Here is a 57,671-nt window from a genome sequence, read left to right on the forward strand (position 1 = left end):
CCCCGCCGCTTCCCCGGGCTGCCCGCCGAGATCGCCACCGGCCCCCGCGACCGGCCCCGGGTCGCCCTCACGTTCCACGGGCAGGGCGACCCCGCCATCGCGCGCTCCCTGCTCGCCGAGGCGGAGAGGGCCGGCGCCCGCGTCACCGTCCTCGCCGTCGGCGAATGGCTCGACCGGCACCCCGGCATGGCCCGGCGGATCCTCGACGGCGGCCACGACCTCGGCAACCACACCCAGCGCCACCTCGACGTCAACGCGATGACCGAACAGCAGGCGTACGGCGAGATCGCCGCCTGCGCCGAGCGGCTGCGCCGGCTCACCGGCTCCGTCGGCACCTGGTTCCGCCCCTCACGCACCCGGCACGCCGCCCCGGCCGTCCTGCGGGCCGCCCGCCGGGCCGGGTACCCGCACGTCCTGTCGTACGACGTCGACTCCCTCGACTTCACCTCGCCCGGTGCCGCCGTCGTCGCGCAGGTCGCCGGGCGGATCCGCAACGGATCCGTGGTGAGCCTCCACTTCGGCTACGCGGACACCGTCGCCGCGCTGCCGGGACTCCTCGCCGACCTCGACCGCCGCGGCCTGCGTGCGGTGACGACCACGGAGCTGCTGACCTGATGCCGCCTCTCACCACACGAACGACGTGCCTCCTCGCCGCCGCCCTGCTGGCCGCGCTCGCCGGCTGCGGCACCTCCGGCCGGACGACGGAGGAAGCCCACGGCGGGCCCCGCAAGGAGGCCGCCCCACCCCCGGCCGCACCGAAGAAGACCGTCCCGGCCGGACTCCCGGGCATGCCGCCCGTCCTCGACACCCAGGACGTGTACGCCGCGGACCGGCCGAACCGGCTCTCGCCGGTGGTCAAGGGCTTCCCCAGCCGGATCTACGTGCCCAACACCAACTCCAACACGGTCTCCGTCATCGACCCGGCGACCTACAAGGTCGTCGAGACGATCCCCGTCGGCGTGCAGCCGCAGCACGTCGTCCCCTCCTGGGACCTGAAGACCCTCTGGGTCAACAACAACCGGGGCCACACCCTCACCCCGATCGACCCGGCCACCGGTGTCGCCGGCAAGCCGGTCGAGGTCCACGACCCGTACAACCTGTACTTCACGCCCAACGGCCGGTACGCCGTCGTCATGGCATCGCTCGACCGCGAACTGGTCTTCCGCGACCCGCACACGATGGAGACGAGGAAGACCGTCCCGGTCTCCTGTTACGGCGTCAACCACGCCGACTTCTCCGCCGACGGACGGTACTTCGTCGTCTCCTGCGAGTTCTCCGGCGAACTGCTGAAGGTCGACACGGAGAAGATGGAGGTCATCGGACAGCAGAAGCTGCCCTTCCAGGGCGCGATGCCCCAGGACGTGAAGATCTCCCCGGACGGCAGGACGTTCTACATCGCCGACATGATGGCCCACGGCATGTGGGTCCTGGACGGCGACGCCTTCACGCAGCCGACCCTCCTCCCCACCGGCAAGGGCGCCCACGGCCTCTACGTCTCCCGCGACTCCAAGGAGATGTACGTGCCCAACCGCGGTGAGGGCTCCGTCTCCGTCTTCGACTTCAATCAGAACAAGCTGACCAAGAAGTGGTGGCTGCCGGACGGCGGATCCCCGGACATGGGCGGAGTCTCCGCGGACGGCAAGGTGCTCTGGCTGTCGGGCCGTTACGACTCCGAGGTCTACGCGATCGACACCCGCACCGGAAAGCAGCTGGCCCGCATCCCGGTCGGCAGCGGCCCCCACGGCCTGGCCGTCTACCCCCAGCCGGGCCGCTACTCCCTGGGGCACACCGGCGTCTTCCGCTGAGACGGCAACCGGAGCGGCGGCGAGGGCGGCCCCGGACCCACCGGGCCGCCCTCCCGCGGCGGGCACCGACGGCATCCGGAGCGACGACAACTCCGGCCCCGAGCAGGCGAATCGCATGATCTGGACAGCCTCTCGACGGTCTATATGCTTGCGGCCATGGTCCCCGCAGCCTCCGCCGCGCCCGTGCCCGCGACCGCCTCCCGGCTCGCCGGTGTCGCCTCCTCGCCGGTACGCGAGATCCTGGCGCTCACCTCACGCCCCGAAGTGATCTCGTTCGCCGGCGGCCTGCCCGCCCCCGAACTCTTCGACATCGCCGGGATCCGGGCCGCCTACGACGCCGTCCTCGAGGACGAGCCGCAGCGGGCCCTGCAGTACTCCACCACCGAGGGCGACCCGGAACTGCGGACCGCGATCGCCGGCCGGCTGACCTCCCGCGGCCTGCCCACCGAAGCCGACGACCTGCTGGTCACCACCGGCTCCCAGCAGGCGCTCACCCTGGTCTCCACCGCCGTGCTGGAACCCGGCGACGTGGTCCTGGTCGAGGACCCCTGCTACCTGGCCGCGCTCCAGACCTTCGCCTTCGCCGGCGCCCGGGTCGTCCCCGTCCCCACCGACGACGAGGGCGTCATCCCGGAGGCCCTCGACGAGATCGCCGCCCGCGAACGCGTCAAGCTGCTCTACCTCGTCCCCACCTTCCAGAACCCCACCGGCCGCACCCTCCCGGCGACGCGCCGCACCGCCGTCGCCGAGGCCGCCGCACGCCACGGCTTCTGGATCGTGGAGGACGACCCGTACGGCGAACTCCGCTTCGACGGAACCCCGATGCCGTGGATCGCCGCGTCCCCGGCGGCCGCCGACCGCACCGTCCTCCTCGGCTCCTTCTCCAAGGTCATGGCCCCCGGCCTGCGCCTCGGCCACCTCCGCGCGCCCGCCGGACTGCGCCGCGCCTGTGTCATCGCCAAGCAGGCGGCCGACCTCCACACCTCGACCGTCGACCAGGCGGCCGCGGCACGCTACCTGCGCGACAGCGACCTCGACGCCCACGTCCGCGGCATGTGCGCCGCCTACCGCGAGCGCCGCGACGCCCTGCTCGACGGGCTGGCACAGGCACTCCCCGCGGGCAGCCGCTGGAACCGCCCGGACGGCGGGATGTTCGTCTGGGCCACGCTGCCCGAAGGCCACGACGCCACCGCCCTCCTCGCCGCCGCGGTCGCCCACGAGGTGGCGTACGTCCCCGGCGCCCCGTTCTTCGCCGGCACCCCCGACCACGGCGCCCTGCGGCTGTCCTTCACCACGCACGCGCCCGACGAGATCCGCGAGGGCCTGCGCCGCCTCGCGAAGGCGTTCGCCTGACACCGCGACCTCGACCGTCGGGCCCGGCGGCGGACGCCGGGCCTCAGCCGGCGATCAGCAACGCCTCCGAGGCCACCGGACGATAGCCCGCCGCCTGGAACGCCCGGACGCTGCGGGCGTTCCCCGGCGACTGCTGGGCCCACACCACCGCGTCCGGCGTCAGATGCCGGGCCGCCCGCGCCAGGGCGCGACCCAGGCCGCGGTGACGGACCTCCTCGTCGACCTCGATCGCCGCCTCCCAGCGGCCGGCCACGCCACGGCCCAGGATCAGGACCCCGCCGTCCGCCGCCCACACCCGGACGTCGTCCCGGTACTTCCTCGCCCGCACCACCCGGGGATGGTCCGGGTCCTCGATCGCCCGCAGCGGCAGCCCCGGTGCGCCGGGAAGGGCGTCGGCGACCGTCAGCAGGTCGATGGTGTTCATGTGCCGGCCCGTGCGCGTGAGCAGCGCGGCCAGGAACCGCGGGTTCATCGAGGCGGCCAGCGGATCCCCCGGGGTCGCCGCGAGCTCCGCCCGCACCCACTCCGGGTCCTCGTCCGTGAAGACCACGGAATGAGCGGTGAAGGCGAGGACCCCGGCGTCCCGCCGGCTGGGTGGCGGGACCACGGTCGTCGACCCGTCCGGCGCCGGGAACACCCCGCGCGCCGCGTCGGCCAGTACGTCTGCCACGTCGCTGCTCATGCCTCCATGATCCGCCATGGGGCGAGGGCGGGGGCCGCCCGGCGGCCGGTTAATCTGACCCCCGTCAGAGAAGCACCGAGAAGGGGCGGAAACAGTGGCGGACATCGAGTCGGCACGCAAGGCATTCGAGCGGTTCGACGTGGACGGGGACGGCCTCATCACCGCCACGGAGTACAAGAGCGTCATGGCGCAGCTGGGTGACTTCCACGTCACCGAGACGGTCGCCGAGGCCCTCATCAACCAGCGCGACACCAACGGCGACGGAAAGCTGTCCTGGGACGAGTTCTGGGCGCACCTCAACAAGGCCTGAGCCGCCGGGCGAGGACGGGCGCCGCTCCACGTGCGTACGCCGTTGAGTTGCCGCCCGTCCGGCCCCCGGTGACGATCGTCCGGTGACGCCCCCCGGACCCGTGGTCACCCCGGCCCGCCTGGCCGCGGCGACGCTCGCCGCGCTCGCCGGGCTCGCGCTCGCCGTCCTCGGCGCCGCCCTGGCGCAGGCGGGCACCGGCGAGCTCCGCATCCCCGCGGCGGGCACCACCACCCTCCTGAGGCTGTTCGTCCTCGCCGCGTTCGCGATCCACCTCGGCGAACTCGCCGGCGCCCGGATCGCCGGCGACGGCCCCCTGCCGCGCCGCTGGTCCCCGGCGGCCGCCCTGCTCGGCGCCGCCGCCACGACCGGCCTCCTGCTGCTGTTCGCCGCCGTCAGCGGCCTCGGCCTCACCACCGTGTACGGCATGCGCGAAGGACGGCTGCTGCTCGTCACGGCCAACGCCTTCGTCCTCGCCGCCCTCTGCGCCGCCGGCCGCCGCCCCGCCCTCGCGCTCGGCCCACTCGCCGCCGCCGTCCTCGCCGAGGCGCTGCGCGCCCACCCCGAGTCGGCCGGCCCGGCGATCGGCGCCACCCTCACCGTGGTGCACCTGACCGCCGCCTCGCTCTGGTGCGGCGCCCTGCTGCACGTGCTGCGGACCATGCGGCTGCGCGGCCGTGGCGGGCGCGCCGTCCTCGCCCGCTACGCCCGCACGGCGGCCTGGCTCTGCGCCGCGCTCGTGGTCACCGGCACCTGCTCGGCCCTGCGCCGCCTCCCGCCGGACCTCGTCCTGGGCACGGCGTACGGCAGGGTGCTGCTGGTCAAGCTCGGTCTGGTCGGGCTGGCCGGTCTGCTCGCGCTGGCGGCACGGCGCCGGATGCTGCGCGGCGGGAACGCGCAGGCACCGGCCCGGACCGAACTCGGCGTGCTCGCCGCCGTCGTGCTCGTCTCCGCCGTCCTCACGGTGGTGCCGGACCCGCACTGGCTCAGCCCGGCGTGACCCCCGGGCCGGGGCCCGTCCGAAAACCGGTGGCCCCGGCCGCGCCCGCCCCGGTACCGTCGCGCCGTCCCGACCGCTGCCGTACCGACCTGGGCCCGTCGGCCCCGAAAGAGTGATCTATGACCCGGATCGAGCCGAGCGCTCCTCGCCGCTGACCTCGTCCCCGAGGACCCGCTCGGCCTCCTCCTGCTGTCCACGCGTCACGCCTTCAGCCAGGAGTCACCCCGAGTGTCATCCCTTCCCTCGAACAATCCCCCGAACATTCTGCGGACCGCCACCTTCGCCTGCGTACGCTGCGGCCTGACCGTCGCCGCCCTGGGCCCGGACGGCGTCCCCCGCAACCACTGCCCGAGCTGTCTGCACTCCCAGCACGTCCAGGACCACGTCGAGGGCGGCCCCTCCGACTGCCGGTCGCGGATGTCGCCGATCTCCATCGCCGTGCTGAGAACGGGCGACTGGATGGTCATCCACCGCTGCACCCGCTGCGACGAACTGACCTCCAGCCCGGTCTGCCCGGACGACAACCAGCTCATCCTGATGCGCATGGCCGTCCGGCCGCTGGCCCAGCCGCCGTTCCCCCTCGAAGTCTTCGGGGAGCTGTGATGGCGCGCCGTACGGGCTCCGCACGCCGTCCCCAGCGACGCAAGGACGTCCTGCACGGCCGGGGAGGCGTGCCCGGCGACGCCTTCCGCTGCGTCGGCTGCCGGCTCGACGTCCCGCTGGCCGCGCCGGGCACGGCCCACCGCAACCACTGTCCGCACTGTCTCACCAGCCTCCACGTCGACCGGCGGATACCGGGCGACCGGGCGGCGGAGTGCCGGGGGCGGATGGCGCCTCTGAGCATGTCCGTCCGGACGGACGGCGAGTGGATGATCATCCACCACTGCCTGTCCTGCGGCGAACTGAGCGCGAACCGCATCGCGGGCGACGACAACCCCCTCGCCCTGCGCCGCCTCGCGGTCCGCCCCCTGACGGACCTCGGCCCCCCGATCCGGGAGGCACTGCTCACGCTGTAGGCCCCATCCTCCGGGCGCGCCCTTCTCCGGGGCGCCCGGAGGATGGGGGGCCCTGCCCTCCGGGCGCGCGGGGCAGGCGCCCGGCACGCCCCCGAGGTGGGCTGTCGGCAGCCGCGGCGCACGTGTCTCGGCCTGATGCAATTCCGCCGACCAGGCGCCGCTCGACGTCGAAGTTCTACGTTGCTCCCGGGAATCATCGCGTGACAGCATGACCCAAGTGACAGACAACGGGGAGGACATATCCAAGCCTCGACGCATCGCACGGCTGGTTGATCTGGCGGTTGCGACGGATCCAGCCACTGCCTCGGATACGCGCCTGGAGCCGAGTTCGGAGCCGAGTCCGGCGGTTCCGGTGACAACGGCACCGAACGCGTCGGACACGAGTCCGGCAGATGGAACACCCCGTGCGCGGCGAGAGTTTGCGCAGTTGCTCGGCGAATTTCGCCGTACCGCTGTGCTGGTGCCGTTCGACGAGCACGGGAGTCTGTGGACCGCGGAGTTCAACGGTGTCCGGTGGATCTGCGCCTTCTCGGACGGGGAGGCCCTTGCGCGGTTCGCGGTCGCGCGGGGCGAGGCCGGGCGGGAGTGGACGTACCGGACGGTCCTGGGTGCGCGGCTTCTTGACGTGATGGTCCCGATGCTGCCCGGGCCGGGCGGTGTCGCGCTGGATGCGGGCAGTGCGGACGGGATGGTGTTTCCGCCGGTGGCGGGCATCGTCCCGGCTGGCGTGGCGGTGGATCTCGGGGGGACACAGTGAGCGGAGACCAGCCCGATCTCGCGGCGCCGGCAGCGGCGTTGGCGGAGATCGCGAAGGGTATCGACCTGGCGCATTCCGAGCTGAAGGAGCTCGGGATGACCGGCGAGGCGTCGACGGGGCGGGGTTTCTCGGATCTGGCTCTGTCAGGTCTTGAGTTGGGGCACGGCGGGCTGACGTCGGAGTTCGAGACGTTCTGCAACCGCTGGGAGTGGGGTGTACGCGCGCTGACTCAGCGGGGAAACGGTTTTGCGCAGGGAGTGGGCCTGTCGGCGGGCTCGTTCGCGGAGCAGGAGCAGTACATCAAGGACTCGTTCAAGATCGGGGTGAACTCCCTGAACGGGAACCCTCACCTGTCCGAGGACGAGGTCAAGGGGATGCGCTGGGACACGATCCGCGACCAGCACACGTGGGATGGCGCCGACTGGAGTGGCGAGTCGCTCTCCGAGGCCCACGGCGAGGTGAAGCAGAACTGGAAGAACACGGCCTACGACGTCGAGGACTCGATGCTCGACTCGATGGAGCGCTCGGGTGTGATCGACCCGAAGTTGCGTGACGGGATGGACGAGAAGCTCAAGGACACGCTCGATCCCGACCAGGCGACGATCGAGCAGGCCGAGCAGCCGCGGTGGGGGGACACACGCTGATGGTGGACTGGCGGGGATGGGGCGACAAGATAGTCGACGGCGTCGACCGGGGCATCGACAAGGGGAAGGAGCTCGTCGGTGAGGGTGTCGACTATGTGACCGACAAGACCGGCGAGGCACTGGACAAGGTCGGTGCGCACGACTGGGCGGACGCGGTCGAGGACTGGGGTGACGAGGCGGCGTCCTCGCTGGGCGCCGACGTGGGGGAGCAGCAGCTCGGACAGACCGAGGAAGCCGACGAGCTGATCCACGGCAAGCCGGACAAGATTGCCGCCGCGGTCAAGAACCTCCGCGACTTTCAGAAGGCGTTCGACCTGGTCGGCGGCGGCATGAGGAAGCTGGACTCCGGTCACTGGAAGGGTGAGGCGGCAGACGCCTTCCGGGAGAAGTTCCAGACGCTGCCGACCGACTGGCTGCACGCGGCGGACGCCATGGAGAACGCGGCCAAGGCCTTGGAGACCTACTCGAAGGCGGTCGTCGGCGCGCAGGACAAGGCGCGTGAGGCCATCGCTCTGTACCAGGAGGGCGACAAGGACTCCAAGGCTGCGGTCGACACCTACAACAAGAAGGTCGATGCCTACAACGCGGCCCGAAACGGGGACAGGCCACTGCCCCACCCCGGAGACTTCTCCGACCCCGGCACGTCCAAGCGTGCGCGCGCCCGAGAAATCCTGAACGACGCCCGACGAGCGCGGAACGAGGCCGGCGAGACCGCCAAGGCCGCGGTCGGCGCCGCCCTGGCCCACGCCCCGAAGGAACCGACCGGGGTCGAGAAGGCCAAGCTCGAGCTGATGGACTACGGCTTGGGCCAGGGCATCGAGCTGGCTCACTTCGGCGGCGGTGTCGTCAAGGGAACGGCGGGGCTGGTCAACTTCGTCCGCTCGGTGAACCCGGTCGACCCGTACAACCTGACTCACCCGGCGGAGTACTACAAGGGCGTCAATATGACGCTCGCCGGTCTGGTCTCCACCGCGGCCAACCCGGACCGGGCGATCAAGAACGCCTGGGACGCGGCGAAGGGCGACCCGTCGGAGTTCCTCGGCCGCCTGGTGCCTGAGGTGCTCGGAACGAAGGGCGCCGGCGGTCTGAAGACACTGACCCGCCTCAAGCACGTGGACGACCTGCCCTCGAAGAAGCCTGGTGGCAGCCGTGGGGATCACGAGAAGAACCCCGACAGCAACGGCAAGACATGTGGTGAAACGGCGTGTAAGAACGACCCGATCGACATCGCGACGGGCCGCATGCTGCTGCCTCAGACGGACATCACCCTGCCTGGCGCACTGCCGCTCGTGTTCCGGCGCACCTTCGACTCCTCGCGCCGCTCGGGGCGCTGGTTCGGCCCGGCGTGGTCGTCGACGGTCGATCAGCGGTTGGAGATCGATTCAGAGGGTGTGATCTTCAGCTGCGACGAGGGCAGCCTGCTCGCCTATCCACACCCGGCCCCTGGCGTCCCGGTGATGCCCACCCATGGCCGGCAGTGGCCGCTGGACCGGGTCGAGGACGGCTACACCATCACCGACCCCGGCACAGGAAGGGTCCGGCACTTCGTCGATCACAGCGGCGAACTCGCTCTCCTCGCACAGATCGACGACCGCAACGGCCGTTGGATCGCGTTCGAGTACGACGAGGCAGGTGCCCCGACCTCGATCGTCCACCACGGTGGCTACCACCTGAAGCTCACCACGACCGAAGGCCGAGTGGTGGCCCTCCACCTCGCGGGGGCGGCGGCGGACGGATCCGACCAGGAGATCCTGCGCTACGGCTACACCGGCGGCCACCTGACCGAGGTCACCAACTCCTGCGGCCGACCCCTGCGCTTCGACTGCGACGAGCACGGCCGCATCGCCTCGTGGACCGACACCAACGACAGCCGCTACGACTACGTCTACGACGACCAGGACCGCTGCACCTACCAGTCGGGCACCAACGGACATCTCGCGGCCACCTTCACCTGGGACGAGGTCGATCCGGCGACCGGACTCCGCCTGACCACCTTCACCGACGGCATGGGCCACACCGAGCGGCATCTGATCAACGACCGCGCACAGGTCGTCGCCGAGATCGACGCACTGGGCGCGGTCACCCGCTTCGAGTACGACCGCCACAACCGCCTGCTGTCCCGCACGGACCCGCTGGATCACGTCAGCCGTACCACCTACGACCAGGACGGACGCCTGCTCTTGGTGGTGCGGCCGGACAGCCGCCAGACCGAAGTCGGGTACGACGTCAACGGGATGCCGACCCGCATCGTCGGCACGGACGGCAACATCACGCGCCAGACCTTCGACGATCGCGGCAACCGCACCTCGGTGACCGACCCCTCCGGGGCAACCACGGCGTTCGCGTACGACGAGGGGGGCCGGCTCACCTCAGTGACGGACCCACTCGGCGCCACCACCCGGCTGGTCCTGGACAACAGGGGCCTTCCTGTCGAGGTCACCGATCCCCTGGGCGCCACTACCCGCTACGCGTACGACGCCTTTGGTCGCACGGTTCAGGTCACGGACGCACTCGGCGCGGTGACCCGGATGGAGTGGACGGTCGAGGGCCGACCGTCCCGCCGGACGGTGCCCGACGGCACGGTGGAGTCCTGGACGTACGACGGTGAGGGCAACTGCCTCAGCCACACGGACGCGATGGGAGCCACGACTCGCTTCACGTACACCGACTTCGACCTGCTGACTTCCCGCACAGACCCGGACGGCGTCCGCTACGAGTTCTCCCACGACGCGAACCTGCGGTTGACGCGGGTGACCAATCCGCAGGGCCTGACGTGGGACTACGCCTACGACGCGGCGGGCCGGCTGGCCACGGAGACGGACTTCGACGGCCGAGCACTGAGCTACCGCTACGACGCGGCAGGCCGTCTGACTGCACGGGTGAACGGTCTCGGGCAGACGATCCGGTTCGACCGCGACAGCCTCGGGCGGATCGTCCGCAAGGACGCCGAAGGGGCGGTCAGCGCCTACGAGTACGACATCTTCGACCAACTGGCGTCGGCGACCGGGCCGGACGCAACGCTGGAGCGCCTCAGGGACCGCTACGGCCTCCTCGTCTCCGAGACCGTCAACGGCCGGAAGCTCTCGTTCTCATACGACGCCGTGGGACGGCGAACGGGACGGACGACTCCCGGCGGTTCGACGAGCACGTGGTCGTACGACGCGGCAGGCCGCAGTGCGGAGCTGACGTCCTCGGGTCGGACGTTGGCCTTCACACATGACGTACTCGGCCGTGAAACCACCCGTCGCATCGCCGATTTCGCCGTCCTGACCTCGTCGTTCGACGTGATGGGCCGCCTCACCGCTCAGGAGGTCACAGGCCATTCGGGGCGCAGTCTGCAGCACCGTGCCTACGCCTACCGGGCGGACGGCGGACTGGTCGGCATCACCGACGCACTGTCCGGTGCCCGCAGCTTCGACCTGGACTCGGCCGGTCGCGTCACTGCCGTTCATGCGCGGGGCTGGTCGGAGCAGTATGCCTACGACGACGCCGGCAACCAGACGGAGGCCTCGTGGCCGGCCACGCACCCGTCCCACTCCGCTACGGGCGCACGCGCGTACCAGGGCACTCGCATCGCCACCGCGGGTTCCGTCCGCTACGAACACGACGGCCAGGGTCGGATCGTCGTGCGCCAGAAGACCCGTCTCTCCAGGAAACCGGACACCTGGCGCTACGAGTGGGACGCGGAGGACCGTCTCACCGCGGTGACCACACCTGACGGCACGCTGTGGCGGTACGGGTACGACCCCCTGGGCCGCCGAATATCCAAGCGATCCGGTCGTGAGACGGTTCACTTCACCTGGGACGGCACGACCCTCTGCGAACAGGCGACGGACGACGTCGTCCTCACCTGGGACCACGCTGGATTGCGCCCCCTGGCTCAGACGGAACGCCGGACGGACTCCACGGACGAGCGATTCTTCGCCATCGTCACCGACCTCATAGGCACCCCGACAGAACTTGTCGACGAATCCGGCGAAGTAGCGTGGTGCACCCGAACCACTCTCTGGGGCACGACGACGTGGCCCCGCGATGCGACGGCTTATACCCCCATCCGCTTCCCGGGCCAGTACTTCGACCTGGAATCGGGTCTCCACTACAACCACTTCCGCTACTACGACCCTGAATCGGCCCGCTACCTCTCCCAGGACCCTCTGGGCCTGGCTCCGGCGGACAACCCGGTGACGTACGTCCACAACCCTCATACGTGGAGCGACCCGCTGGGGCTCGGGCCATGTCCTCCGGATCCCACACACAACTATTCAGAAAGCAGACGTGAGGCGTTCCGGGAAGCGAAGCGCGACCTGGGCATCCCGATGTCCCAACAGCCAGATGAACTACGCAAGGTCCCCATGACCAATCGCGACGGAAAGCAGGTCATGACGGATGACGGCCGACCGGTGATGACCCGCGAATATCTCTACACTCGGGCGGACGGCAGCCGCGTGATCATCCAAGATCACTCGGCAGGGCACTACTACGGCGAAGGAGGTGTAGGGGATCAAGGTAGGCACCTCAATGTGAGACCCATCGAGAATCCCCGGAACGGACATGTCCCCGGAACAGCGCGGCACTACGAGTACTGACGGGAAGCGACGATGAGCTGGACCTCATTTCTCACCAACCCTGTGGGGATCGAGACGATCTACGGTGGGCACCCGCCAGAGCTCGCAGCCGTGCCCCTCCACGCAGTCGACTTCAGCAGAGAGGGCCCGCTGCTAACGCTACGTTTCGACATGCCGTCCTATCCGGAGACACCGCCGAAGAAGTGGTCGGTTCAGGGTTTCGACACCGCCCAGGTGACGATGGCGCTTGCAGGCGTACGAACTGTTTCGCTGACCGGATTCACATCGGACCCTGTAGTAGACATCGTCCTGAGCGGAGGAGACGGGGTGGCAGTGGAGATCTGCTCTGATTCGGTCCAGCTTCAGGCATCCGCTGCTGTCGTGTACATCGCACAGATTTCCGGCTACAGGACGGCAGGAGCGGCCGGTTCGGCGTAAGGGGCAAAGGCGGCTCAGCGGGCTACGACGACCGGGCGACGACGAGAAAGGTCATCGGACTCATGCCGACTCGCTTCCACCTGGCGGGCGAGACCCTCAGCCGTCTGGGGGTCCTCGAGTGGTTCAAGCTCAGCGCGGGGCCTCACCCGGACCACGGACGCCTTCACGTGCCCTATGCCGGCTGGCGGTTCGCCCGGCCGGGGCCCGAGAAGCTCCGGACCGTCGAGGAGGCCGTCCGGACGACGCCGACCCAGGTGGACTGGCGCGTGGAAGCGTCCCGACGGAACTGGCTCCTCGCCCCGGCGCGCATCCTGGGAGACGGCCCGAACCCGGCGGCGTCGCCGGCCTTCGACGAACGCGTGGCGGAGGCGGCCCGGGACCAGGAGTTCTGCGCTCGGGCCCTGGAGGACCTCGACGGAATCATGCGCACCCTGGGCGAGCTCGCCGCTGCGCGGGAGAGTTCGCACCGGGACTGAGCTGTCGTGACCGGAGCCGGGGCGGGCCGCTCGTCGGCGCGGGCGGGGGAAACGCCCGAGGGCCCGGAACCGTCTTCACGGTTCCGGGCCCTTCGGCTAGCAAGGCGAAAACACCCTGCTCACAGGGCCCACCGCCTCAGCACTCGATGATGTTCACCGCGAGGCCGCCGCGCGCCGTCTCCTTGTACTTGACCGACATGTCCGCGCCGGTCTCCTTCATCGTCTTGATGACCTTGTCCAGGGAGACCAGGTGGTTGCCGTCGCCCCGCAGCGCCATGCGGGCCGCCGTGACGGCCTTGACCGCCGCCATGCCGTTGCGCTCGATGCACGGGATCTGGACCAGGCCGCCGACCGGGTCGCAGGTCAGGCCCAGGTTGTGCTCCATGCCGATCTCGGCCGCGTTCTCCACCTGCTCGGGGGAGCCGCCCAGTACCTCGGCGAGCGCGCCGGCCGCCATCGAGCAGGCCGAGCCGACCTCGCCCTGGCAGCCGACCTCGGCGCCGGAGATCGAGGCGTTCTCCTTGAACAGCATGCCGACCGCGCCCGCCGCGAGCAGGAAGCGGACCACGTCGTCGTCCTTCTCCTCCTGGGAGGAGCCGCGGGCCGCGAAGTTGATGTAGTAGTGCAGCACCGCCGGGATGATGCCCGCCGCGCCGTTCGTCGGGGCGGTGACCACCCGGCCGCCGGCCGCGTTCTCCTCGTTCACGGCCATCGCGTAGAGCGTGATCCACTCCATCGCGAGCGCCGCCGGGTCGCCCTCGGAGCGGAGCTTGCGGGCCGTGTTCGCGGCGCGGCGGCGGACCTTCAGGCCGCCGGGCAGGATGCCCTCGCGGGACATGCCGCGCGAGACGCAGGCCTGCATGACCCGCCAGATCTCCAGGAGGCCCGTCCGGATCTCCTCCTCGGTGCGCCAGGCCTTCTCGTTCTCCAGCATCAGCGCGGAGATCGACAGGCCGGTCTCCCTGGCCAGCCGCAGCAGCTCGTCACCGGTGCGGAAGGGGTACTTCAGGACGGTGTCGTCCGGCACGATCGGGTTCTCGCCCTGGACCGCGTCCTCGTCCACCACGAAGCCGCCGCCGACGGAGTAGTACGTCTTCTCCAGGACCGGCGCGCCCTCGGCGTCGTAGGCGAAGATCGTCATGCCGTTGGCGTGGTACGGGAGCGCCTTGCGGCGGTGCAGGACCAGGTCCTCGTCGAAGTCGAAGGGGATCTCGTGCGCCCCGAGGAGGTTGATCCGGCCGCTCGACTTGATCCGCTCGACCTGGTCGTCCGCCGTCTCGACGTCGACGGTCCGCGGCGAGTCGCCCTCGAGGCCCAGCAGGACCGCCTTCGGGGTGCCGTGGCCGTGGCCGGTCGCTCCGAGCGAGCCGTACAGCTCGGCCCGTATGGAGGCGGTGTGGGCGAGCAGGCCCTCGTTCTTCAGGCGGCGCGCGAACATCCGGGCGGCGCGCATCGGGCCCACCGTGTGGGAGCTGGACGGCCCGATGCCGATCGAGAACAGGTCGAAGACCGAGATGGCCACGGGGGGACTCCTTGTGGGTGGTAGACGCCGTTGTCTGCCGGGGTGGTGCAGAACAGAGCAGGTACATCGCGCGCGGGAGGCACACGGGTCGGGGCACCGCGCTCACAGTCCAGTGTGCGCGGTGCCCCGGAGATTCGTACGAACAAAAGGGTACGAAACTACTTCAGGCCGGGGTACAGCGGGTGCTTGTCCGCGAGCGCGGTCACCCGGGCCTTCAGCGCCTCGGCGTCGAAGCCGGGCTTCAGGGTCTCCGCGATGATGTCCGCCACCTCACGGAAGTCCTCGTCGCCGAAACCGCGGGTCGCCAGCGCCGGCGTGCCGATGCGCAGGCCCGAGGTGACCATCGGCGGACGCGGGTCGTTCGGGATCGCGTTCCGGTTGACCGTGATGCCGACCTCGTGGAGACGGTCCTCGGCCTGCTGGCCGTCCAGCTCGGAGTTGCGCAGGTCGACCAGGACCAGGTGCACGTCCGTGCCGCCGGAGAGGACGGAGACACCGTGCGCGGTGACGTCGTCCTGGACCAGGCGCTCGGCCAGGATACGGGCGCCGTCCAGCGTGCGCTGCTGGCGCTCCTTGAACTCCTCCGAGGCCGCGATCTTGAAGGAGACGGCCTTGGCCGCGATCACGTGCTCCAGCGGGCCGCCCTGGAAGCCGGGGAAGACCGAGGAGTTCAGCTTCTTGGCGAACTCCTTCTTCGCCAGGATGATGCCGCCGCGCGGGCCGCCGAGCGTCTTGTGCGTGGTGGAGGTCACCACGTCCGCGTACTCGACCGGGTTCGGGTGCAGACCCGCCGCGACGAGGCCGGCGAAGTGGGCCATGTCGACCCACAGGTACGCCTCGACCTCGTCGGCGATCCGGCGGAACTCGGCGAAGTCCAGCTGGCGCGGGTAGGCGGACCAGCCCGCGATGATCACCTTGGGGCGGTGCTCCTTGGCGAGGCGCTCGACCTCGGCCATGTCGACCAGACCGGCCTCGTCCACGTGGTACGCGACCACGTTGAACTGCTTGCCGGAGAAGTTCAGGCGCATGCCGTGGGTGAGGTGGCCGCCGTGCGCCAGGTCCAGGCCGAGGATCGTGTCGCCGGGCTGGGCGATCGCGAACAGGGCGGCCTGGTTGGCGGAGGCGCCGGAGTGCGGCTGGACGTTGGCGTACTCGGCGCCGAACAGGTCCTTGATCCGGTCGATCGCGATCTGCTCGGCCACGTCGACGTGCTCGCAGCCGCCGTAGTAGCGGCGGCCCGGGTAGCCCTCGGCGTACTTGTTGGTGAGGACGGAGCCCTGGGCCTCCATGACCGCGACCGGAGCGAAGTTCTCCGAGGCGATCATCTCGAGGGTGGACTGCTGGCGGTGGAGCTCGGCGTCGACAGCGGCGGCGACGTCGGGGTCCAGCTCGTGGAGAGGGGTGTTCAGAAGCGACATGAAATCGATCCCTAAGGGGTCTCAGTTCCCGGCGGAGAACTCGGCGTACTCGTCGGCGGAGAGCAGGTCCTTCGGCTCCTCGGCGACGCGTACCTTGAACAGCCAGCCACCCTCGAACGGAGCGGTGTTCACCAGGGACGGGTCGTCCACGACGTCCTGGTTGGCGGCGACGACCTCGCCGGTGACCGGGGAGTACAGGTCGCTGACGGACTTCGTCGACTCCAGCTCGCCGCAGGTCTCGCCCGCGGTGACCGTGTCGCCGACCTCGGGGAGCTGGGCGTAGACGACGTCACCGAGCGCGTTGGCCGCGAACTCCGTGATGCCGACCGTCGAGACGCCCTCCTCGGCGTCCGACAGCCACTCGTGCTCCTTGGTGTAACGCAGCTGCTGGGGGTTGCTCATGACCTGATTCTCCTGGATCGGGGGAGTGCTGATGAACGTGGGTCTTGCCAGATGAGACGCGAAGTGAGATGGACCCGGGCGCCGGCGGCCCGGGGGAACGTCACTTCTCGCGCTTGTAGAACGGCAGCGCGACGACCTCGTACGGCTCGTGGGTGCCGCGGATGTCCACACCTACACCCTGCGTGCCGGGCTCGGCGTGCGCCGCGTCCACGTACGCCATGGCGATCGGCTTTCCGAGGGTCGGGGACGGGGCACCGGAGGTGACCTCGCCGACGACCTGGCCGTCGACGACGACCTGCATGCCGGCGCGCGGGACCCGGCGGCCCTCGGCGATCAGGCCGACGAGCTTGCGCGGCGGGTTGGTGGCGGCGCGCTCGGCGGCGGCCTCCAGCGCCTTGCGGCCGACGAAGGAGCCGTCGTTGGTCGTCTTCTCGAACTTCACGACCCGGCCCAGACCGGCGTCGAACGGGGTCAGCGAGGTGGTCAGCTCGTGCCCGTACAGCGGCATGCCCGCCTCCAGGCGCAGCGTGTCGCGGCACGACAGGCCGCAGGGGATCAGGCCGACGGGGGCGCCCGCCTCGGTCAGCGCCTTCCACACGCCCTCGGCGTGCTCGGGCTTCAGGAACAGCTCGAAGCCGTCCTCGCCGGTGTAGCCGGTACGGGCGATCAGCGCGGGGACCCCGGCGACCGTGCCCGGCAGGCCGGCGTAGTACTTCAGGCCGTCCAGGTCGGCGTCGGTGAGGGACTTCAGGATGCCGGGGGACTCCGGGCCCTGCACGGCGATCAGCGCGTACGCGTCGCGGTCGTCGCGGACCTCGGCGTCGAAGCCGGCCGCGCGCTCGGTGAGGGCGTCGAGGACGATCTGCGCGTTGGAGGCGTTCGCGACGACCATGTACTCCTGCTCCTGGAGCCGGTACACGATCAGGTCGTCGAGGATGCCGCCGTCCTCCTGGCAGATCATCGTGTAGCGGGCGCGGCCGAGGCCGACGGTCGAGATGTTGCCGACGAGCGCGTGGTCGAGCAGCTCGACGGCCTGCGGACCGGTGACCGTGATCTCGCCCATGTGGGAGAGGTCGAACAGACCGGCCTTGGTGCGGACGGCGTTGTGCTCGTCGCGCTCGCTGGCGTAGCGCAGCGGCATGTCCCAGCCGGCGAAGTCGGTCATGGTCGCGCCCAGCGAACGATGCAGGGCATCGAGGGCGGTCAGGCGGGGGGCGTTGCTCATGGGGTGGCTCCCAAGTCCCAGGGGCGTGCAGGGCACGACATGCATGACGGGTGAGGACATCCTCCCCATCTGTCATGGAACCTGAGAGGTTCACCGAGGGCATCCTCGGCTTGCACCTTGGGTGGAGCCGCGCCGGTGCTGCCGGGGCGGTTCGCTTTTCAGATCTGCCTCATCCACGCGGTACGGGGCCTGAGAGATTCAAGGGAGGGTCTTGCTCCTTCGGCGCCCGGACTGCTACAGCAGTGCTACAGCCTGTCCAGGACTCTCCCGCGCGGATTCGAGCGGCCGATATGCGGTTGTGTGCGCTTGGCGCGCACATCATTGCACGCGGGGTCTCATCGGCAAATCGCTTGTGCCGCATTACCGTTTCTTTACACTTCTTGGGCAAGGGCTCCCCAAGGGCCCGACAGGGGGAGTAGCGATGACGTTCCAGCGGACCGGCGCCTATGCGGCCGACACCGGACTGCGGGCCGGACGCGCCCGGGCCAGGACCCGACGGCGCACCAAGGCCGCGCCCCTGCTGCGGGACCTGCGCGAGCGGGCCGGCCGCGGGCCGCGGGCGCTCGCCTTCGCCGCCGGCGACCTGGTCGTCGTCTCCGGGCTGCCCGGCAGCGGGAAGTCGACGCTGATGGCCCGCGCGGCCGAGGGCCGGGGAGTGGACTCGCAGGACGCCCGGGAGCGCTGGGAGGCCCTCATGCCGGGCTTCCTGCCCTACGCCGTCTACCGCCCGCTGGTCCGCGTCGCCCACTACGCCGGACTGCGGCGGGACCTGCGCGCCGGCCGGAGCGTGATCGTCCACGACTGCGGCACCCAGTCCTGGGTGCGCGCCTGGCTCGCCCGCGAGGCCCGCCGCAGAGGGCGCGCCCTGCACCTGATCATGCTCGACGTCACCCCCGCCGCGGCCCGCGAGGGCCAGCGCGAGCGGGGCCGCGGGGTCTCCGGCTACGCCTTCGCCCGGCACCGCCGGGCCGTCGGCCGCCTGCTGCGCGCCGTGGAGTCGGGCAGCCTGCCCCCGGGATGCGCCTCCGCGACCCTCCTCGACCGGGACGCGGCGGGCGCGCTGCGCCGGATCTCCTTCCGCGACGCGGACTGAGGGGCCGGCGGATCCCCTTCCGCGGCCGCCCCCGGCCCCGGCGGATTTCGGCCCGGCACCGTGCGCGGGAGGCCGTACGGAGCCCTGCGGCGGGGCCGCCGACCGGCGGCGACGCGCGCGCACGGTGATACGGACCGAGGCGCTCCGGCCGTATCTGGCCACGGCGAGGTCAGGGCGGCGTTAGGGTTCTGCCCCGAGGGCGCGTGACGACTTCACGCGAGAAGGGGAACCGAGAACCGTGGACGTTACGTGGCCGGGCAACGAGCTCGAAGAGGTGCTGGCCGCCTCGCTGGGCAACCCCGCTGCCGGGGGCCGGCTCGTCGAGGTGCTCGGACGGAGCCCGATCTGGGTGCCCCTGCCGAACGGCGGCGGCCCCGACAGCACCGACCTCGACCTGCCCACGATGGAGATCGGCGGCTTCCCGTACGTCCCCGTCTTCAGCTCCGAGCAGCAGTTCCTCGCCTGCGTCGGCAGCCACATGTCCTTCACCGTCGCCCCGGCCCGCGAGTTCGCCCGCGGCCTGCCGCCGCAGCTCGGCATCGCCGTGAACCCCGGCGGCACGGTCGGCGCCCCGCTGCCCCCGCCGGCCGTGGCCGAACTCTGCCGGGTCGGCCGCACCCCGCTGGACGGCCCCGCGACCGGCGGCCGGGTCCGCCTCTTCGAGCCCGACTGGCAGGACGACCCGGTCGACTTCCTGTCCGCCGCGGCCGCCGAGTTCGAGGCCACCGGGGTCGTCGTCACCGCGCGGCGCGCCCTGGCCAGCGTCGAGGGCACCGAACCGGCCCTCTTCGTCGGCGTCCAGCTCGCCACCTGGGACGGTGTCGACCGCAACGCGCCCCTGGACGCGCTCGGGCGCGCGCTCGGCCGGGTCGAGGTGGCCTGGCCGGTCAATCTCATCCTGCTGGACGTTGCGCAGGACCCGGTGGGGGACTGGATGCTGGAGCAGGTGCGCCCCTTCTATCAGCGGGCCTCCGCGTAAATGAAGCAGATTCGGTGGACGAAAGAGGGGCGGGACCCACGGTGAGCGCGTCAGGCACCGCTGCGGCCGGACAGGTCGAGCACATGCTGCGCCAGGTGACACCCGGACGCTACGACGCGTACGAGCAGCTGCTGCACGCCCTGGCCGACGGCAACGTCCGGATGCTGCTCTGGCAGGGCCAGGCCGGCTCCCCGGACGCCCAGTACGGGAAGATGGAGATCGACGGCCTCGGCTACGCCCCCTGCGTGACCTCCGCCCAGGAACTCGCCGCCTCCGGCTGGAACCGGGCCCACGAGGTCGTCACCGGCCGCGACATCGCCCGCGCGCTCTACCCGGACCGCTGGGGCATCTGGCTGAACCCGCACGACCCCGGCGGCGGCGTCGGCATCCCGTGGGCCGACCTCCGGCGGATCGCCACCGGCCTGGAGCGGATGCCCGCGGGACCGCTGCGGCTGTCCGAGCCCGCGCTGGAGATTCCGCAGTTCTACGCCCTGCTGACCCAGAACGCGCACCGCACCCCGTCCGTACGGTCGCTGCGCCGCGCCTGGGTCCAGCCCTCGCTGGGCTCTCCGTACCTCGCCATCGGGCTCGACCTCTACGACACGTCCGCGGCCTCGGTGGAGACCGTGCGGGCGATGATGCGCCAGTCGATCTCCGCCGTGCCCGACGGGCTGCCGGTCTCGACCGTCGCGATGTCCGACGATCACGACCCGGTGACGATGTGGCTGCGGGCCAACGCCCGCCCGTTCTACGACCGCGAGGCGCACGCCGCCCCCGCCCCGCACGCCCCCGGTTACGGCTACCCTCCCGCCGCGCCCCGAGCGTACTGATACGTCCGTTCCGTCACCCCAATTGCATACGTCACTCATGCAGTTGGGCGACATGTCCGTTCTGGTCGAATAGCGGCCGAGATGGTCCGCTCACGCGATCACTGCGTCCGGATAACGGAAGGCGTAGGACCGCATCACGTTTGAGCAAACATTCCCCGTCAGGTCTGGCGGGTGATCGCGAACCCATTGAAGACTCCCCGGAACACCGGGCGTTCGGCCTTCCTGGCCTGCGTCCGAGGAGTTTGTTCCACCAAGCCGCTACCCGCGGCGGGCAAGGGCCGGCTACCGGCGGCCGAGAGGGGTCCTCACCACGATGACGGCACCACTGCACGAGACGAGTGCGGCCGAGTCGACGGTTCCCGTCGACGCCGTGTCCGACCTCCCGGCCAAGGTGATCGAGGGCCGCTCCCCCTGGCAGATCGCCTGGACCAGGCTGAAGCGTGACAAGCTCGCCCTCACCGGCGGATTCGTCGTCCTGTTCCTGGTCCTGGTGGCCATCTGCGCTCCGCTGATCGTGGGCCTCCTCGGTCACCCGCCGGACCAGTTCCACGAGGACCAGATCGACCCGCTCTTCGGTACCCCGATCGGCTCCTACGGCGGCATCAGCTCCGACTTCCTCTTCGGGGTCGAGCCGGTCAACGGCCGCGACGTCTTCAGCCGCATCGTCTACGGCGCCCGGATCTCGCTGCTGGTCGCCTTCCTCGCTGCGGTCTTCGCGGTCCTGCTCGGCACCGTCCTCGGCATCATCGCCGGCTACTTCGGCGGCTGGATCGACGCCGCCCTCAGCCGCGTCATGGACGTCATGCTCGCCTTCCCGCAGCTGCTCTTCACCATCGCCCTGGTCTCGGTGCTGCCGAACTCGCTCCTGGGCCTGGACGGTTCGGGCGTCCGCATCGCCGCCCTGGTCCTCGTCATCGGCTTCTTCGGCTGGCCCTACGTCGGCCGCATCGTCCGCGGCCAGACCCTCACGCTGCGCAACCGCGAGTACGTCGAGGCGGCGCAGAGCCTGGGCGCGGGACGCTTCTACATCCTCCGCAGGGAACTGCTGCCCAACCTGATCGCCCCGATCACGGTCTACGCGACCCTGATGATCCCCACCAACATCCTCACCGAAGCGGCGCTCAGCTTCCTCGGCGCGGGTGTGAAGCCTCCCACCGCTTCCTGGGGGCAGATGCTGTCGGCGGCCATCTCCACCTATGAGTCGGACCCCCTGTTCATGGTGATCCCCGGCCTCGCCATCTTCATCACCGTTCTGGCGTTCAACCTCTTCGGCGACGGCGTGCGTGACGCGCTCGACCCGAAGAGCTCCCGCTGACCGAACGCCGCGACACCGCAAGACCAGCCCCAGACCAGCCCCTGCCGCTGTCGACAGGAGGCATGTCCCACCGGCGGACCGCCGTAACGGCCGCCATTATTCCGGAGGTTGCGAGACCATGACTCTGAACAGCTCTCAGAGGCGCAGAATCGCCGCGGGCGCGCTGCTCGCCGCGGCCACGATGGTCGTCACCACGGCCTGTGGCGGCGGCAACGGCGACGGCGGCAGCAAGGGCAAGGCCGGCGCGCCCGGCTTCAACGCCGGCGTGAACAAGGTCGCCAACGCCTCCGACAAGAAGGGCGGCACCCTCAAGTTCATCGGCTCGCAGGAGGCCGACTCGTGGGACCCGCAGCGCGGTTACTACGGCTTCGTGTGGGACTTCGCGCGCTACTACACGCGTCAGCTGGTCACCTTCAAGTCCGAGCCGGGCGCCGCCTCCACCGAGCTGGTCCCCGACCTCGCCACCGACGCCGGCAAGGTCTCGGCCGACGGCCTCACCTACACCTTCACGCTGAAGGACGGGGTGACCTGGGAGGACGGCAAGCCGATCACCTCCAAGGACATCAAGTACGGCATCGAGCGCATCTGGGCCCAGGACGTCATCTCCGGCGGCCCGATCTACCTGCAGCAGGTCCTCGACCCCAAGGGCGAGTACAAGGGCCCGTACAAGGACACCTCCGCGGACAAGCTCGGCCTGAAGGCCATCGAGACCCCGGACGACAAGACCATCGTCTTCAAGCTGCCGGTCGCCAACGGTGACTTCCTGCAGATGCTGGCCATGCCCGCGGCCTCCCCGGTCCGCCAGGACAAGGACACCAAGGCGCAGTACGGCCTGAAGCCGTTCTCCTCCGGCCCGTACAAGTGGCAGGAGTACAAGCCCAACAAGTCCATCCTGCTCGTCCGCAACGACAAGTGGGACGCGAAGTCCGACGGCATCCGCAAGGCCCTGCCGGACAAGATCAGCGTCACGTTCACCACGAACGCCGACGACATGGACAACCGTCTGATCGAGGGCGAGTACGACCTCGACATCAACGCGACGGGTGTCGGCGCCTCGGCCCGCGCCAAGGTGCTCCAGCAGCACAAGGAGAACGCGGACAACCCGCAGACGGGCTTCATCCGCTACGCGGTCTTCCCGCAGACGGTCATCGACAACGTCGAGTGCCGCAAGGCGATCATCTACGCGGCCGACTCCAAGTCCCTCCAGACCGCCCGTGGCGGCCCGCAGGCCGGTGGCGACATCGCCACCAACATGCTGCCCCCGGCGATCAAGGGTGCCGACCCGGCGGCCGACCCGTACGGCAAGCTCGCCGGCAAGCCGGACCTCGCCAAGGCCAAGGAGGCCCTGGCCAAGTGCGGTAAGCCGAACGGCTTCAAGACCACGATCGCGGTCCGCAACAACAAGAAGATCGAGATCGCGACCGCCGAGTCCCTCCAGCAGTCGCTGAAGGCCGTCGGCATCGACGCCCAGATCGACCAGTTCGACGGCGCCCAGACGTCCGGCATCATCGGTTCGCCGAAGGTCGTCAAGGACAAGGGCTACGGCATCATCATCATGGGCTGGGGCGCCGACTTCCCGTCCGGCCAGGGCTTCCTGCAGCCGCTGGTCGACGGTCGCTTCATCCTGCAGAGCGGCAACAACAACTTCTCGGAGCTGAACGACCCGGCCATCAACGGCCTGTTCGACCAGGCGCTGAAGGAGACGGACCCGGCCAAGGCCGGCGAGCTCTACAAGCAGATCAACACGAAGGTCTCGGAGGCCGCGGTCTACCTGCCCTTCACCCACGAGAAGAACATCATCTGGCGTTCCTCGCGACTGACCAACGTCTACACGGCCGACGCCTACAACGGCCGCTACGACTACGCGTCGCTCGGCGTCGTCAAGTAAGCCCCGTCTCCATCAACTCGCTCCAACGGCGCACCCGCCGCTAGGTCCGAAGGGCAGGTGATGGCCGTGGCCGGCGGCTGGGGAACCCGATCGGGTTCCCCAGCCGCCGACCGGCCGACCGCATGCTTGCATACATAGTCCGACGGCTCTTCGCCGTCGTCGCGATGCTGCTCGTCGTCACCCTGGTGACACTCAGCATCTTCTTCCTCATCCCCAAGATGACCGGCAGCGACCCTGCCGCGATGTTCGTCGGCAAGCAGGCGGATCCGGCCTCCATCGAGGGAATCCGGCAGAAGCTGGGCCTGGACGAGCCGATCCTGGTGCAGTTCTGGCACTTCGTCTCCGGGATCTTCGTCGGCCGCGACTACACCGGTGGCGGCGACACGATCCACTGTGCCGCGCCCTGCTTCGGCTACTCCTTCCGTACGGAGCAGGAGGTCTCGGCCATGCTGGTCGACGCCTTCCCCGTCACCCTCTCCATGGTCCTCGGCGCAGCCGTGCTCTGGCTGCTCATGGGTGTCACCACCGGCGTGGTCTCCGCGCTCAAGCGGGGCACCGTCATCGACCGTGTCGCGATGATCACCGCTCTCGCCGGTGTCTCGCTCCCCATCTTCTTCACCGCCATGCTGGCGATGCTCGTCTTCCGCACGCAGCTGGGCTGGGTCAACGCCTCGTACGTACCGATCAGCGAGTCCTTCGGCGGCTGGTTCGGCGGCCTGCTGCTGCCGTGGGTGACCCTCGCCTTCCTGTACGCGGCGATGTACGCGCGACTCACCCGCGCCACCATGCTGGAGGTCCTCAACGAGGACTACATCCGGACCGCCCGGGCCAAGGGTCTGCCCGAGCCGGTCGTGCTCGGCAAGCACGCCATGCGCTCCACCATGACCCCCATCCTGACCATCTTCGGCATGGACCTCGGCGCCCTCGTCGGCGGCGCGATCCTGACCGAGACCGCGTTCAGCCTCCACGGCCTCGGCGGGCTGGCGATCAAGGGTGTGAGCGAGCGTGACCTGCCGCTGATCCTGGCGGTCACCCTCATCACCGCGGCCTGCGTGGTCGTCGCCAACCTCGTCGTGGACCTGTTGTACGCGGTGATCGACCCCCGAGTGAGGCTCGCATGACGGACAATCTGACGAAGACCGGTGCCGCTCTCGGCGAGCCGGTCAGGTCCGGACAGTCCGCGCCGTCCGACGCCTTCCTGGACGTACGCGACCTCAAGATCCACTTCCCGACCGACGACGGCCTCGTCAAGTCCGTGGACGGCCTCACCTTCCAGCTGGAGAAGGGCAAGACCCTCGGCATCGTGGGCGAGTCCGGCTCCGGCAAGTCGGTGACCTCGCTCGGCATCATGGGTCTGCACACGGTCGGCCAGTACGGCCGGCAGAAGGCCCGGATCTCCGGCGAGGTCTGGCTCAACGGCCAGGAGCTGCTCTCGGCCGATCCCGAGGCCGTGCGCAAGCTGCGCGGCCGCGACATGGCGATGATCTTCCAGGATCCGCTGTCGGCCATGCACCCGTACTACACGGTCGGCCACCAGATCGTGGAGGCGTACCGCGTCCACCACCCGGTCGACAAGAAGACCGCCCGCAAGCGGGCCGTCGAACTCCTCGACCGGGTCGGCATCCCCGAGCCCGCGCGGCGGTTCGACAGCTACCCGCACGAGTTCTCCGGCGGTATGCGCCAGCGCGCGATGATCGCGATGGCGCTGGTCAACAACCCGGAGCTGCTCATCGCGGACGAGCCGACCACCGCGCTCGACGTGACCGTGCAGGCGCAGATCCTCGACCTGATCCGGGACCTGCAGAAGGAGTTCGGCTCCGCGGTCATCATCATCACCCACGACCTCGGCGTCGTCGCCGAGATCGCCGACGACATCCTGGTGATGTACGGCGGGCGGTGCGTGGAGCGCGGATCGGCCGAGGACGTCTTCTACGAGCCGCAGCACCCCTACACCTGGGGCCTGCTGGGCTCCATGCCCCGCATCGACCGGGACCAGACCGACCGGCTCATCCCGGTCAAGGGCAACCCGCCCAGCCTGATCAACGTTCCGAGCGGCTGCGCGTTCAACCCGCGATGCCCGTACGCGGATGTGCCCAAGGGCGGCATCACGCGCACGGAGCGCCCCGAGCTGCGGCTGGCGACGGTCGGTGAGGGCCACGGCCGTCACTACTCCGCCTGCCACATGTCGCAGGAGGAGCGGACCCGGATCTGGACCGAAGAGATTGCGCCGAAGCTGTGAGCGACAACAAGAGCACCGAGCCCCTGCTCAAGGTCACCGGCCTGGTGAAGCACTTCCCGATCAAGAAGGGGCTGCTGCAGCGCCAGGTCGGGGCGGTCAAGGCGGTCGACGGCATCGACTTCGAGGTGCTGCCGGGTGAGACCCTCGGCGTGGTCGGCGAGTCCGGCTGCGGCAAGTCGACGATGGGCCGGCTGATCACGCGGCTGCTCGAACCGACCGGCGGCTCGATCGAGTTCCAGGGCAAGGACATCTCGCACCTCGGTGTGGCCGGCATGCGCCCGCTGCGCCGCGACATCCAGATGATCTTCCAGGACCCGTACGGCTCGCTGAACCCGAGGCACACGGTCGGCTCGATCGTCTCGGCGCCCTTCAAGCTCCAGGGCGTGGAGCCGGAGGGCGGCGTGAAGAAGGAGGTCCAGCGTCTGCTGGGCCTGGTCGGCCTCAACCCGGAGCACTACAACCGCTACCCGCACGAGTTCTCCGGCGGTCAGCGCCAGCGCATCGGCATCGCCCGCGCGCTCGCCCTGAAGCCGAAGCTGGTCGTCGCCGACGAGCCCGTCTCGGCCCTGGACGTCTCCATCCAGGCGCAGGTGGTCAACCTCCTGGACGACCTCCAGCAGGAGCTGGGCCTCACGTACGTGATCATCGCCCACGACCTGTCGGTCATCCGGCACGTCTCGGACCGCATCGCGGTGATGTACCTGGGCAAGATCGTGGAGCTCGCGGACCGCAAGAGCCTGTACGAGTCGCCGATGCACCCGTACACCAAGGCCCTGATGTCGGCGGTCCCGGTGCCGGACCCCCGGCGCCGCGGCCAGAAGAGCGAGCGGATCCTGCTGACCGGCGACGTCCCGTCGCCGATCGCCCCGCCGCCGGGCTGCCGCTTCCACACCCGCTGCTGGAAGGCGACGAGCCTCTGCAAGACCGAGGAGCCGCCGCTCCTGGAGCTGCGCCCGGGCCAGCGCGTGGCGTGCCACCACCCGGAGAACGCCGAGGGGCTGACGATCCCGGCGGCGCGGGAGTCGGTCGAGGTGTCGAAGGACACGGCGAAGAAGGCGGAGCCGGAGGCGGCCGAGCCGGAGGTGCCGGCGAAGGCGGAGGCGTCCGCCCCGTCGGAGCCCGAGGCCGCGAAGCCCGAGGCGTCCGAGGCCGCGTCCGAGGAGGTCCCCGCGAAGGCGGAGGCGTCCGCGCCCGTCGAGGAGGACATGCCCGCGAAGGCGGAGGCGTCCGCCGAGGCGGAGGACACCCCCGCGGAAGGCGACGCGTCGGCGAAGTGACGCGGTACCCCGCGACGACGGGGCAGGGGGCCACGGGTTCCCGTACGAAGGGCCCCGCGCCGTCCGGCGCGGGGCCCTTCGCGGTCGCGGTGCGCCGCGCCCCGGGCCGGGCCGCCCTGGGGGCGGGGCGGGGCAGGTCCGCGGCCGCGCCCGCCGGTACCGTCCGTCGGACCACGCACCCCCGACCGGCACAATTGGGCGGTGCTCCACGAACTGTTCAATCCCTCTGTACAACACGCGCTCGACCTCGTCGGCATCTTCGTCTTCGCGATCTCCGGCGCCCTCCTCGCCGTCCGCAAGAACTTCGACGTCTTCGGAATCGCCGTCCTCGCCGAGGTCACCGCGCTCGGCGGCGGTCTGCTGCGCGACCTGATCATCGGTGCCGTGCCCGCGGCGTTCGCCGACCTCGGCTACTTCCTGATGCCACTCGTCGCGGCCGCGCTCGTCTTCTTCCTCCACCCCGAGGTCGAACGCACCCAGACGGCCGTCAACGTCTTCGACGCCGCCGGTCTCGGTCTCTTCTGCGTCACCGGCACCACCAAGGCGTACGACTACGGCCTCGGCCTCACCTCCTCCGCGGCGCTGGGCCTGGCCACCGCCGTCGGCGGCGGTGTGCTGAGGGACGTGCTCGCCAACGAGGTCCCCTCCCTGCTCCGCTGGGATCGCGACCTGTACGCCGTGCCCGCGATGGTCGGCGCCACGATGGTCGCCGTCTGCATCCGCTTCGACGCGCTCAACGCCTTCACCAGCGCCACCGCCGTGAGCACGGCCTTCGTCCTGCGCCTGCTCGCCATGCGCTACCACTGGCGTGCGCCCCGGGCCTGGAACCGGAGGTCGTCCGCGCGCGAGGAGCCCGAAAAAGCTACCGCTCAGTAATCTTGTGTTGTACCGTCGAAGGCATGAGCACGAGCATCGAGACGACGAGCGAGTTCGACCGCGACACCGCCGTCACCCTGCGCGCCCCCGGCATCTACGACGCCGACCTGTCCGCCGGCTGGACGATCATCTCCGCCGTCAACGGCGGCTACCTGCTCTCGCTGCTCGGCCGAGCGCTCGGTGAGCACCTCCCGCACCCGGACCCGTTCACCATCTCGGCGCACTACCTCACCCCGTCCGTGCCGGGCCCCGCGGTGATCCGCACCGAGACGGTCCGCACCGGACGCACCCTCTCCACCGGACAGGCCTCGCTCTACCAGTACGACGCGGACGGCACCGAGATCGAGCGCATCCGCGTCCTCGCCTCCTACGGCGACCTCGACGCGCTCCCGGACGACGTCCGCACCGCCGCCCGGCCGCCGGCCCTCGCGCCCATCGAGCAGTGCTTCGGCGCCTCGGACGGCCCCCGGCCCGAGATCCCCGGCTCCTCCGCCATCACCGACCGGCTCGACATCCGCCTCGACCCGGCCACCGTCGGCTGGGCCGTCGGAGCTCCCTCCGGCAAGGGCGAGATGCGCGGCTGGTTCGGCCTCGCCGACGGCCGCGAGCCCGACGCGCTGTCCCTGCTGCTCACCGTCGACGCGATGCCGCCGACCTCGTTCGAGCTGGGCCTCAAGGGCTGGACCCCCACGGTCGAGCTGACCACCCACATCCGCTGCCGTCCCGCCCCCGGTCCGCTGCGGGTCGCCATCACCACCCGCAACCTCGCCGGCGGCTTCCTGGAGGAGGACGCGGAGGTCTGGGACAGCGCCGACCGCCTCGTCGCCCAGTCCCGCCAGCTGGCCCGCGCCCCGCGCGGCTAGGGAGCGTCTTCGAAGTCCCGCCTGCCCCGGGAATCACGTCACCGAGAGCGCCTCGCGGCGTCCCCCTGCGCACCGCGCACCGGGACGCGGGGGCGCTCTCGGCGTCGGCCGACCCGGACCGGCCGGACGGCCGCCCGCGCGGCAGGGGGCGCAAACAGGCCAGGCGCCCGAGGAGCCCGGACCGCCTCGTAGAATCGACCCACCATGGCTTACCTCGACCACGCCGCCACCACGCCGATGCTCCCCGAGGCGATCGAGGCGATGACCGCCCAGCTCGCCGTCACGGGCAACGCCTCCTCGTTGCACGCCGCAGGGCGACGGGGCCGCCGCACCGTCGAGGAGGCGCGGGAGACGCTCGCCGCCGCCCTCGGTGCCCGGCCCAGCGAGGTCGTCTTCACCTCCGGCGGCACCGAGGCCGACAACCTCGCCGTCAAGGGCCTGTACTGGGCCCGCCGGGACGCCGACCCCCGGCGCACCCGTGTGCTGTGCGGTCCGGTCGAGCACCACGCCGTCCTCGACGCCGTCGACTGGCTCGCCACCCACGAGGGCGCGAGCGTCGAGTACCTCCCCGTCGACCGGTACGGCCGCGTCCACCCCGACGACCTGCGCGAGGCCGTCGCACGCGACCCCGAGAGCGTCGCCCTCGCCACCGTCATGTGGGCGAACAACGAGATCGGCACGGTCATGCCGGTCCGGGAACTCGCGGACGTCGCAGCCGAGTTCGACGTGCCCCTGCACTCCGACGCGGTGCAGGCGTTCGGTCAGATTCCGGTCGACTTCGCGGCCTCCGGACTCGCCGCGATGACCGTCTCCGGTCACAAGATCGGCGGCCCCTACGGCATCGGCGCCCTGCTCCTCGGCCGCGAGTACAGCCCCGTCCCCGTCCTGCACGGCGGCGGCCAGGAGCGGCACGTGCGCTCCGGCACCCTCGACGTCCCCGCGATCGCCGCCTTCGCCGTCGCCGGCCGGCTCGCGGCCGAACGACGCGAGGAGTTCGCCCGGGAGGTCGGCGGCCTGCGCGACGAACTGGTCGACGCCGTACGCGCCGCCGTACCCGACGCCGTCCTCGGCGGCGACCCGGTCGACCGGCTGCCCGCCAACGCCCACTTCAGCTTCCCCGGCTGCGAGGGCGACTCCCTGCTCCTGCTGCTCGACGCCCAGGGCATCGAGTGCTCCACGGGATCGGCCTGCACCGCGGGCATCGCCCAGCCCAGCCACGTCCTCCTCGCCACGGGCACCGACCCGGACCTGGCGCGCGGCACCCTGCGCTTCAGCCTCGGCCACACCTCCACCAAGGAGGACGTGGCCGCGGTCGCCGCGGCGATCGGCCCGGCCGTCGAACGGGCCCGCACCGCCGGACTCACCTGAGCCCTCGCGCACGGGCCCGCACCGCCGGACCGCCCGGGGCGGCGTCCCCGTATGCCGACCGCCCTGGGCTGGCCGGCGTCCCGTACCGCCGGACTCACCCCAGCTTCGCGGCCTCCGCAGCCACCAGCTTCATGTAGCGGGGCCAGTCCCAGTGGGGGCCGGGGTCCGTGTGGTCCGTGCCCTCGACCTCGACGTGCCCGATGATGTGCTCCCGGTCCACGGGGATCCCGTGGCGGGCGCATATCCCGGCCGTCAGCCGCGCCGATCCCGCGTACATCGCCGCCGTGAAGTCCTGCGGCCGGTCGACGAAGCCCTCGTGCTCGATGCCGACGCTCCGCTCGTTCATGTCCCGGTCGCCCGCGTGGAAGGCCACGTCGAGCTCGCGGATCATCTGCGCGACGTGCCCGTCCTTGCGCACCACGTAGTGCGTGGCGGCGCCGTGCGCCGGATTCCTGAAGACCTTCAGCGCACCGGAGTAGCTGCCCTGGACCACATGGATCACCACGCGGTCGATCACGTAGTCGTCCGGCCGGTCGGCCCGCCGCCAGTTCGCCCGCGCCGCCGCCGTCCACTCCGCGCCCTGGTGGTCGAGCTCGCCCTCCACCCGCTTCCGCTCCGTCCCCGGCAGCCGCCACCAGGCGCGCTGCAGTTCCTCGCGGGCCAGCACGGCCGTGCCCAGCACCGCCGCTCCTCCGCCGAGCAGCACAGCGCGCCGCCCGACCCCCCTCTTGGCCTTTTCACTCCCCATGTGATCGTCAACGCATACTCACGCGACCACGGTTCCCGGAGCCCCGTACCCTGGTAGGGCTATGACTACGACTCCTCCCCGTCCCCTCCGTGTCCTCGCCGCCATGTCGGGCGGCGTGGACTCCGCCGTCGCCGCCGCCCGGGCCGCCGAAGCCGGGCACGACGTGACCGGGGTGCACCTGGCCCTCTCGGCGAACCCGCAGTCCTTCCGCACCGGCGCGCGCGGCTGCTGCACCATCGAGGACTCGCGCGACGCCCGCCGGGCGGCCGACGTCATCGGCATCCCCTTCTACGTCTGGGACCTCGCCGAGCGTTTCCGCGAGGACGTGGTCGACGACTTCGTCGCGGAGTACGAGGCCGGCCGCACGCCCAACCCCTGCCTGCGCTGCAACGAGAAGATCAAGTTCGCGGCGCTGCTCGACAAGGCGCTCGCCCTCGGCTTCGACGCGGTCTGCACCGGCCACTACGCCACGGTCGTCCTGAACGAGGACGGCACCCGCGAGCTGCACCGGGCGTCGGACATGGCCAAGGACCAGTCGTACGTCCTCGGCGTCCTCGACGAGAAGCAGCTCGCCCACGCGATGTTCCCGCTGGGCGACACCCTCACCACCAAGGACGAGATCCGGGCGGAGGCGGAGCGGCGCGGCCTCGCCGTGGCGAAGAAGCCCGACAGCCACGACATCTGCTTCATCGCCGACGGCGACACCCAGGGCTTCCTCGCCTCCCGGCTCGGGACGGCCGAGGGCGACATCGTGGACGAGGCGGGCCGGAAGCTCGGCACGCACGAGGGCGCGTACGGCTTCACGATCGGCCAGCGCAAGGGGCTGCGGATCGGCCACCCCGCGCCGGACGGCAAGCCGCGCTACGTCCTGGACATCTCGCCGGTGAACAACACCGTCACGGTCGGCCCGGTGGAGGCGCTCGACGTCACGGCCCTGACGGCGATCAAGCCGCGCTGGTGCGGCACGGCCCCGGCGGCCTCCGGCCGCTACACGGCCCAGCTGCGCGCCCACGGCGGCGAGACCGAGGTGACGGCGGAGCTGGCGGACGGCACCCTGCACGTCACCTTCGACGAGGCGGTCCGGGGCGTGGCCCCGGGACAGGCGATCGTGCTCTACGACGGCACGCGCGTGGTCGGCTCGGCGACGATCGCGTCGACGGTCCGGCGCGCGGCCGACGCCACGGTCTGAGCCGGCCGGGTCGTCCGCGCGGCCCGGACGGGCCGGTACCGGCGTCACTCCTCGACGAAGAACTCCGCCAGCACCGGCGCGAGGACGTGCGGCGCCACCAGATGGGTCTGGCCCGTCAGCGTACGGTGCCGGCCACGGGGGAGCGCCGCCGCGACGGCCTGCGCCGCCTCGCGCGTCCAGGCCGGACTGAACCCGCCGTCGACGACCAGCACGCGCGCGTCGACCGACCCGAGCAGCCCCTCCGGCACCACCCCGTCGCCGAGGACGGCGTGGTCGTACGCGAGGGTGTGCGCCACCTCCGCCAGCCGTGGCCACCCGGCCGGCCCGGCCGGCCCGGCCGGCGCCCCCGGTGCCGCCGCGTCGGACAGGAACAGCTCCAGCGCCTCCTCGTGCCGCCCCTCGTCGAGCAGCGCGACCAGCCGCCGGCCGCGCGCGGCGAAGCCCTCCCGCCCCCCGGCGTCGGTCGCGTACGGCGGTTCGAAGACCGAGAGCTGGGCGATCGGCAGCCCGGCCGCCGCGGCGGCCAGCGCCAGCGCGCCACCCGACGAGGTGCCGTGCACGGCGACGTCGCCGCCCGCCTCGGCGGCCAGCGCCGCCAGGTCGTCGATCTCCCGCCCCACCGCGTACGGGCCGGTGTCGCCGCTCCCGCCGCGGCCCCGGCGGTCGTAGGCGACCACCGAGAAGCGCGACGCGAGGAGCCCGGCCAGCGGCCGCTCGGCCGCGGCGGTGCCGAGGGCCCCGCCGACCAGGATCACCGGCGGCCCGTCGCCGTACCGCTCGTACGCGATCCGGGTGCCGTCCGCCGACGTGACCCGTCCCCGGACCCTGCTCAGCGTGCTGTTCGCCTCGTCCATGCCAGTGATGACCGGGGCCGCGTGCGGAACTCATCGGTGTGCGGGGGAAATTCACCGGGAAGTTCTCCGGGCGGCCGATCCGGACGGCCCGGCGGCCCCCGCACCACCCCCTACGGTGGAGCCATGAACATCTGCGTCTTCCTCTCCGCCGCCGACCTCGACGAGCGCTACACCGGCCCGGCGCGCGAGTTCGCCGGACTGCTCGGCAAGGGCGGGCACACGCTCGTCTGGGGCGGATCCGACGTCGGCCTGATGAAGGTCGTCGCCGACGGCGTGCGGGAGGCGGGCGGGCGGCTCGTCGGCGTCTCGGTCGACTTCCTCGCCGCCACCGCCCGCGCGGACGCGGACGAGATGGTCGTCGCCCGGGACCTCGGGGAGCGGAAGGCGCTGCTCCTCGCCAAGTCCGACGCCGTCGTGGTCATGGTCGGCGGTACCGGCACCCTGGACGAGGCCACCGAGGTGCTGGAACTCCGGAAGCACGGCAAGCACACCAAGCCGGTGGTCCTGCTGAACACGGCCGGCTTCTACGACGGCCTGAAGGCGCAGTTCCGCCGCATGGAGGACGAGGGCTTCCTGCCGCTGCCGCTGACCGAACTGGTCCTCTTCGCGGAGGACGGCGTCGCGGCGCTCGCGTACCTGGAGGAGTCCGCCGGCATCCGCTGAGTGCGCACACCGATGCGTCCGCGAAGCACCTGAGTCGCCACACTCTTGCGCAGGTCAAAGCCCCCTGCTATGCCCCGGCCGGTCTTCTTCGTCGCGTTCCGCTTCGCGACTGCGCAGGCCACTGCGGCCTGCGTTAACCTCGCCGGGCATGATCGCGCAGAGGCGCGGTCCACAGGACGGGGGGAGCGTGGCGTGTCCTATTCGGAGCGCTGGCAGGAGCTGTTCGGCCCGACCGACGGCGGTGCGGACCGGGGCGGGGCGACGATGACCCTCGCCTCGACGGCTCCGGATCCGGGATCCGGCGGCGGCCAGGGGAAGCTCAGGCACAGCGGAGGCCCGTGGACCAGCGCGTCGGGCACGTCCGCCGAGCTGCGCACCAGCACCGAGACGAGCCGCGCCGCGCTCGGCCCCGGCCACGAGGGGATGGAGGCCGGCGCCGCGGGCTTCGCCTCGGTGGCGGCCGTCCGCAGCGTGCTGAAGTCCTGGGAGGACCGCCTCGCCGCGGTCCGGGACGAGTGCGACGCGCTCGAAGGCGCCCTGCTCACGGTGGCCAAGGAGATGGGCGAGACCGAGGTCGCGATCGAGAAGTCCTTCCGGACCGCCGGCGGGACCGGCGCGAAGCCGGGTGAGAAGCGGTGACGCGCACGGCCCTCACATGGCAGCAGCTGCGCGATCTCAAGCCGTCCGAGTTCGAGGACGCGGGCGACAAGTGGAACGAGGTCTCGGGACGTTCCGACGCCGATCGCGTCCGGGTGGACCGCGCGATGTCGGCCAAGCTCCGCGAGACCCAGGACAGCGAGTCGGCCGAAGGCGCGCTCGGCAGGCTCGAACGGCTCAGCCGCAACTTCACCTACCTGCACACCGAGTGCGGTCTGGTCCGGACGGCGCTGAACGGCCTCGCCGCCGATCTCGCCGAGCCCCAGCGGCAGCTGAAGCAGGCTCTGGACGAGGCGGCGGCCCTCAAGTTCACCGTCCACGAGGACGGGTCGCTGACATACCCCGCCGCCACCGCCGAGACCCTGATCGGCGACAAGGAGGCACCCGGAGGCAAGGTCAAGGGAAGCCTCCCGCTCGACCGCCCCGCCTTCGGCGACTACGCCCCCGGCAGCTTCAAGCCCATGAACCCGAACGCGGAGAAGGCCCAGGCGATCGCGGACCGGATAGCCCGGGCGGTCTGGTCCGCCGGTGACATCGACGCGCGCTACGCCAGGACGCTGGACGGTCTGCGGGCGGCCAAGGGGCTCGATGTCACCGAGGCGACCATGAAGGACGTCTTCCGGGACACCGCCGACGTCCGCGCCACCGCCGGCTCCTACCTCGCCGACGACCTGCCGTCCGGCAAGAGTCCCGCCGAGCGCAAGGCGTGGTGGGACGCTCTGAGCGAGGAACAGCGCCAGGAGTACCTGGAGATCGCCCCCGACATGATCGGCGGCCTCGACGGCATTCCGGCGGCCGCCCGAGACGAGGCGAACCGGAACCATCTGCCGGTGCTCATGGACGAGCTGGCCGGCAAGGACGACGGCGACTCCGAGACGAAGCTCGACGCGCTCCGCATGATCAAGGACAAGCTGGACAAGCCGAGCAACCCGCCGATGTTCCTGCTCGGCATCGGCGACGAGGGCAACGGCCGCGCGATCGTCTCCTACGGCAACCCGGACACCGCCAGGAACGTGTCGGCGTACGTCCCCGGCCTGGGCACCAAGCTGAACGGCGAGTTCGTGGACGACACGATGAAGCGAGCGCAGGACACCGCCCTCGGCGCCCGGCGGATCGACCCGTCGAGCGCCTCGATCGTCTGGCTCGGCTACGACGCCCCGCAGAACGTGGACGTCATGTCGAAGGGTGACGCCCAGCGGGGCGCGCCTGCGTACAACCAGTTCATGGCGGGCCTCTCGGCGACGAACGAGAACAGGGACCCCCATGTGACGGCGATCGGCCACTCCTACGGCTCGCTGACCGTGGGCACGGCAGCGAAGCAGTCCGGCGGCATTCCGGGGGTCGACGACGTGATCCTGCTGGGGAGCCCCGGTGTGGACGCGCAGAAGGCGACGGAGCTCGGCGTCGGTAAGGACCACGTGTTCGTCGGCGCGGCCGACAACGACCCGGTCACCCATCTGCCGACGCAGGGCGAGGCGAAGCTGGGATGGGTGATGGGAGGCCCGACGGGGGTCCTGATCGGACGCGACCTCTTCGACATCGGCAACGACGACGTCTACTTCGGCAAGGACCCGGCGAGCGAGGCCTTCGGGGCACAGCGCTTCAAGGTCGACGACGGGCCCCGCATGGTGCTCGAAGGGGGCGGGTTCGACGCCCACTCCCAGTACTTCACGCCGGACCTCGATCCGGAGTCGGCGAAGAACATCGCCCGGATCGTCGCCGGACAGCCTGACAAGATCACTACGGAGGCCCACCGATGAAGCGACAGGGACGGGCTGCTCGGCTCGCCGGGTCCGTCATCCTGACGGGCGTGGTGCTGGCGGGGTGCGGAAGCCTGGGCGACGGAGGAGCGAGTACGGACATGAACATGCAGGAAGCGGCGGACCGCGCGGACGCGATGCTCGACGGAACGCTGAACGCGTTCGTACCGGAACTCCAGTGGGCCCATGACACGACCACGTCCGGCAGCTGCACGGTGACCCGGCGGCGGGCCGTGACGACCGTCATCTCCGAGCAACGGCGTGGCAGCTTTCTCGGCGTGATCGAGCGGTTCTGGAAGAAGTCCGGGTACGAGATCACCGGCGTGAACCAGGACAAGGAGATGCCGGCCGTCTTCGCCAGGACGCCCGACGGCTTCGAGCTGTCCGTGGAGGTCGGCTACAAGGGCCAGGCGTTCCTCGACATCAACACCCCCTGCGTCGAGAAGTCCCCGGTCGCCGAGTCGACTTCCCAGCCCAACGGTCCCGCATACGCGCCCGGCAAAATCCCCACCCCCCACGTCCGCTCGGACTTCTGGTCCGCGGGTTCACCCGCCTCCGACCCCTCGCCGTGACCGGGATGCGAGCATGGCTCCCATGGCTACTCATGTGATCACCGGAGCCGGCTCCGGCATCGGCGCGGCCGTCGCCCGGCGGCTCCACGCCCGCGGGGACGAGCTCGTGCTGCACGCGCGCGACGCGGGACGGGCCAAGGGGCTGGCCGCCGCGTTCCCCGGCGCGCGGACGCTCGTCGGGGACCTCGCCGACCCCGACCGGCTCTCCTGGGCGTTCTCCCACCAGACCCTGCCCGAGCGCGTCGACACCCTCCTGCACATCGCGGGCGTCGTCGACCTCGGCCCGGTCGGCGAGCTCACCCCGAAGACCTGGCACCACCAGCTCGACGTCAACCTCGTCGCCCCGGCCGAGCTCACCCGGCACTTCCTGCCGCAGCTGCGGGTCTCCAAGGGCCACGTGGTCTTCGTCAACTCCGGTGCCGGGCTCAACGCCCACGCCGAATGGGGCGCCTACGCGGCCTCCAAGCACGGACTGAAGGCGCTGGCCGACTCGCTGCGCCACGAGGAGCACGCCCACGGCGTGCGGGTGACCTCCGTCTACCCGGGGCGGACCGCGAGCCCCATGCAGGCCAAGGTCCACCAGCAGGAGGGCAAGGAGTACGACCCGTCGAAGTGGATCGACCCCGAGTCCGTCGCGACGGCCATCCTCACCGCCGTCGACCTGCCGCGCGACGCCGAGATCAACGACCTGACGGTCCGGCCGGGTCGGTAGCCCGGGCGGTCACGCGTACGCTTCCCGGGTGAGCGACACGAACGACGAGAAGACCCCCTTCACCTGGGGCCCCGCCACCGGCGTCGGGTCCATGCCCGGCGGGGACGCCCGGGAGGCCGCCAGGACCGTCGCCGGATCCTTCGAGGACTTCCCCTTCCTGGCCGAGCTGCCCGCCCGCGGGCCGGGCGCCGACATGATCGGGAGGACCATCGGGCTGCTCGTCGAGATGTACGCGCACGTGGAGCCCAGCGGGTGGCGGGTCAGCGACCGGCCCGGGCGCGACACCCGGCGCGCCCGGTCCTGGCTGGGCGAGGACCTCGACGCCCTGGAGGAGTTCACCCAGGGCTACGAGGGCCCGCTCAAGGTCCAGGCGGTCGGCCCGTGGACCCTCGCCGCGGCGCTGGAACTGCGCGGCGGCGAGGCCGCGCTGGGCGACCCCGGGGCCTGCCGGGACCTCGTCGGCTCCCTCGCCGAGGGCCTGCGCGGCCACCTGGCGGAGCTGCGCCGGCGGGTGCCGGGCGCCCGCCTCGTCCTCCAGCTCGACGAGCCCTCCCTGACCGCCGTCCTGCGGGGGCACGTCCGCACCGCCAGCGGCTACCGCACCCACCGGGCCGTCGACCGGCAGGTCGTCGAGAGCGCCCTGCGCGAGGTGATCGCGGTCCACGACGGCCCCGTCGTCGTCCACTCGTGCGCCCCGGACGTGCCGTTCGCCCTGCTGCGGCGCGCCGGCGTCTCCGGCGTCTCGTTCGACTTCTCGCTCCTCACGGAGCGTGACGAGGAGCCGATCGGTGAGGCGGTGGAGTCCGGAACCGTCCTCTTCGCTGGCGTGGTGCCGTCCACCGACGCCCCATTGTCCGACCCGGGCGGTAGCGTCATGGGTGTCAGGACGCTGTGGCGCAGACTGGGGCTGAATCCGGGGACTCTGGCCGATTCCGTCGTGGTCACCCCGACGTGCGGGCTCGCGGGTGCTTCGCCGGCGTACGCCCGGGCGGCGCTCGCCCACAGCGCCCGGGCGGCGAGATCGCTCGCGGACAACCCTGAGTGACGGGTTTTCGAGGCAAACGGGAGGACGAGTAACGGTGGCAGTCGAACAGGGGGCCCTGCCGGCCGAGGCACGGGAGAAGCACGCCGACCTGGCCGAGCAGGTCGAGGCACACCGCTTCCGGTACTACGTGAAGGACCAGCCGGTCATCAGCGACGGCGAGTTCGACCGACTCCTGCGCGCCCTGGAGGCCCTGGAGGAGGAGTACCCGGAGCTGCGGACGCCCGACTCGCCGACGCAGAAGGTCGCGGGGGCGTACGAGACCGAGTTCACCTCCGTCGAGCACCGCGAGCGCATGCTCTCGCTCGACAACGCCTTCGACGACCTCGAACTCGCCGCCTGGGCCGAGCGGCTCGCGCGCGAGGTCGGCACCTCCGCGTACCACTTCCTGTGCGAGCTGAAGGTCGACGGCCTCGCGGTCAACCTGACATACGAGCACGGGCGGCTGACCCGGGCGGCGACCCGCGGCGACGGCCGCTCCGGTGAGGACATCACGCCCAACGTCCGCACCATCGCCGACATCCCGGACCGGCTGCGCGGCGACCGCATCCCCGATCTCGTGGAGATCCGCGGCGAGGTCTACTTCCCGATGGAGGCCTTCGAGGGGCTCAACGCCCGCCTCGTGGAGGCCGGCGACAAGCCCTTCGCCAACCCGCGCAACGCCGCCGCCGGTTCGCTGCGCCAGAAGGACCCCAAGGTCACCGCCACCCGCCCGCTGCACATGGTGGTGCACGGCATCGGCGCCCGCGAGGGCTTCGACATCGACTGCCTCAGCCACGCCTACGAGCTGCTGCGCGAGTGGGGCCTGCCGACCGCCCGGCACAACAGGGTCGTCGACTCGCTGGACGGCGTACGGGAGTTCATCGCGTACTTCGGCGAGAACCGGCACTCCGTGGAGCACGAGATCGACGGGGTCGTCGTCAAGCTGGACGAGATCCCGCTCCAGGGCCGGCTCGGCTCCACGGCGCGCGCCCCGCGCTGGGCGATCGCCTGGAAGTACGCGCCGGAGGAGGTCAACACCAAGCTCGTCGACATCAAGGTGGGCGTCGGCCGGACCGGCCGGGTCACGCCGTACGCGCAGGTGGAGCCGGTCACGGTCGCCGGCTCCGAGGTCGAGTTCGCCACCCTCCACAACCAGGAGGTGGTGAAGGCCAAGGGCGTCCTCATCGGCGACACCGTGGTGCTGCGCAAGGCCGGTGACGTCATCCCGGAGATCCTCGGGCCGGTCGCCGACCTGCGGGACGGCACCGAGCGGGAGTTCGTGATGCCCGCCGAGTGCCCCGAGTGCGGGACGCCGCTGCGGGCCATGAAGGAGGGCGACATCGACCTCCGCTGCCCCAACGCGCGGACGTGCCCCGCCCAGCTGCGCGAACGCGTCGCGTTCCTCGCCGGCCGTGCCTGCCTGGACATCGAGAAGTTCGGCGCGGTCGCCGCCGCCGCGCTCACCCGGCCGCTCGAGCCCGCCGAGGCGCCGCTGGTCGACGAGGGCGACCTGTTCGACCTCACCATCGAGCGGCTGCTGCCCATCCGGGCGTACGTGCTCGACCCGGACAGCGGGCTGCCGAAGCGGGACCCGAAGACCGGCGAGGAGAAGATCGCCACCGTCTTCGCCAACCAGAACGGCGAGCCGCGCAAGAACGCGCTGTCGATGCTGGAGAACATCGCCGCGGCCAAGGACCGGCCCCTGGCGCGGTTCATCAACGGGCTGTCGATCCGTCACGTGGGCCCGGTCGCGGCCGAGGCACTCGCCCGTGAGTTCCGCTCCCTGGACCGCATCGAGCAGGCCACGGAGGAGGAGCTGGCGGCCGTCGACGGGGTCGGCGGGATCATCGCGGCCGCGGTGAAGCAGTGGTTCGCCGAGGACTGGCACCGCGAGATCGTGCGCAAGTGGCGCGCGGCCGGGGTCCGTCTGGAGGACGAGGGCGCCGACGAGGAGCAGGGGCCGCGCCCGCTGGAGGGGCTGACGGTCGTCGTGACCGGCACCCTGCAGAACTTCACCAGGGATGGCGCAAAAGAGTCGCTGCAGAGCCGCGGAGCGAAGGTGACCGGTTCCGTTTCGAAGAAGACCGACTTCGTCGTCGTGGGGGACAACCCGGGTTCCAAGTACGACAAGGCCATGCAGCTGAAGGTTCCGGTTCTGGACGAGGACGGGTTCGCGGTCCTGCTGGAACAGGGTCCCGACGCGGCCCGGGAGGCGGCGGTTCCGGCCGCCGAGTAGCCCTCCGTCCCCCCTGTCCCACCCCCGGATCGTCACCCGTTCGGCGCATACCAGATCGTTAGGGGTGGCCGGGTCGCATTCGGGCAAGACATGGAGAGCGCTGCCCGTCGGAGCCCTCCGCGGCCTACTGTTGTGACGTGCGTCTGTCGTGCACGGCTGCGTTGGGCTCCGTCGGTCGTGGTGGCAAGACAACGGCCCATCGCGTTGCAACGGCACCGCCGGCTGTGAGAGGGACGAATGAAACCGAGCGAGAGTGCCGCCCCGGTCTCACGGCCGCATGGCCGCGCGGTCTTCGCGGGCATCACCCCCGGGCTGCCCGGAGCCGTGGTGGCCCTTGCCGCCGTCGTGCTCGCGGTCGGCCTCTACGAGGCCCTGAGCACCGGTCACGGCCTGTTCCCCGGTGACACCGCGGGCTGGTGCCTCGCGATCCTCACCGGACTCATCGTCGGGCACCTGGTCGCCCTCGGCCGCGACCGCTGGTGGGGCGGCACCGGCTCCGGCGCCGCCCTCACCCTCGCGGTCCTCCTGCTGTACGGCTGGGTGCCCGCCGGACTCGTCGCGATGACCGTCGTCGTGCTCGTCGGCGCCGCCCGCCGCCACCGCTGGCGACAGGGCCTGCTGCACGGCGCCGCCGACGTCCTGGGCATCGGCGCGGCCGCCCTCGTGCTGGCCGCCTTCGGGGACACGCCGTCGGTCGAGCGGCCCTGGCAGCCACTCGACTGGACGATCGGCGCCATCCCGGAGGTCGTGCTGTCCGCCGGCGCCTACCTCGTCGTGACCCGGCTCCTGCTCTGGTACGCCCACGCCCCCCAGGGCGCCTCGCTGCCCACCGCCACCCGGACGGCCCTGATCCGGCAGGGACTCGTCGCGGTCGCCCTGCTCGGCATCGCCCCGCTGATCTGTGTCGTGGCCGCGTCCCTGCCGGTGCTGCTGCCGCTCTTCGCCGTCCCCCTCATCGCCCTCGACTCCACCCTGTGGATCGCCCGCGCCCGGGCCGAGGAGCAGCTGCGCGACCCGCTGACCGGGCTGCCCAACCGGCAGTGGCTCCTGGAGCGGACCTGGACGGCGCTGGAGGCGGCCGAGGGTGAAGGCGCACGGGCCGCCCTCGTCCTGATCGACCTCGACCGTTTCCGTTCGGTCAACGACACCCTGGGGCACCTCGCCGGAGACCGGCTGCTGCTCCAGATCGCCGAGCGGCTCCAGCTCGCCCTGCCGCGCGGGGCGGAGGCCGCGCGGCTCGGCGGCGACGAGTTCGCCGTGCTCCTGCCGACCGCCGACTCCACCACGAGCGCCCAGCGCGTCGCCCGCCACCTGGTCGCCGAGCTGTCCTCGCCGCTCGACCTGGACGGGCTCACCCTGGTCCTGGAGGCCAGCGCGGGCGTCGCGGTCTTCCCGGACCACGCACTGGACGCCGAGGGCCTGCTGCGCCGCGCCGACGTGGCCATGTACCAGGCGAAGCGGGACCGGACCGGCGTGGAGGTGTACGAGTCCAAGCGCGACTCGAACACCCCCGACCGGCTCGGGCTCCTCGGCGACCTGCGCCGCGCGCTGGACGCGCGCGAGGTCGAACTGCACTACCAGCCCAAGGTCCGCTTCGACGGGCAGGTGGCCGGCCTGGAGGCGCTGGTCCGCTGGGTGCACCCGGAGCGCGGGCGCGTCCCCCCGGACGAGTTCATCGCGATCGCCGAGTCGTCCGGCCTGATGCCGCACCTCACCGAGTACGTCCTGGAGACCGCGCTCGCGCAGGTCGCCCGGTGGCGCGCGCAGGGCCTGAACGTGCCCGTCGCGGTCAACGTCTCCCCCCGGGACGTCCACACCCCCGGCTTCGCGGGCGCGGTCGCGGCCCGGCTCGCCCGGCACGGGGTCCCGGCCGGCGCGCTCCAGCTGGAGATAACCGAACACGTGCTCCTGGAGGACCCGCAGCGGGCCGCCGACACGCTGGCCGGGCTGACCGGCCACGGCGTGAAGATGTCCCTGGACGACTTCGGCACGGGCTACTCCTCGCTGGTCCACCTCCGGCGCCTGCCGGTGAGCGAACTGAAGATCGACCGTTCCTTCGTGGCCCGGCTGGCCGTCGACACCGAGGACGCCGAGATCGTGCGCTGCACCCTGGACCTGGCGCACTCGCTGGGCCTGCTCGTCGTCGCCGAGGGCGTCGAGGACGACGAGACCTGGGAGCGGCTGCGGGACCTGGGCTGCGACGCCGTCCAGGGCTGGCTGGTCGCCGCGGCGATGCCGCCGGCCGAGACCACCGCGTGGCTGCGCGCACGCGGCGAACACGGCTGGCGCAGGCCGTCCGAGGAGGCGGCGGCACTGGAGGTCGACCAGCCCTCGGGGCACGTGGTGCAGTAGCGCGGGGCCGGGACGCGACGATTCCGGCCCGGCGTGCGGTGAGTGGCGCGGGAGGGGGACGGGCCCGTCCCGGGGCGGCCGTTTAACGGTCGGACGGCGACGCCCCATAGGATTGGGCCCAAACCACACACACTCACCCCTGAGGATCGCTGCATGCCTGGCATCACGCGCGAGGAGGTCGCACACCTCGCACGGCTGGCGCGTCTGGAGCTGAAGGGCGAAGAGCTCGATCACTTCGCCGGTCAGCTCGACGACATCATCGGCGCGGTCGCCCGCGTCTCCGAGGTCGCCGACCAAGACGTTCCGCCGACCTCCCACCCGCTGCCGCTGACCAATGTCATGCGCGCGGACGAGGTCCGTCCGTCGCTCACCCCCGAGCAGGCGCTCTCCGGCGCCCCGGCCCAGGAGCAGCAGCGTTTCAAGGTGCCGCAGATCCTGGGGGAGGACTGATCACCATGACGGACACCCACATCATCAAGCTCACGGCCGCCGAGATCGCGCAGAAGATCGCCTCCGGCGAGCTCACCGCCGTCGAGGTGACCGAAGCCCACCTGGCCCGTATCGAGGCCGTCGACGAGAAGGTCCACGCCTTCCTGCACGTCGACCGCGAGGGCGCGCTCGCGCAGGCCCGCGCCGTCGACGAGAAGCGGGCCAGGGGCGAGAAGCTCGGCCCGCTGGCCGGCGTCCCGCTGGCCCTCAAGGACATCTTCACCACCGTCGGCATCCCGACGACGGTCGGTTCGAAGATCCTCGAAGGCTGGATCCCGCCGTACGACGCGACCCTGGTGAAGAACCTCAAGGCCGCCGACGTCGTCATCCTCGGCAAGACCAACATGGACGAGTTCGCCATGGGGTCCTCCACCGAGAACAGCGCCTACGGCCCCACCGGCAACCCCTGGGACCTCACCCGGATCCCCGGCGGCTCCGGCGGCGGTTCCTCCGCGGCCCTCGCCTCGTACGAGGCCCCGCTCGCCATCGGCACGGACACCGGCGGTTCCATCCGCCAGCCCGCCGCCGTCACCGGCACCGTCGGCGTCAAGCCGACCTACGGCGCGGTCTCCCGCTACGGCATGGTGGCCTTCTCGTCCTCCCTGGACCAGGGCGGCCCCTGCGCCCGCACGGTCCTGGACGCGGCGCTCCTGCACGAGGCCATCGCCGGCCACGACCCGCTCGACTCCACCTCCATCGACGCCCCGGTCCCGCCGGTCGTCGAGGCCGCGCGCAACGGCTCGGTCGCCGGCATGCGCGTCGGTGTGGTCAAGCAGTTCCGCGGCGAGGGCTACCAGGCCGGCGTCGTGCAGCGCTTCGACGAGTCCGTCGCGCTCCTCAAGGAGCTGGGCGCCGAGATCGTCGAGCTGGACTGCCCGACCTTCGACCTGGCCCTGTCGGCGTACTACCTGATCGCGCCGTCCGAGTGCTCCTCGAACCTGGCCCGCTTCGACGCCATGCGCTACGGCCTGCGGGTCGGCGACGACGGCACGCGGTCCGCCGAGGACGTCACCGCCCTCACCCGTGAGGCGGGCTTCGGCGACGAGGTCAAGCGCCGCGTCATCCTCGGCACGTACGCCCTGAGCTCCGGCTACTACGACGCGTACTACGGCTCGGCCCAGAAGGTCCGCACCCTCATCACCCGCGAGTTCGAGAAGGCCTTCGAGGAGGTGGACGTGATCGTCTCCCCGACGACCCCCACCACGGCCTTCCCGATCGGCGAGCGCGCCGACGACCCGATGGCGATGTACCTCGCGGACCTGTGCACCATCCCGACCAACCTGGCGGGCAACGCCGCCATGTCGCTGCCCTGCGGCCTCGCGCCGGAGGACGGCCTCCCGGTCGGACTGCAGATCATCGCCCCCGCCATGAAGGACGACCGGCTGTACAAGGTCGGCGCGGCCGTCGAGGCCGCCTTCGTGGAAAAGTGGGGTCACCCGCTGCTTGAGGAGGCTCCGTCGCTGTGAGTGCCATGGCAAAGAAGGCCAAGAACTTCAAGAAGTCCAAGACCGGTCTGTACGTCTCGCTGGCCAGCACCGCCTTCGGCGCGGTCAGCGTCGCCAAGCAGGCCAAGCTGGCCCGTAACGACAACGACGTCCTGCGGCTGCTCGACGCCGCGGTGTCCGCGGCCGCCATCGCGACCGGCCTGGCGATCCTGTACCGGGAGCTCAAGCGCCTGGGCGACGACGACGTCCTGCTGGGCTGAGAGGGAAAGTCTCACTGTGACCGTCACCGAACTGCTGTCGTACGACGCGGCCCTCGCTGCGTACGACCCCGTCATGGGCCTGGAGGTCCATGTCGAACTGGGCACGAAGACGAAGATGTTCTGCGGGTGCTCGACCGAGCTGGGCGCCGAGCCCAACTCGCAGACCTGCCCGACCTGTCTCGGCCTGCCCGGCTCGCTCCCGGTCGTCAACGCGATCGGCGTCGAGTCCGCCATCAAGATCGGTCTCGCGCTGAACTGCGAGATCGCCGAGTGGTGCCGCTTCGCCCGGAAGAACTACTTCTATCCGGACATGCCGAAGAACTTCCAGACCTCGCAGTACGACGAGCCGATCGCCTTCAACGGCTATCTGGACGTCCAGCTGGAGGACGGCGAGATCTTCCGCGTGGAGATCGAGCGCGCCCACATGGAGGAGGACACCGGCAAGTCGACGCACATCGGCGGCGCGACCGGCCGTATCCACGGTGCCTCGCACTCGCTGCTCGACTACAACCGGGCCGGCATCCCGCTCATCGAGATCGTCACCAAGCCGATCGAGGGCGCGGGCGAGCGTGCTCCCGAGGTCGCCAAGGCGTACGTCGCCGAGCTGCGCGAGCTGATCCGCGCGCTGGGCGTCTCCGAGGCGCGGATGGACAAGGGCCAGATGCGCTGCGACGTGAACCTGTCGCTGCGCCCCAACGGCACCAAGACCTTCGGCACCCGCTCGGAGACGAAGAACGTCAACTCGCTCCGTTCCGTGGAGCGGGCGGCGCGCTTCGAGATCCAGCGCCACGCGGCCGTGCTGACCTCCGGCGGCACGATCGTGCAGGAGACCCGGCACTTCCACGAGGACGACGGCAGCACGACGTCCGGCCGGATCAAGGACAACGCCGAGGACTACCGGTACTTCCCGGAGCCCGACCTCGTCCCCGTCGCCCCGGCCCGTGCCTGGGTCGAGGAGCTGCGTGCCGAGCTGCCCGAGCTGCCGCGCGTCCGCCGCAACCGGCTGCGCGAGGAGTGGGGCGTCTCCGAGCACGACATGCAGTCGATCCTCAACGCCGGCGCGGTCGACCTGATCGTCGCGACCACGGACGCGGGTGCTCCCGCGGACCAGGCCCGCAAGTGGTGGATGGGCGAACTGGCCCGTTCCGCCAACGAGTCGGGCAAGGCCCTGGACGAGCTGGCGATCACCCCGGCGCAGGTCGCCCGGGTGACCGAACTGGTGGCCTCCGGCGACCTCACCGACAAGCTGGCCCGTCAGGTGATCGAGGGCGTCCTCGCGGGCGAGGGCGGCCCGGACGAGGTCGTCGAGAAGCGCGGCCTGAAGGTCGTCTCCGACGAGGGGGCGCTCGGCACGGCCGTCGACGAGGCCATCGCGGGCAACGCGGGCATCGCCGACAAGATCCGCGGCGGCAAGGTCGCGGCGGTCGGCGCGCTGGTCGGCGCGGTCATGAAGGCCACCCGCGGCCAGGCGGACGCGGCGCGCGTGAAGGAGCTCATCCTGGAGCGCCTGGGCGTCACCGAGGGCTGAGCCCCTCGACCGCCGGACCCGTACGAGGGCGGCCCGCACCGGACTCTCCGGTGCGGGCCGCCCTCCGTCGTGTACGGCTGGGACGCCGGCCGGCCGGGGGGCCGAGGTCAGGCCGCCTGCCAGCGCTCCGTCGCGCACCCCATCTCCCAGTGCCACCACCCCTTGCGGGTGCCCTGGACGAGCAGTTCCTTGATCTCGGTGAAGGGCGCGTCGGCCGGGACGTTGAGGGCGACGAGGGGGAACTCCCCGCTGAACGCCTCGCCGCCCAGACCGAAGGGGGAGAGGCGTTCGTGCACCGCCTGCGCACTGCGTCCGAGCGGGCCGTCGGCGACCGGAAGCAGCCGCAGGGTGCAGTTCCCGGAGGCCGTCACGCGTTCGGCCGCCCAGCGGGTGCCGTCCGCGTCCGTGGTGAAGCGGACGACGTCGTCCTGGGCCACTCCGTTCTGCAGGAACGGCACGTTGTCCACGCGCGCCGTGTCGGGGCCCACCGGGGTCGCCCACAGCCCCTCGGTGTCCTGGGGCAGCCAACCCTCCCGCGGCACGAAGCGGAACCAGATCTTGATGCGTCCGTCGGTCATGCCTTCAGGATCCCGTACACCCCTCGATCCGGTTGGCCGGAAATCGCTTGGACGGAGCGGCTGTCCTCTTGGACGTTCACCACCGGGTCGTCACGCGGCCTTCTCCCGGTCATCCGCTCTCACTACCGTCCCCCGCGGAACCCCCAATGGCTCGAAGGCGAACCATTGGCCGTCGACTGGAGGTCGGTCTTGGCACCCGAGATGTCCCGCAGAAGGCTGCTCGCCCTGGGCGGAGGCGCCCTCGGCGCCGCCGCGGCCGGCTCGCTGCTTCCGCCGTCCCTGCAGGCGGCGATGGCCGCGGGTCCGCCGTCCGGGGGACTCTCGGCGGTCCGGCACGTGGTGATCCTGATGCAGGAGAACCGTTCCTTCGACCACTACTTCGGCACCCTGCGCGGCGTCCGCGGATTCGGCGACCGCAACGCCGTCGAACTGCCCACCGGGAAGCCGGTGTTCGAGCAGCCCGCGGCGCTCGGCGGGACGGTGCTCCCCTTCCCGATCCGGGAGGCCGCCGCGGCGCAGCGGAAGGACCTCCAGTACATCGGCGACCTCGACCACTCCTGGAACGGCGGCGCGAAGGCCTGGCGCGAGGGGTGGATGGACGGCTGGGTCTCGGCCAAGACAGCGGCCACCATGGCGTACTACGACCGCCGCGACATCCCCCTGCACTACGAGCTCGCCGACACCTTCACCGTCTGCGACGCCTACCACTCGTCCATCCACACCTCGACCAGCCCGAACCGGAACCATCTGTGGTCCGGCTGGACGGGCCACGAGGCGGACGGCAGCCGGGCCGTCACGAACGCCGCCTACGCCGAGGGCACCCACCCCGGCTACCCGTGGCCCACCTACGCCGAGCGGCTCGAAGCGGCGGGGCGGACCTGGAAGACGTACACCGAGTGGGAGAACTTCACCGACAACAACATCGAGTTCTTCACCACCTTCAAGGAGATCGCCCGCAAGGCGCTCGCCGCCACCGGCGGGCACACCTTCATGGAGTCCTTCTACGCCGCCGTCCGCGACACGGACGACGCCGCCGAGCGGGCCGGGCTGCTCGCCGCACTCGAGGACGGCGTCGCCACGCTCACCGACGCGGAGCGCTCGCTCTTCGAGCGCGGACTGCGCCGCGTGGAGACCGGCGGCCTCGCGGACGCCTTCCGGGCCGACGTCGCCGCCGGCACGCTGCCCGAGGTCTCGTACCTCGTCCCGTCCGCGATCGACTCCGAGCACCCCGGCTCCTCCTCGCCGATCGCGTCGGCCACCCTCGTCTACAAGGTGCTCGACGCCCTCGGCGCGCACCCCGACGTCTGGCGGCACACCGTCGTGCTGATCAACTACGACGAGAACGACGGCTTCTTCGACCACGTGCCGCCGCCCGTCCCGGCCGCCGACGACCCCGCCGGCGACGCCGAGCGCTGGCAGGGCCGGCCCACCGGCCTGGGCATCCGCGTCCCGCTGCTCGTCGTCTCCCCCTGGTCGGTCGGCGGCTACGTCTGCTCCGAGACCTTCGACCACACCTCCGTGATCCGCTTCCTGGAACGGCTCACCGGCATCCGGGAACCCAACATCACCCCCTGGCGGCGAGCCGTCACCGGCGATCTGACCTCCGCCTTCGACTTCCGGCGCGCCCATCGCCGGCCGGAGGTCGAGCCGCCCGGCGCCGTGCCGCCCTTCACCGGCCGCTGGCGGCCCCAGCCCCCGCAGGTCCAGCGGATGCCGGTCCAGGAGCCGGGCAGCCGCCCCGCGCGCCCGCTGCCGTACCAGCCGGACGCCTCCGCGCGGGTCGGGAACGGCGCGGTCACCGTGGTGCTCGACAACAAGGGGAAGGCGAGCGCGCACTTCGCCCTGTACCCCTACGCGGGCGAGTTCGCCGTTCCCCAGCACCGGGACGTCCGGGGCACGGCGCGGTGGACGGTCCCGCTCACGCGGGACCACTACCGCTTCACGGTCACCGGCCCCAACGGCTTCCGCCGGGAGTTCGAGGGCCCGGCCGCGGGCGGCGCCGAGCTCGGCTCGCACATCGACCACCACGACCGTGACCTCCACCTCACCGTCCGCAACACCGGCGCCACCGCCCTCACCTTCACCGTCCGGCCGCTCGGCTACGTCGACGAGGCCGACCTCGGCGACTGGACCCGCACCCTCACCGTCAAGCCCGGCCGGAGCCGTACGGTCGTCCACTCGGCCGCCGACGCCCACGGCTGGTACGACGTCGAGGTGACGGCCCCCGGCGGCTTCCGCAGGCGCCTGATGGGACACGTCGAGAACGGCCGCCCGAGCGTCTCCGGCTGACCCGCCGGCGGCGCGCGGAGGCCCGGAACGGTCCGCCCGGGGCGGGGCGGACCGTGCGGAGGGCCGAGTGCCCGGCCTCGGAGCCGGCCGAGCCGGGCCCGGGTACGCCGAGGTCCGAGGGGTCCCGGGCCGAAAGTCCGGGCCTCGGCGCACTGCTGTGAGTAACGACACGAATGGGACAAAGGATCACGTAAGGCTGCGACAGTGGCCTCACGTAGGTCCATGTGTTCTTTGCGGGCTGTTCCCGGTCAAAGATCCACGAACCACCCAGGGAGCACGTCCTTTGGCAGCCATCGCACGGTGGTGCATCAAGCACCGCCTCGTCGCCGTCCTGCTCTGGCTCGTCGCCCTCGGCGGCACCGTAGCCGGGGCGTCGCTCGCGGGCAGCGCGTACTCCAACGACTACGAGGTCCCCGGGACCGAGTCCGGCCGGGCCACCGCCCTCCTCGACGCGGGATTCCCGGGCGCGGGCGGCGACAGCGACACCATCGTCTGGCACACGGACAAGGGCAGCGTCCGCGCCACCGCCGTCGAGCAGCGGATGACCGGCATGCTCGACGAGGTCGCCGAGCTGCCCGGCATCGCCACGGTCGCCTCCCCCTACGGCCAGACCCCCGGCGCACAGGCGCAGATCAGCGAGGACGGCCGGACCGCCTACGCCACGGTCGCCTTCCGCGACCAGGCCGACGACATCCCGGAGACCCAGGCCCAGGCCCTCGTCGACACCGCCCGGCAGGCCGCCGGCGACGGCGTCCAGGTCGAGCTCGGCGGCAGTGCCGTCGCCCTCACCGAGGCCCCCGGCGGTCACATCGCCGAGGCGGTCGGCGTCGTCGTCGCGGCCGTCGTCCTCTTCCTCGCCTTCGGCTCGCTCGCCGCCTCCGTGCTGCCCATCGCCACCGCCCTGGTGAGCGTCGGCACCGCCTACTCCGGCATCGTCCTGCTCGGCCACGTGATGACGGTCGCCGACTTCGCCCCCATGCTGGGCATGCTCATCGGCCTCGGGGTCGGGATCGACTACGCGCTCTTCATCGTCACCAGACACCGCAAGGGCCTCAAACGCGGCCTCCCCGTGGCGGAGGCCGCCCGGGTCGCGGTCGCCACCACGGGCCGCGCGGTCGTCTTCGCCGGCGCCACCGTCTGCATCGCGCTGCTCGGCATGCTGATCCTGCGGCTCGGCTTCCTCAACGGCGTCGCCATCGCCGCCTCGCTCACCGTCGTGCTGACGGTCGCCGCCTCCGTCACCCTGCTCCCGGCGCTGCTCTCCTTCATCGGCATGCGGGCGCTCAGCCGGCGCGAACGCCGGCAGCTGGCCGAGCACGGCCCCCAGCCCGAGCTCCCCACCGGCTTCGCCGCCCGCTGGTCCGCCTTCGTCGAGCGCCACCCCAAGCTGCTCGGCGCCGTCGCCGCCGTCGTCATGCTGATCCTGGCGCTGCCGACGTTCTCGCTCCACCTCGGCACCTCCGACCAGGGCAACAACCCCGGCACGGCCACCACACGCAAGGCGTACGACCTGCTCGCCGACGGATTCGGCCCCGGGGTCAACGGACCCCTCACCCTCGTCGCCGGGATCGACGGCGCCGACGACCGGGTCGCCCTCGGTGACCTTCCGGCGAAGCTGGCGCAGACCCGCGGCGTCGAGTCCGTCTCGCCGATCACCTACAACAGCGCCGGCGACACCGCGGTCCTGACCGTCGTCCCGGACTCCTCCCCCCAGTCGAAGGCCACCAGCGACCTCGTCGACCGGCTGCGCCAGGACGTCCTGCCGGCGGCCGAGGACGGCACCTCGCTGGACGTGCACGTGGGCGGTGTCACCGCGTCGTACGACGACTTCGCCGAGATCATCGTCGGCAAGCTGCCGCTCTTCGTGGGCGTCGTGATCGCGCTCGGCTGTCTGCTGCTCCTGCTCGCCTTCCGGTCGGTCGGCATCCCGCTGAAGGCCGCGCTGATGAACGTCGCGGCCGTCGCCTCCGCGTTCGGCGTGGTCGTCGCGATCTTCCAGTGGGGCTGGGGCAGCGACCTCATCGGCCTCGGCAGCGCCGGCCCGATCGAACCGTTCCTGCCGGTGATCATGGTGTCCGTGCTCTTCGGGCTCTCCATGGACTACCAGGTCTTCCTGGTCAGCCGGATGTACGAGGAATGGCTGGAGACGGGCGACAACCGGCGTGCGGTCCGCGTCGGCCTCGCCGAGACCAGCCGGGTGATCAACTCCGCCGCGGTCATCATGATCTCCGTCTTCCTGGCGTTCGTCCTCAGCGGGGACCGCGTCATCGCGATGTTCGGCATCGGCCTCGCGGCGGCCGTCGCCCTGGACGCCTTCATCCTGCGCACCCTTCTCGTGCCCGCGCTCATGCACATGCTCGGCGGCGCGAACTGGTGGCTGCCGAGCTGGCTCGACCGTCGGATGCCCCGGATCAGCATCGAGCCGCCGGAGTGCCGCGCGGCCGCGGACGCGCGCGAGGCGGACGTCCGGGAACTGGACGTTCCCGCCGGCCTCGTCGCCGGACCCCCGGCCGCGGACGGCGCGGCCGGCCCGCGTGCGAAGATCCCCTCGCAACGCGTGACGGTCCCGACCGCGGAGGAGAACGAGGATGTTCGCGACATCACTGGGTGACGACGGCGCCGAACTGCGCCCGCTGGAGCCCTGGCAGGCCGCCGAACTCCTCGCCCACATGGACCGCGGCCGGGAGTTCGTCGGCCGCTACATCGCGCTGCCGGACGTCGTCGCCGACCTGGACTCCGCCCGCGCCTACCTCCGGACGTACGCCGAGAAGGCCGCGAACGACACGGGCCGCCTCTACGGCATCTGGGCCGACGGCCGGCTCGTCGGCGGGGTGCTCTTCCGGACCATGGACCTCGCCGGCGGCACCGCCGAGGCGGGCTGCTGGCTGGAACCCTCCGCCGCAGGCCGCGGCCTGGTCACCCGGGCCACCCGCGTGATCATCGACTGGGCGGTCGAGGAGCGCGGGATCCACCGGGTCGAGTGGCTGGCGGCCTCGGAGAACGAGGCGAGCATCGCCGTCGCCCGCCGGCTGGGGATGACCCGGGACGGCGTGCTGCGGGAGAGCTATCTCTACCGCGGCAAGCGGCACGACATGGAGGTCTGGTCGGTCCTCGCCCCGGACTGGAAGGCCCGCAAGGCCCAGGCCGCCGATCGGGCCTGACCGGCGGGACGTCCCCGGCGCGCCCGCCCCGGCGGGCGCCCGCCGGCTCTCCCGGCCCCGTGCCCGGCCGGTTAAGACTCCTCTCATCCGGGCCGCCTAGCGTGCGCCGCATGAACGCTTCGAAGACCGACGAGACCGTAGTGACCGACGAGTCCGCACAGACGGACGAGAGCGCGGAGGCCGTCGAGGGACTCGACGAGCGGGACCGCGAGCCGGCCGACGCCGACGAGACGTACGCCGGTGAAGCCGACGAGGCGGACGACGCCGTCCCCGCCCCCGCCGCCGGAGTCGGCGCGGGCGCCGCGGCCGTCGTCTCCGCCGCGCTGGGCCTCGCCGCCCTGACCGGCACCTGGATGGGCAAGGTCGCCAGCGAGCGCGAGACGCTCATCGGCCAGATCAAGGCGCAGGGCGGCACCCCGGCCCAGCAGATCTCCGAGATCTACGGCGACGCCTGGCACGCCACCGCCCTCGTCAACGGCGTCTTCGCCGTGCTCGCCCTGATCACCGCCGTGGTCGTCCTCACCCGCCCCGAGCGGCCGGCGTGGGTGCGGGCCGTGGCCGTGGCCGGAGCCGTACTCGGCGGCATCGGGCTGTTCCTGTCGGCCGGCATGTACTTCGACCTGTTCCTGAGTCTGCCGACCGCCGGCTGAGGGTCCCGGCAGCCCTTAGGGGTGTCCTCGACGTTCCGCCTGGCTCGGGCAGCCCTTAAGGGCCGTCCCGCAATCCCCGGCGGGCGCACGATGCCGGCTACGGCACTTCGCCGCGTTGTCGGATCGCCCGAATACGACCGGTATGAGGACGACCCTCCGCCTTGCGATGCACCGCATCCGACGCCGTGCGCCGACCCACCGCGGATTACGGGACAGCCCTTAGGTACCCGCCCGGCCCCGCCTAAGGACMCCCGTACCCCGAACATGCGGCAGTCGCCCGATGTGGCCGCACCCCCTGGGAGACGAGAGTGGAGGCATCGCAGGGAGCGATGCCGACACCCCGGGGAGAACGAGATGTTCGAGTACGAGATCCAGCGCATGAACCACGCCGAGCGGCTCCGTGAGGCCGCCGCCCGGCGGCTGTCCCACGAGGCCGCCCGGGCCGCCAAGGGAGCCCGCCGCTCCGGCCGCCGCAGCGGCGGCCACGAGGACGAGGGGCGGGTGAGGACGACCACGGCGGTGATCAGGGCGAGCACGGCGAAGACGCCGTTGACGAGGGCGGTGGCGTGCCAGGCGTCGCCGTAGATCTCGGAGATCTGCTGGGCCGGGGTGCCGCCCTGCGCCGGTGGGCGCCGAGCGGGGCCGCTTCGTCCGGGCCGCCTGACCCGTATGGGTGACAGGGCCGACGCCTGTGCGATGCTCACCGGCGTGGAGACCAGGTCAGTCAGCCCGGTGTTCGTCGGCAGAGCGGACGAACTGACAGCACTCACCGACGCGCTCGCCCGCGCCCACGCGGGCGAGCCGCAGGCGTTGCTGATCGGCGGCGAGGCGGGCGTCGGGAAGACGCGCCTCATCGAGGAGTTCGTCGACGCGGCCTGCGCCCGTGACGCCTTCGTCGCCCTCGGCGGCTGCGTCGAGATCGGCGCGGACGGTCTGCCCTTCGCCCCCTTCTCCGCGGCCCTGCGCTCGCTGAGGCGGCGCCTGCCCGGCGAACTCGCGGCGGCCGCCGACGGGCAGGAGGGCGAACTCGCCCGGCTGCTGCCCGAACTCGGCGACATCGGCAGCCACGAGCCCTACAACGAGGACTCCACCGCGCGCCTCTTCGAGCTGACCGTGCGGCTCCTGGAGCGGCTCGCCGCCGACCGGACGATCGTCCTCGTCCTGGAGGACCTGCACTGGGCCGACGCCTCCACCCGGCACCTGCTCGCCTACCTCTTCCGCACGCTGCGCCGCGGCCGGATCGTCGTCGTCGCCAGCTACCGGGCCGACGACATCCACCGCCGCCATCCCCTGCGACCCCTCCTCGCCGAACTGGACCGCCTGCGGAGCATCCGCCGCATCGAGCTCCCCCGGTTCACCCGCACCGAGGTGCGCCGCCAGCTCACCGGAATCCTCGCCGCCGAACCCGACGCCGCCCTGGTCGACCAGATCTTCGACCGCTCCGACGGCAACGCCTTCTTCGTCGAGGAACTCGTCGTCTCCCGCGAGGCCGGCTGTGTCTCCCCGGCCCTCAGCGACTCGCTGCGCGACCTGCTGCTGGTCCGCGTCGAGGCCCTGCCCGACGACGCCCAACGGGTCGCCCGGATCGTCGCGGAGGGCGGTTCCACCGTCGAGTACGCCCTGCTCGCCGCCGTCAGCCGGCTCGCCGAGGACGACCTCATCGAGGCGCTGCGCGCGGCCGTCGGCGCCAACATCCTGCTCGCCGTCCCGGACGGCGACGGCTACCGCTTCCGGCACTCGCTGGTCCGCGAGGCCGTCAGCGACGACCTGCTCCCCGGCGAACGCTCCCGCCTCAACCGGCGCTACGCGGAAGCCCTGGAGGCCGATCCCGCGCTCGTCCGCGCCGACGAGCGGGCGACCCGGCTCGCTTCCTACTGGTACAAGGCGCACGACGCCGCCCGGGCGCTGCCGGCCGTGCTCCGCGCCGCCGTCGCGACCCGCGAGCGCTGCGCGTACGCCGAGCAACTCCGGCTGCTGGAACGGGCCATGGAGCTCTGGGACGACGTTCCCGACGACGTGCGCAGCTCGCTGCGCCCGATGGACTACGCCGAGGCCTACCCGCCCTGCGGCTGCGACCCCGAGACCACCCCGCTGCGGTACCTCGACCTGCTGGCCGAGGCCGCCGTCGCCGCCCGGCTCTGCGGTGAGCGCGAACGCGCCCTGAAGATCGTCAAGATGGCCATGCGGCTCCTCGGCGGCGAGGACGGCGGCGACCGCGACCCGCTCCGCGAGGCGTGGTTCTGGACCGAGCGCTCCCGCATCATGTCCGGCCTCGGCCGCTCCGACGGCTGGGCCGAGATCGCCACCGCCCAGGAACTCGTCAAGGGGCTGCCCCCGTCCGCCGTGCACGCCGCGGTCCTCACCGTGGCCGCCGGCTGGGGGATGCTCCACCAGCCCGGGCCCGAGAGCCTCGCCTCCGCCGAGCGGGCCGTCGAGTACGCCCGGCTGGTCAGGGCCGAACCGATCGAGCTCGGCGCCCGGCTCACCCTCGGCTCGCTCATGGTCGCCGCCGGCGACCCGGAGGGCGGGCTCGCCGCGATGTACGAGGTGCGCGACCGGACCGCGGCGCTCGGCCTGCTCCACGAGTCGGCCCGCGCCCATGTCAACCTCGCCTCCAGCCTGGAGGCCCTCGGACGCTCGCGGGAGGCCCTGGAGGTCGCCGAGGCCGGGCTGACGATGGCCCGCTCCCGCGGCCTGCTCGACAGCCAGGGCTGGATCCGCGCCAACCTGGCGGAGTCGCAGTTCTCCCTGGGGCTGTGGGACGAGACCCAGCGCGCGGGCGAGTGGCTGGAGTACGCGGGCCAGGGCGCCCGGCCGCGGGGCTCCGCCGCCCTGCGCCTGGCCCAGCTCGCCGTCGCCCGCGGAGAGCTGGCCACGGCCGCGGCCCAGCTGGCGGTCGCCCGCCAGTGCTACGGCACCCAGGACCCGATGCCGCAGTACACCCTGCCGATGTCCGAGATCGAACTGCTGCTGGCCGCGGCCGCGGGGCGGATCGCGGACGTCCGCGCCGAGCTCGCCGGCGCCGCGGAACGCGGCTTCCCGCCCGGCACCCAGCGCTACGGCTGGCCGCTCGTGCTCGCCGCCGTCACCGCCGAGGCGGACGCCCGCGGCCTGCCCGCCGCGGCCGAGGGCCGCCCCGAGGCGCTCGCCCTGATCCGCCGCTGCGTCCGGTCCCTGGCCACCGCGGCGCCGGTCTGGCAGGCGTACTCCCTGCACGTCTCCGCCGAGCTGGGCCGGGCGGAGGACCGCATGTCCGCCGAGCGCTGGGCCGAGACCGTCACCGCCTACGAGGCGGTCGAGCGCCCCTACCAGCTCGCCGTCGCCCGGCAGCGCCTGGCCGACGCCCTGCTGGCCGAGGGCGGCCGCCGTGAGGAGGCCGCGGCTCTGCTGCGGGAGTCCCACGCCACCGCCGTCGCCCTGGGGGCCCGCCCGCTGCGCGAGGACGTGGAACTGCTCGCCGCCCGTGGCCGCCTCTCCCTGACCGCCCCGGACGCCGCCCCGGCGGCCGGGACCGACGAGGACACCTTCGGCCTGACCCCGCGGGAGCACGGCGTCCTGCGCCTGGTGGCCGCGGGCCGCACCAACCGGCAGATCGCCGAGGAGCTCTTCATCTCACCGAAGACGGCGAGCGTCCACGTCTCCAACATCCTCGCCAAGCTCGGCGTCTCCGGCCGCGGGGAGGCGGCGGCCCTGGCCCACCGCCTCCGCCTCCTGGAGTCGTAGGGCGGACCCGGACACCCCGTCGCGTCCCGGCCGCCGGCCCGGTGCGGCCCGGCAGGTCCGGTCACCCGGCGCGCGGGACCTCGCCCGGTGCGGGCTCGTCCGGCCGGTCCCCGGTGTCCGGGGCGGGGTCCGCCGGCGCGTCCGCGGCCGGGGCGTCGCCCGGGGGCGGGACGCTGATCGTCACCCGGCYCGAGGTCAGGTCTATCGGGCCCCGCGAGGGGTCCCCGTCTCCCAGGTCCTCCCTGGTCAGCGCCAGACGCCGGCGCTCGTCGTCGGTGTGCTTGCGGCTGGGTGCGAAGAACTCTTCCGCCATGTTGAACATCGTGTCCGCCGCCTCACTCGACCTCCAGCCGGAGGATCCTGTCGTCGCCGGCCCCGGGCGTGCCCCGGGTGTCGGTCTCGCTCGTCGTCAGCCAGAGCCCGCCGCCCTCCGCTGCCAGGAC

The 57,671-nt window shown here is 71.8% G+C and carries 52 protein-coding genes and 1 riboswitch (1 of these 53 running past the window's edge); of the genes, 42 read left to right on the top strand and 10 right to left on the bottom strand.

Features of this window, described 5'->3' with window-relative positions:
- The 3 genes from EAO71_RS23150 to EAO71_RS23160 all read left to right on the top strand — a co-directional run.
- On the top strand, window positions 1-615 hold a 615-nt coding region (locus EAO71_RS23150; protein ID WP_147980016.1), incomplete at its 5' end, for a polysaccharide deacetylase family protein.
- A complete protein-coding gene (locus tag EAO71_RS23155) occupies window positions 615-1,805 on the top strand; it encodes a YncE family protein (RefSeq protein ID WP_147979750.1) in 1,191 nt (396 codons plus the stop codon). The genes EAO71_RS23150 and EAO71_RS23155, both read left to right, overlap by 1 nt.
- Window positions 1,806-1,961: 156 nt before the next feature.
- Window positions 1,962-3,158 carry an aminotransferase-like domain-containing protein gene (locus tag EAO71_RS23160; RefSeq protein ID WP_187282797.1) on the top strand — a complete coding sequence of 399 codons (1,197 nt, stop codon included), beginning with the start codon at window positions 1,962-1,964 and terminating at the stop codon, window positions 3,156-3,158.
- Between the two features lie 43 nt (window positions 3,159-3,201).
- On the opposite strand, the gene EAO71_RS23165 is transcribed toward EAO71_RS23160, so the two are convergent.
- A complete protein-coding gene (locus EAO71_RS23165) occupies window positions 3,202-3,840 on the bottom strand; it encodes a GNAT family N-acetyltransferase (protein ID WP_147979751.1) in 639 nt (212 codons plus the stop codon).
- Between the two features lie 94 nt (window positions 3,841-3,934).
- Here EAO71_RS23165 and EAO71_RS23170 point away from each other — a divergent pair, with 94 nt between their 5' ends.
- From EAO71_RS23170 to EAO71_RS23210, 9 genes are all read left to right on the top strand, one after another.
- A complete protein-coding gene (locus tag EAO71_RS23170; RefSeq protein WP_147979752.1) occupies window positions 3,935-4,150 on the top strand; it encodes an EF-hand domain-containing protein in 216 nt (71 codons plus the stop codon).
- 82 nt (window positions 4,151-4,232) lie between these two features.
- Complete coding sequence (locus tag EAO71_RS23175; protein ID WP_147979753.1) at window positions 4,233-5,147, top strand: CopD family protein; 915 nt, start codon at window positions 4,233-4,235, stop codon at window positions 5,145-5,147.
- A 228-nt stretch (window positions 5,148-5,375) separates the two neighbouring features.
- Window positions 5,376-5,750: an RNHCP domain-containing protein gene (locus tag EAO71_RS23180; RefSeq protein ID WP_147979754.1), complete on the top strand. Its 375-nt coding sequence runs from the start codon at window positions 5,376-5,378 to the stop codon at window positions 5,748-5,750.
- A complete protein-coding gene (locus tag EAO71_RS23185; protein WP_147979755.1) occupies window positions 5,750-6,163 on the top strand; it encodes an RNHCP domain-containing protein in 414 nt (137 codons plus the stop codon). Before EAO71_RS23180 ends, EAO71_RS23185 begins: the two co-directional genes overlap by 1 nt.
- Before the next feature lie 217 nt (window positions 6,164-6,380).
- Complete coding sequence (locus EAO71_RS39080; protein WP_261992303.1) at window positions 6,381-6,920, top strand: SseB family protein; 540 nt, start codon at window positions 6,381-6,383, stop codon at window positions 6,918-6,920.
- A complete protein-coding gene (locus tag EAO71_RS23195; RefSeq protein WP_147979756.1) occupies window positions 6,917-7,564 on the top strand; it encodes a hypothetical protein in 648 nt (215 codons plus the stop codon). The genes EAO71_RS39080 and EAO71_RS23195 overlap by 4 nt, the downstream gene beginning before the upstream one ends.
- Window positions 7,564-12,150 carry a putative T7SS-secreted protein gene (locus EAO71_RS23200; RefSeq protein ID WP_147980019.1) on the top strand — a complete coding sequence of 1,529 codons (4,587 nt, stop codon included), beginning with the start codon at window positions 7,564-7,566 and terminating at the stop codon, window positions 12,148-12,150. The genes EAO71_RS23195 and EAO71_RS23200 overlap by 1 nt, the downstream gene beginning before the upstream one ends.
- 12 nt (window positions 12,151-12,162) lie before the next feature.
- On the top strand, window positions 12,163-12,567 hold the full coding sequence (locus tag EAO71_RS23205) for an Imm50 family immunity protein (protein WP_147979757.1): 405 nt from the start codon (window positions 12,163-12,165) through the stop codon (window positions 12,565-12,567).
- A 62-nt stretch (window positions 12,568-12,629) separates the two neighbouring features.
- Window positions 12,630-13,043 carry a hypothetical protein gene (locus EAO71_RS23210; RefSeq protein WP_147979758.1) on the top strand — a complete coding sequence of 138 codons (414 nt, stop codon included), beginning with the start codon at window positions 12,630-12,632 and terminating at the stop codon, window positions 13,041-13,043.
- A 136-nt stretch (window positions 13,044-13,179) separates the two neighbouring features.
- Here EAO71_RS23210 and EAO71_RS23215 read toward each other — a convergent pair whose 3' ends face one another.
- From EAO71_RS23215 to gcvT, 4 genes are all read right to left on the bottom strand, one after another.
- Entirely contained in the window at window positions 13,180-14,565 is a 1,386-nt protein-coding gene (locus tag EAO71_RS23215; RefSeq protein WP_147979759.1) for an L-serine ammonia-lyase, read from the bottom strand.
- Between the two features lie 158 nt (window positions 14,566-14,723).
- Window positions 14,724-15,983, bottom strand: coding sequence for a serine hydroxymethyltransferase (gene glyA / locus EAO71_RS23220; protein WP_147979760.1), 1,260 nt, complete (start codon window positions 15,981-15,983; stop codon window positions 14,724-14,726).
- Between the two features lie 21 nt (window positions 15,984-16,004).
- Window positions 16,005-16,385 carry a glycine cleavage system protein GcvH gene (gene gcvH, locus EAO71_RS23225; protein ID WP_147979761.1) on the bottom strand — a complete coding sequence of 127 codons (381 nt, stop codon included), beginning with the start codon at window positions 16,383-16,385 and terminating at the stop codon, window positions 16,005-16,007.
- A gap of 100 nt (window positions 16,386-16,485) precedes the next feature.
- A complete protein-coding gene (gcvT, locus tag EAO71_RS23230) occupies window positions 16,486-17,610 on the bottom strand; it encodes a glycine cleavage system aminomethyltransferase GcvT (RefSeq protein WP_147979762.1) in 1,125 nt (374 codons plus the stop codon).
- Between the two features lie 168 nt (window positions 17,611-17,778).
- Window positions 17,779-17,890, bottom strand: a riboswitch (glycine riboswitch).
- A 141-nt stretch (window positions 17,891-18,031) separates the two neighbouring features.
- Between gcvT and EAO71_RS23235 the strand changes: the two genes are divergently transcribed.
- The 11 genes from EAO71_RS23235 (at window position 18,032) to EAO71_RS23285 (ending at window position 30,338) form a co-directional block, all read left to right on the top strand.
- Window positions 18,032-18,703 carry an AAA family ATPase gene (locus tag EAO71_RS23235; protein ID WP_147979763.1) on the top strand — a complete coding sequence of 224 codons (672 nt, stop codon included), beginning with the start codon at window positions 18,032-18,034 and terminating at the stop codon, window positions 18,701-18,703.
- A gap of 238 nt (window positions 18,704-18,941) precedes the next feature.
- Window positions 18,942-19,682, top strand: coding sequence for an enhanced serine sensitivity protein SseB (locus tag EAO71_RS23240; protein WP_147979764.1), 741 nt, complete (start codon window positions 18,942-18,944; stop codon window positions 19,680-19,682).
- Between the two features lie 41 nt (window positions 19,683-19,723).
- The gene (locus EAO71_RS23245) at window positions 19,724-20,512 is read left to right on the top strand and encodes an enhanced serine sensitivity protein SseB C-terminal domain-containing protein (protein ID WP_147979765.1); all 789 of its coding nucleotides are present in this window, start codon (window positions 19,724-19,726) and stop codon (window positions 20,510-20,512) included.
- A gap of 313 nt (window positions 20,513-20,825) precedes the next feature.
- Window positions 20,826-21,827 (top strand): ABC transporter permease, encoded by a 1,002-nt coding sequence (locus tag EAO71_RS23250; RefSeq protein WP_147979766.1) that lies wholly within the window; start codon window positions 20,826-20,828, stop codon window positions 21,825-21,827.
- A 118-nt stretch (window positions 21,828-21,945) separates the two neighbouring features.
- Entirely contained in the window at window positions 21,946-23,715 is a 1,770-nt protein-coding gene (locus EAO71_RS23255) for an ABC transporter substrate-binding protein (protein WP_147979767.1), read from the top strand.
- A gap of 122 nt (window positions 23,716-23,837) precedes the next feature.
- Window positions 23,838-24,836: an ABC transporter permease gene (locus EAO71_RS23260; RefSeq protein WP_147979768.1), complete on the top strand. Its 999-nt coding sequence runs from the start codon at window positions 23,838-23,840 to the stop codon at window positions 24,834-24,836.
- Window positions 24,833-25,954: an ABC transporter ATP-binding protein gene (locus tag EAO71_RS23265; RefSeq protein WP_147979769.1), complete on the top strand. Its 1,122-nt coding sequence runs from the start codon at window positions 24,833-24,835 to the stop codon at window positions 25,952-25,954. Before EAO71_RS23260 ends, EAO71_RS23265 begins: the two co-directional genes overlap by 4 nt.
- Window positions 25,951-27,231: an ABC transporter ATP-binding protein gene (locus EAO71_RS23270; protein WP_147979770.1), complete on the top strand. Its 1,281-nt coding sequence runs from the start codon at window positions 25,951-25,953 to the stop codon at window positions 27,229-27,231. The genes EAO71_RS23265 and EAO71_RS23270 overlap by 4 nt, the downstream gene beginning before the upstream one ends.
- 201 nt (window positions 27,232-27,432) lie before the next feature.
- Entirely contained in the window at window positions 27,433-28,107 is a 675-nt protein-coding gene (locus tag EAO71_RS23275) for a trimeric intracellular cation channel family protein (RefSeq protein ID WP_147979771.1), read from the top strand.
- A 23-nt stretch (window positions 28,108-28,130) separates the two neighbouring features.
- Window positions 28,131-28,970 (top strand): thioesterase family protein, encoded by an 840-nt coding sequence (locus tag EAO71_RS23280; protein WP_147979772.1) that lies wholly within the window; start codon window positions 28,131-28,133, stop codon window positions 28,968-28,970.
- A 204-nt stretch (window positions 28,971-29,174) separates the two neighbouring features.
- Window positions 29,175-30,338 carry a cysteine desulfurase family protein gene (locus tag EAO71_RS23285; RefSeq protein ID WP_147979773.1) on the top strand — a complete coding sequence of 388 codons (1,164 nt, stop codon included), beginning with the start codon at window positions 29,175-29,177 and terminating at the stop codon, window positions 30,336-30,338.
- 94 nt (window positions 30,339-30,432) lie between these two features.
- Here EAO71_RS23285 and EAO71_RS23290 read toward each other — a convergent pair whose 3' ends face one another.
- The gene (locus tag EAO71_RS23290) at window positions 30,433-31,086 is read right to left on the bottom strand and encodes an N-acetylmuramoyl-L-alanine amidase (RefSeq protein ID WP_147979774.1); all 654 of its coding nucleotides are present in this window, start codon (window positions 31,084-31,086) and stop codon (window positions 30,433-30,435) included.
- A 61-nt stretch (window positions 31,087-31,147) separates the two neighbouring features.
- Between EAO71_RS23290 and mnmA the strand changes: the two genes are divergently transcribed.
- On the top strand, window positions 31,148-32,275 hold the full coding sequence (gene mnmA / locus EAO71_RS23295) for a tRNA 2-thiouridine(34) synthase MnmA (RefSeq protein ID WP_147979775.1): 1,128 nt from the start codon (window positions 31,148-31,150) through the stop codon (window positions 32,273-32,275).
- A gap of 44 nt (window positions 32,276-32,319) precedes the next feature.
- Here mnmA and EAO71_RS23300 read toward each other — a convergent pair whose 3' ends face one another.
- Complete coding sequence (locus EAO71_RS23300) at window positions 32,320-33,129, bottom strand: alpha/beta fold hydrolase (protein WP_147979776.1); 810 nt, start codon at window positions 33,127-33,129, stop codon at window positions 32,320-32,322.
- A 123-nt stretch (window positions 33,130-33,252) separates the two neighbouring features.
- Between EAO71_RS23300 and EAO71_RS23305 the strand changes: the two genes are divergently transcribed.
- From EAO71_RS23305 to gatB, 12 genes are all read left to right on the top strand, one after another.
- Window positions 33,253-33,792, top strand: a complete 540-nt coding sequence (locus EAO71_RS23305) for an LOG family protein (RefSeq protein ID WP_147979777.1) — start codon at window positions 33,253-33,255, stop codon at window positions 33,790-33,792.
- Window positions 33,793-33,984: 192 nt separating this feature from the next.
- On the top strand, window positions 33,985-34,431 hold the full coding sequence (locus EAO71_RS23310) for a hypothetical protein (protein WP_147979778.1): 447 nt from the start codon (window positions 33,985-33,987) through the stop codon (window positions 34,429-34,431).
- Window positions 34,428-36,209 carry an alpha/beta hydrolase gene (locus EAO71_RS23315; RefSeq protein WP_147979779.1) on the top strand — a complete coding sequence of 594 codons (1,782 nt, stop codon included), beginning with the start codon at window positions 34,428-34,430 and terminating at the stop codon, window positions 36,207-36,209. Before EAO71_RS23310 ends, EAO71_RS23315 begins: the two co-directional genes overlap by 4 nt.
- Before the next feature lie 101 nt (window positions 36,210-36,310).
- On the top strand, window positions 36,311-36,781 hold the full coding sequence (locus tag EAO71_RS23320) for a hypothetical protein (protein ID WP_147979780.1): 471 nt from the start codon (window positions 36,311-36,313) through the stop codon (window positions 36,779-36,781).
- Window positions 36,782-36,794: 13 nt separating this feature from the next.
- Entirely contained in the window at window positions 36,795-37,493 is a 699-nt protein-coding gene (locus EAO71_RS23325; RefSeq protein WP_147979781.1) for an SDR family oxidoreductase, read from the top strand.
- A gap of 28 nt (window positions 37,494-37,521) precedes the next feature.
- Window positions 37,522-38,538 (top strand): methionine synthase, encoded by a 1,017-nt coding sequence (locus tag EAO71_RS23330; protein WP_147979782.1) that lies wholly within the window; start codon window positions 37,522-37,524, stop codon window positions 38,536-38,538.
- Between the two features lie 34 nt (window positions 38,539-38,572).
- The gene (ligA, locus tag EAO71_RS23335) at window positions 38,573-40,753 is read left to right on the top strand and encodes an NAD-dependent DNA ligase LigA (RefSeq protein ID WP_147979783.1); all 2,181 of its coding nucleotides are present in this window, start codon (window positions 38,573-38,575) and stop codon (window positions 40,751-40,753) included.
- A gap of 237 nt (window positions 40,754-40,990) precedes the next feature.
- Window positions 40,991-43,105, top strand: a complete 2,115-nt coding sequence (locus tag EAO71_RS23340; RefSeq protein WP_147979784.1) for a putative bifunctional diguanylate cyclase/phosphodiesterase — start codon at window positions 40,991-40,993, stop codon at window positions 43,103-43,105.
- 153 nt (window positions 43,106-43,258) lie between these two features.
- Window positions 43,259-43,555 (top strand): Asp-tRNA(Asn)/Glu-tRNA(Gln) amidotransferase subunit GatC, encoded by a 297-nt coding sequence (gene gatC / locus EAO71_RS23345; RefSeq protein ID WP_015036350.1) that lies wholly within the window; start codon window positions 43,259-43,261, stop codon window positions 43,553-43,555.
- 5 nt (window positions 43,556-43,560) lie between these two features.
- A complete protein-coding gene (gatA, locus tag EAO71_RS23350) occupies window positions 43,561-45,060 on the top strand; it encodes an Asp-tRNA(Asn)/Glu-tRNA(Gln) amidotransferase subunit GatA (RefSeq protein ID WP_147979785.1) in 1,500 nt (499 codons plus the stop codon).
- Window positions 45,061-45,065: 5 nt separating this feature from the next.
- Window positions 45,066-45,299 (top strand): hypothetical protein, encoded by a 234-nt coding sequence (locus tag EAO71_RS23355; protein WP_147980020.1) that lies wholly within the window; start codon window positions 45,066-45,068, stop codon window positions 45,297-45,299.
- Between the two features lie 16 nt (window positions 45,300-45,315).
- On the top strand, window positions 45,316-46,827 hold the full coding sequence (gene gatB, locus EAO71_RS23360) for an Asp-tRNA(Asn)/Glu-tRNA(Gln) amidotransferase subunit GatB (RefSeq protein WP_147979786.1): 1,512 nt from the start codon (window positions 45,316-45,318) through the stop codon (window positions 46,825-46,827).
- Window positions 46,828-46,934: 107 nt separating this feature from the next.
- On the opposite strand, the gene EAO71_RS23365 is transcribed toward gatB, so the two are convergent.
- Window positions 46,935-47,405 carry a DUF4265 domain-containing protein gene (locus EAO71_RS23365; RefSeq protein WP_147979787.1) on the bottom strand — a complete coding sequence of 157 codons (471 nt, stop codon included), beginning with the start codon at window positions 47,403-47,405 and terminating at the stop codon, window positions 46,935-46,937.
- Window positions 47,406-47,594: 189 nt separating this feature from the next.
- On the opposite strand from EAO71_RS23365, the gene EAO71_RS23370 reads away from it, so the two are divergent.
- From EAO71_RS23370 to EAO71_RS23395, 6 genes are all read left to right on the top strand, one after another.
- Entirely contained in the window at window positions 47,595-49,694 is a 2,100-nt protein-coding gene (locus EAO71_RS23370; RefSeq protein ID WP_147979788.1) for a phosphocholine-specific phospholipase C, read from the top strand.
- Between the two features lie 283 nt (window positions 49,695-49,977).
- The gene (locus EAO71_RS23375; protein WP_147979789.1) at window positions 49,978-52,305 is read left to right on the top strand and encodes an MMPL family transporter; all 2,328 of its coding nucleotides are present in this window, start codon (window positions 49,978-49,980) and stop codon (window positions 52,303-52,305) included.
- A complete protein-coding gene (locus EAO71_RS23380) occupies window positions 52,283-52,855 on the top strand; it encodes a GNAT family N-acetyltransferase (protein ID WP_147979790.1) in 573 nt (190 codons plus the stop codon). Before EAO71_RS23375 ends, EAO71_RS23380 begins: the two co-directional genes overlap by 23 nt.
- Before the next feature lie 110 nt (window positions 52,856-52,965).
- Window positions 52,966-53,505 carry a hypothetical protein gene (locus EAO71_RS23385; RefSeq protein WP_147979791.1) on the top strand — a complete coding sequence of 180 codons (540 nt, stop codon included), beginning with the start codon at window positions 52,966-52,968 and terminating at the stop codon, window positions 53,503-53,505.
- A gap of 354 nt (window positions 53,506-53,859) precedes the next feature.
- Window positions 53,860-54,090, top strand: coding sequence for a hypothetical protein (locus EAO71_RS23390; protein WP_147979792.1), 231 nt, complete (start codon window positions 53,860-53,862; stop codon window positions 54,088-54,090).
- 84 nt (window positions 54,091-54,174) lie between these two features.
- Window positions 54,175-57,228: a helix-turn-helix transcriptional regulator gene (locus tag EAO71_RS23395; protein WP_261992304.1), complete on the top strand. Its 3,054-nt coding sequence runs from the start codon at window positions 54,175-54,177 to the stop codon at window positions 57,226-57,228.
- Window positions 57,229-57,289: 61 nt separating this feature from the next.
- Here EAO71_RS23395 and EAO71_RS23400 read toward each other — a convergent pair whose 3' ends face one another.
- Window positions 57,290-57,541, bottom strand: a complete 252-nt coding sequence (locus EAO71_RS23400) for a DUF6191 domain-containing protein (RefSeq protein WP_261992305.1) — start codon at window positions 57,539-57,541, stop codon at window positions 57,290-57,292.
- A 22-nt stretch (window positions 57,542-57,563) separates the two neighbouring features.
- Window positions 57,564-57,671, bottom strand: partial view of a PQQ-dependent sugar dehydrogenase gene (locus tag EAO71_RS23405; protein ID WP_147979794.1) — the end only. The gene runs 1,005 nt beyond the window's last position; only the last 108 of its 1,113 coding nucleotides appear in the window; the start codon falls outside the window, past its right edge — the gene reads right to left on this strand; the stop codon is at window positions 57,564-57,566.

Source organism: Streptomyces sp. MS191 (genome assembly GCF_008042125.1).
Lineage (GTDB): Bacteria > Actinomycetota > Actinomycetes > Streptomycetales > Streptomycetaceae > Streptomyces.

Excerpts from the sequence above, each read along its gene's own strand:
- EAO71_RS23305 (WP_147979777.1), top strand. The coding sequence starts at position 33,253 with ATGAACATCTGCGTCTTCCTCTCCGCCGCCGACCTCGACGAGCGCTAC.
- EAO71_RS23155 (WP_147979750.1), top strand. The coding sequence starts at position 615 with ATGCCGCCTCTCACCACACGAACGACGTGCCTCCTCGCCGCCGCCCTG.
- EAO71_RS23285 (WP_147979773.1), top strand. The coding sequence starts at position 29,175 with ATGGCTTACCTCGACCACGCCGCCACCACGCCGATGCTCCCCGAGGCG.
- EAO71_RS23255 (WP_147979767.1), top strand. The coding sequence starts at position 21,946 with ATGACTCTGAACAGCTCTCAGAGGCGCAGAATCGCCGCGGGCGCGCTG.
- EAO71_RS23325 (WP_147979781.1), top strand. The coding sequence starts at position 36,795 with ATGGCTCCCATGGCTACTCATGTGATCACCGGAGCCGGCTCCGGCATC.
- gatA (WP_147979785.1), top strand. The coding sequence starts at position 43,561 with ATGACGGACACCCACATCATCAAGCTCACGGCCGCCGAGATCGCGCAG.
- EAO71_RS23355 (WP_147980020.1), top strand. The coding sequence starts at position 45,066 with ATGGCAAAGAAGGCCAAGAACTTCAAGAAGTCCAAGACCGGTCTGTAC.
- EAO71_RS23290 (WP_147979774.1), bottom strand. The coding sequence starts at position 31,086 with ATGGGGAGTGAAAAGGCCAAGAGGGGGGTCGGGCGGCGCGCTGTGCTG.
- EAO71_RS23210 (WP_147979758.1), top strand. The coding sequence starts at position 12,630 with ATGCCGACTCGCTTCCACCTGGCGGGCGAGACCCTCAGCCGTCTGGGG.
- glyA (WP_147979760.1), bottom strand. The coding sequence starts at position 15,983 with ATGTCGCTTCTGAACACCCCTCTCCACGAGCTGGACCCCGACGTCGCC.
- gatC (WP_015036350.1), top strand. The coding sequence starts at position 43,259 with ATGCCTGGCATCACGCGCGAGGAGGTCGCACACCTCGCACGGCTGGCG.
- EAO71_RS23250 (WP_147979766.1), top strand. The coding sequence starts at position 20,826 with ATGACGGCACCACTGCACGAGACGAGTGCGGCCGAGTCGACGGTTCCC.
- EAO71_RS23320 (WP_147979780.1), top strand. The coding sequence starts at position 36,311 with ATGAACATGCAGGAAGCGGCGGACCGCGCGGACGCGATGCTCGACGGA.
- EAO71_RS23235 (WP_147979763.1), top strand. The coding sequence starts at position 18,032 with ATGACGTTCCAGCGGACCGGCGCCTATGCGGCCGACACCGGACTGCGG.
- EAO71_RS23280 (WP_147979772.1), top strand. The coding sequence starts at position 28,131 with ATGAGCACGAGCATCGAGACGACGAGCGAGTTCGACCGCGACACCGCC.
- EAO71_RS23265 (WP_147979769.1), top strand. The coding sequence starts at position 24,833 with ATGACGGACAATCTGACGAAGACCGGTGCCGCTCTCGGCGAGCCGGTC.
- EAO71_RS23205 (WP_147979757.1), top strand. The coding sequence starts at position 12,163 with ATGAGCTGGACCTCATTTCTCACCAACCCTGTGGGGATCGAGACGATC.
- EAO71_RS23185 (WP_147979755.1), top strand. The coding sequence starts at position 5,750 with ATGGCGCGCCGTACGGGCTCCGCACGCCGTCCCCAGCGACGCAAGGAC.
- EAO71_RS23200 (WP_147980019.1), top strand. The coding sequence starts at position 7,564 with ATGGTGGACTGGCGGGGATGGGGCGACAAGATAGTCGACGGCGTCGAC.
- EAO71_RS23380 (WP_147979790.1), top strand. The coding sequence starts at position 52,283 with ATGTTCGCGACATCACTGGGTGACGACGGCGCCGAACTGCGCCCGCTG.
- EAO71_RS23340 (WP_147979784.1), top strand. The coding sequence starts at position 40,991 with ATGAAACCGAGCGAGAGTGCCGCCCCGGTCTCACGGCCGCATGGCCGC.
- EAO71_RS23260 (WP_147979768.1), top strand. The coding sequence starts at position 23,838 with ATGCTTGCATACATAGTCCGACGGCTCTTCGCCGTCGTCGCGATGCTG.
- EAO71_RS23165 (WP_147979751.1), bottom strand. The coding sequence starts at position 3,840 with ATGAGCAGCGACGTGGCAGACGTACTGGCCGACGCGGCGCGCGGGGTG.
- gcvH (WP_147979761.1), bottom strand. The coding sequence starts at position 16,385 with ATGAGCAACCCCCAGCAGCTGCGTTACACCAAGGAGCACGAGTGGCTG.
- gcvT (WP_147979762.1), bottom strand. The coding sequence starts at position 17,610 with ATGAGCAACGCCCCCCGCCTGACCGCCCTCGATGCCCTGCATCGTTCG.
- EAO71_RS23385 (WP_147979791.1), top strand. The coding sequence starts at position 52,966 with ATGAACGCTTCGAAGACCGACGAGACCGTAGTGACCGACGAGTCCGCA.
- EAO71_RS23160 (WP_187282797.1), top strand. The coding sequence starts at position 1,962 with ATGGTCCCCGCAGCCTCCGCCGCGCCCGTGCCCGCGACCGCCTCCCGG.
- EAO71_RS23395 (WP_261992304.1), top strand. The coding sequence starts at position 54,175 with ATGGGTGACAGGGCCGACGCCTGTGCGATGCTCACCGGCGTGGAGACC.
- mnmA (WP_147979775.1), top strand. The coding sequence starts at position 31,148 with ATGACTACGACTCCTCCCCGTCCCCTCCGTGTCCTCGCCGCCATGTCG.
- EAO71_RS23365 (WP_147979787.1), bottom strand. The coding sequence starts at position 47,405 with ATGACCGACGGACGCATCAAGATCTGGTTCCGCTTCGTGCCGCGGGAG.
- EAO71_RS23300 (WP_147979776.1), bottom strand. The coding sequence starts at position 33,129 with ATGGACGAGGCGAACAGCACGCTGAGCAGGGTCCGGGGACGGGTCACG.
- EAO71_RS23390 (WP_147979792.1), top strand. The coding sequence starts at position 53,860 with ATGTTCGAGTACGAGATCCAGCGCATGAACCACGCCGAGCGGCTCCGT.